Raw genomic sequence first — 55,989 nt, 5'->3', positions numbered from 1 at the left:
CCGCCGACCTCTCCGGTCGGGACGGGCGAGCGGCCCGGGAGCTGGCCGGTGCGGCCGAGGCGGTGGACGTCCGGGCGCTGGTGGGTGGGCTGGGGCCGGCCGAGGCGGCCGTCCAGGCGTACGCGAAGGGTCTGCTGCACTGGCACCGCGGCCAGCGCTTCTGCGGCAGTTGCGGCGCGGCGACGGTGGCCGGGGCGGGTGGCCAGACCCGCTCCTGCGCCGGGGCGGGCTGCGGCCGGTTGCTGTTCCCGCGCATCGAGCCGGCGGTGATCATGCTGGTCGAGGCGCCCGGTGAGCCGGAGCGTTGCCTGCTGGCCCGGCACCGCGGCGCGGCGGAGGATTCCTGGTCGATGCTGGCCGGGTTCGTGGAGATCGGCGAGAGCCTGGAGGACGCGGTCCGGCGGGAAGTGGCCGAGGAGGCCGGGGTGGTCGTGCGTGAGGTCACCTACCAGGGTTCGCAGGCGTGGCCGTTTCCGGCGGGGCTGATGGTCGGTTTCCGGGCGGCGGCGGAGTCGACGCGGGTGCGGGTCGACGGCGAGGAGGTGGTGGAGGCGCGTTGGTTCACCCGGGCGGAGCTGCGGGCCCGGGTCGCCGCCGGGCGTCCCCTCGGCCGGATCGACTCGATCGACCGTCACCTGCTGGGATCCTGGCTGGACGGGCGGGGCTGACCGGGCTCCGGTCGGCGTCCTGGCCTGACCGGACGGTTGATCGCCGCCTCATCCTCAGCGCCTTGTCAGCCGGCCGTTATCGAACTGTGATGTTTTGCCGTGACGGCTACCACAGGTGAAACCTGTGCGACACGGTGTCGTAATGAGACCGTTTCGTCCGAAGAACTTGCCGGTTTGGCGCTAACCGTTGGTAACCGTCGGCGATCTTGATACCACAACCGTGTTACCCGTCAGTAGCAAGGGGCTTGTGAGGTCTGTCGCTTCGCGAGAACATCCAATCCGCGAACCGCGCGGTCCCGTTCGGCACGACGGCCTCCGCGCCGCCCCGCAGCTTTCCCCCGTCCCGCGTCGCGTCCCGCGTCCGGCGACGACGCACCCCCGTCGAGGAGGACCTTGTGACTGAATCGGAGAACCGCCAGATGAGTGGCGGCACCCGCTGGCGGCGCTTCGCCGCCATGATGGTGCCGGCGACCGTCGTGGCCGGCGGCATCGTGCTCGGCATGGCCAACGGCGCCATCGCCGCGTCGTTCGCGGTGTCGGGCCAGACCTTCAAGGTCGGCGCCTCGAAGCTGGAGGGCAACGGCTTCAAGCAGTACGGCGGCTTGGTCCAGGAGAAGAACGGCACGCAGCACCCGGTGGCCGTCTCGGAGATCGCCGACGCGAAGCTCTACGACCTCTGCCAGTCGGTCAACGCCAGCATCCCCGGCGTGCCGATCGTGCTGACCATCAACGCCGGTGGTGGCGGCAAGCCGGCCACCGCCACCAACCTGCTGATCGACATGGAGTCGCTGGAAGGCGACGCCACGTTCCAGAACATCCAGATCGGCCGCGACGCCAACGACCTCAACCCGACGAAGGGCCAGCCCGGCGCGTTCGGGCAGAGCGCCGACTCGGTGACCATCACGAAGCTGGAGCAGGTGGCCCGCTCCACCAGCGCCGGCGTCTTCACCCTCAACGGCCTCAAGCTGAAGGTGAACGTGGGCAAGGACGCGAAGGAATGCTTCTGATCTGATGGCGAGGCCCGCGGAGGGCGCCCTCCGCGGGCCTCGCCATGTCGCACCCCGTCAGCACCGCCAGGAGGAGTACGTGACAACCGCCGAAACGCAGCAGGCCCGGCCCGGTCGGCTCGGCCTGGCGTGGCGTGGCTTCCGCCGGTGGCGCCGGGCGCGGCCGTTCTGGGGCGGTCTCCTCACCGCCCTGGCCGGGCTGGAGATCTTCGCCACCACCCAGATGAGCCTCAACGGCCTCACCTTCCAGATGGGGCCCACCGGCTTCCTGTCCTGGCTCATCCCGACCATCCTCGTGACCTGCGGGATGCTGCTCTGGTTCAGCCCGGCCCAGCGGATGTTCTACGCGGTGGTCGCGGCGATCACCGCGCTCTATTCACTGATCGGGGTCAACCTCGGCGGTTTCTTCATCGGCCTGCTGCTCGGCATGGTCGGCAGCGCGCTCGGCTTCGCCTGGGTGCCGCGCAAGGACACCGACGTGACGCCGACCGAACCCGCCGGTGGGACGCCGACCGACGAACCGGCGGCGGAGGAGCCGGCCGACGAGCCGGAGCCGGCCCTGGTGGACGAGCTGCTGCCGCGGCAGCGCGAGGACGACACCACCGGCGTCCTCACCGACACGCTGCCCGAGCCGCGCAACCCGCTGCGCGAGTCGGCGCCGGTCGAACCGGCCGGACCGGACGCGCCGCGCGGCCCGGGGCACACGCCCCGCGCGTACGCGATCCTGCTGGTCCTGGCCGTCTCCGCGGCCGGGCTGGTCGCGGTCCACGGCCAGCGGCCGGCGGTCGCCGCGCCGGCGGCCTGCCCGAGCACGTCCGCGCCCGCACCGAAGCCGTCCGCCTCGACGACCGCTGCGGCCTCCCCCTCGGCCAGCCCGAGCAGCGCCGCGCCGACCGAGCCGGCCGAGGAGCCGGACGGCAACCTGCTGACCGACCTCGTCGACGGCATCACCGGCCTGTTCACCGGCGACAAGGACACGGCCGACGCCGAGGCGTCGCCGTCGCCGTCTCCCTCGGCGACGACGGCGGCGGTTGCCGCCGCCCCGAGCGGCAGCGCCACGCCGAAGCCCGGCGCAAGCGCGAAGCCGTCGGCCTCGGCGAAGCCGGGCGACGACTGCGCCGAACCGGCCCCGACCAAGCCGAAGCCGGTCGAGGAGGGCAAGCCGCTGCCCAAGCTCGCCGCCGACCCCGACCAGCCGCTCGTCGCCGACCCGCCGTCGCGGCTCACCGGCTCCAAGGTGACCATGTACGGGCTGCGCTTCGAGGGCATCGTCGAGCTGCCCACCTACCGGGGCAAGCTCAAGTGCCTGAAGTTCACCATGGACAAGGCCGTCACCGACGACTTCACGTTGCTGGCCAGCGGCCCGGCGGGCAAGAAGCAGCGGTACGTGACCGAGCGGCTCACCGTGGAGGGCGACGTCGCGTTCTACGCCACCCGGTTCGTCGGCCGGGTGCTCGGCATCAAGATCACACTGACGCCGGACCTGCCGTTTCCCGACGGCATCCCGGTCACCTCGCCGATCCCGCTGAGTTTCGACGACCCGGTGATCGAACTGGCCTACGAGCACTCGAAGACGCTCACCGCCCGGCCGGTGCTCACGGTCGACCTGGCCTGACCGACGCCGACGCCGAGACGGCCGGGAGCCGGAGGGGGACCTCCGACTCCCGGCCGTCGCCGTTGCCGAGGAACTCAGAGCCGGGCCAGCGCCCGGCGCAGCGGGTCCAGCCCCAGCGCGCCCAGGTCGAGCGCTTGGCGGTGGAACTCCTTCAGGTCGAAGTCGGCGCCCTTGCGGGCCTTCGCGTCCTCGCGGGCCTGCAACCAGATCCGCTCGCCCACCTTGTACGAGGGGGCCTGCCCCGGCCAGCCGAGATAACGGTTCAGCTCGAAGCGCAGGACCTCGTCCGGCACGCGGCAGTGCGCCCGCATGAACTCCCAGCCCAGCTCCGGCGTCCAGCGCTCGCCCGGGTGGAAACCGAACGGGTTGTCCGCCGGGATCTCCAGCTCCAGGTGCATGCCGATGTCGACGATCACCCGGGCGGCCCGCAACGCCTGCCCGTCGAGCATGCCGAGCCGGTCGCCCGGGTCCTCCAGGTAGCCCAACTCGTCCATCAGCCGCTCGGCGTAGAGGGCCCAGCCCTCACCGTGCCCGGACACCCAGCAGAGCAGCCGCTGCCAGCGGTTGAGCAGGTCGGCCCGGACGGCCGTCTGCGCGACCTGGAGGTGGTGGCCCGGCACCCCCTCGTGGTAGACCGTGGTCACCTCGCGCCAGGTGGAGAACTCGCTGACGCCCTGCGGCACCGCCCACCACATCCGCCCGGGGCGGGAGAAGTCCTCGCTCGGCCCGGTGTAGTAGATCGCGCCGTCGCTGGTCGGCGCGAGGCAGCACTCGATCCGGCGGACCTGCTCCGGGATGTCGAAGTGGGTGCCGTCCAGCTCGCTGATCGCCCGGTCGGCCAGCGCCTGCATCCAGTCGCGGAACGCCTCCTTGCCCCGGACCGTCCGCGCCGGGTCGGCGTCGAGCGCGCGTACCGCGTCGTCGATCGTGGCGCCGGGGCCGGCGATCCGGCCGGCCACCGTCCGCATGTCGGCCTCCAGGCGGGCCAGCTCCGCGAACCCCCAGGCGTACGTCTCGTCCAGGTCGACCTTCGCGCCGAGGAAGTACTGCGAGGCCAGTTCGTAGCGTTCCCGGCCGGCGGCCTGCTTCCGCCGGCCCACCGGGGCCAGCTCGGTGCGGAGGAACTGCCCGAACTCGGCGGTGGCCGCGGTCGCGGCGGCGGCGCCCTTGCGCAGCTCCGCGCCGAGCGTCCCGTCGGCGTCGAGGCGCTCGACCAGCCCGTGGAAGAAGTTGTCGCCCTCCGGGTCGACCCAGACGTCGCACTGCTTGGCGACCTCGACGAGCTGCACCTGCGAGCTGACCCGGCCGTCGGCGGCGGCCTCGCGTAGGGTGCGCTTGTAGGCGTCCAGCGCCGACGCGAAGCGGTTGAGCCGGGCGGCGACGTTGGCCTTGGCCTCCTCGCCGTCGGTCGGCATCAGGTCGAAGACCATCCGCAGCTCGTGCAGGCCGCTGGAGATCACGCTGACCTCGCTCGTGGTCTCGCCGCTGTCGTAGCGGGCGAGTTCGAGGCCCAGGCGTTCCTGCATCGCCTCCTGGGCGGTCCGCTCCGCCTCGGTCTCCGGCTCGGTCACGTCGAGCTGGGTCAGGGTGCGCCGGACCAGGTCGGCGCGGGCCGCGTAGCCGTCGGGGGAGAGGTCGTCGAGCTGGTCGTCGTAGCCGGCGATGCCGACGTAGGTGGCCCCGGTCGGGCTCAGCGGAGCCCATTCGGCCACGTACCGGTTGGCGAGGTCATCGATTCGTCCCACCGGGCGAGACTACGTGACCGGGACGCCCCGGTGCCGATTGTGTTTGCCGTGTTCAGGGCAGCGGATCACGCAGTTGCTGTGGCGGTCGACACGGCGTCCGATTCTCGCGCGACAGCGTCGTACCCGGAGGGCAGAGTGTCAGGGGTGAACACGGATATCGCTCCTGACCGGGCACCGCTGCGGAGTTGGCTGCCGGGCTTCGTCGCCCTGGCCGCGATCTGGGGTTCCAGCTTCCTCTTCATCAAGGTGGGGGTGACCGAGCTGCACCCGGTGCACCTCACCCTCTACCGGGTCGCCACCGGAGCGGCCACGCTGCTCGTGGTGCTGGCGGTGCTGCGCGACCGGCTGCCCAGCGACCCCCGGGTCTGGGCGCACCTGCTGGTGGTGGCCGCGTTCGGCGTCGCGCTTCCGTTCACCCTGTTCGGCTTCGGCGAGCAACGGGCCGAGTCCATGCTCGCCGGCATCTGGAACGCCACCACGCCGCTGATCGTGCTGCCGCTGGCCGTGCTGGTGTTCCGCACCGAGCAGCTGACCGCGCGGCGGGCGGTCGGGCTCGCGCTGGGCTTCGCCGGCGTGTTGGTGGTGCTCGGCGTCTGGGCCGGCGTCGGCGGGGCCCACTTCACCGGCCAGCTCATGTGCTTCGGCGCGGCGGCCTGCTACGGGCTGGCCATCCCGTACCAGAAGAAGTTCATCGCGGGCAGCGCGTACTCGGGCCTGTCGCTGTCGGCGGCGCAGCTGCTCGTGGCGACCGCGCAGCTCGCGCTGGTCGCGCCGCTGGTGGCGGGCGCGCCGCCGGTGCCGACCGGCCTCTCGGCGCGGGTGGTGGCCAGCGTGCTCGCGCTCGGCGCGCTCGGCACCGGGCTGGCCTTCGTGATCAACATGCGCAACATCCGGTTGGCCGGCGCCAGCACGGCATCCACGGTGACCTACCTGATCCCGGTCTTCGCGGTGCTGGTCGGCGCCGTGGTGCTCGGCGAACGGATGAACTGGCACCAGCCGGTGGGCGCCCTGGTGGTGCTCGTCGGCGTGGCGGTCGCGCAGGGCCTGTTCCGCCGGCGTCGCCCCGCCCTGGCGCCCGCGCCACCCGCCATCCGCCCGGTCGAGCCGGCCGCCCGGGCCTGACCGCTCAGCCCCGGCTCGCCGTCCACGTCACCAGGCGTTCGGCCGTCCAGGTGTTGACCACCCGATCGGCCGGTACGCCGCAGCGGGCCGCCCGCTCGCAGCCGAAACGCTGCCAGTCGAGCTGACCGGGGGCGTGCGCGTCGGTGTCGATGGCGAACCGGCAGCCGGCCTCCAGGGCCCGGCGGATCAACCGCTTCGGCGGGTCCTGCCGCTCCGGCCGCGAGTTGATCTCGACGGCCACGTCGTGCTCCGCGCAGGCGGCGAAGACGGCGTCCGCGTCGAAGTCGCTCTCCTTGCGGGTGCGCGCCCGGTGCCCCTTGTCGCCGGGCCCGGTCACGCCGGCCGGCCGGGACGCCACCATCCGGCCGGTGCAGTGGCCGAGGATGTCCAGGTGCGGGTTGGCGACCGCGGTCAGCATCCGGCGGGTCATCTTCGCCCGGTCGTCGCTCAACCCGCTGTGCACCGACCCGACCACCACGTCCAGCCGGGCCAACAACTCGTCGGTCTGGTCCAGCGAACCGTCGGCGAGGATGTCGACCTCGATGCCGGTGAGGATGCGGAAACCCGTCGGCAGCGCCTCGTTCACCGCGGCCACGTGGTCGAGCTGCCGGCGCAGCCGGTCCGCGGTGAGCCCTCGGGCCACCTTGAGTCGCGGCGAATGGTCGGTGAGCACGAGATATTCGTGACCCAGCTCGACCGCGGCCAGCGCCATCTCCTCGATCGGCGAGCCGCCGTCGGACCAGTCCGAGTGGCTGTGGCAGTCACCGCGCAGCGCGTCCCGCAGCCTCGCCGCCTCGTCGTCCAGGTCGGTGCCCTCGGTGGCCAGCAGCCGGCGCAGATAGACCGGCTCCTCACCGGCCAACGACTCGGCCACGCAGCGGGCGGTGACGTCACCGACGCCGGCCAGCTCGGTGAGCTTGCCGGTGCGGGCCCGCTCGGACACCTCGCCGGCCGGCAGCGCGCCAAGGACGCTCGCCGCCGACCGGAACGCCCGGACCCGGTAGGTGGCCTCGTTCGCCCGTTCCAGCAGGAACGCGATCCGGCGCAGGTCGGCGATGGGGTCCCGGGCAGTCATGTCCTGGAACCTACGCGCTCCGACCGCCCGCCGGGGGCCGGCGGGGCGCGCGCCGAGGTCAGCCGCCCGCGGCGGACCCGCCCGGCGACTTCGGGCAGCCGTGCTTGCGCTGCCACGCGGTGACCTCGGCGGCGGGTGAGCGGTTGCCGCCCTTGCGCCAGGAGTTGAGGTAGGGCGCCGGCCAGACGACGCCCCGGCGGATCCACCAGTCGTCGTGGCCCGAGCACTGGGGGGAGAGCCCGAAGTGCAGGTGGCACACGTTGTTGGCGTTGCCGGTGCGACCGACCTTGCCGAGCTGCTGCCCGGCGTGGACCCGTACCCCGGCGTCGACGCCGGACGAGATCGCGCTCAGGTGCGAGCCGTAGTAACGCACCCCGTCGTCGCCGAGCAGCGAGACCGACAGCCCGCCGTTGTTCGGCCCGAGCGGCCCCCGCTTGTCGAACCGGTCGACCCGGCTCACCTCCAGGACCACCCCGTCAGTGACCGCCACGACCGGTTCGCCGCAGTCGGCGAACAGGTCCGTGCCCGGGTAGCCGCCGTGCGTCGGGTGGTAGTCGACGTTGCCGGCCCGCACCGGGAAGACCCGCCGCCCCGCCGCCGTCCGCGTCGGGGCCGGCGCGGTGGTGGCGGCGACGGACGGGGCCTGGCTCGCCGCCGACCCGGCGGGCTGCGCGGCGGTCACCATCGGGCTCGGGTCCCGCCACGCGTCGGCCGGGCCGGCCGGACGGTCACACCCGGCGGCCAACGCCGCGACGAGCAGCAGGACCGAGTACGCCGGACGCGCGCGGCGTCCGATCGATGGCGAGCGCATCCGGTCATCCTGGCAGACCACTACCGTAGGGACGAAAGCCGAGAGCAGCCCGCACCGTCCAGTCACTGTGCGTCATGTCGAGGCGGACGGGTCGGGGGAAGGAGCAGCGGTGGCGAACGGGTGGCACGGCGGAGGAGACGGGCCCGGTGCGGGGGCGTTCCAGCCGCCGCCGCGTAGCCCGTCGGGGCTCTTCCCGTCCGGCGGGCCGATGCGGCCCAGCTACCGCGAACCGCACCCGGTCACCGGCACCGGCGTCGCGATCGGTGCGGTGATCGCGTTCGCCTGGTTGCTGCTGTTCGGGCTGGTCGGCCACGATGTGCCCGGCTACGCCTGGTGGACGCTGCTCGCCGGCGGGCTCGCCTGGGCCGCCGCCGCGGTGCTGGTCCGCCACGGCGACCGGGGGGTGGCGACCGGGGTGGCGATCGTCACCGCCGGCGGCTGGAGCATCGCCGCGGCGATCGTCGCGGTGCGCTGGGCGCAGACCGGGGACTGGCCGCTCTGGTGACCTTCGGTGCCGGTTCCGCTGCGTAGCGAAGACCATCTTGACGTACGGGCGGTGACGGTTCACGCTCGCCGTATGGCCTGGACCACACCGCCGCGGCTCGACCCCGATCGGAGCCGCCGCCGTCTGCAACTCCTCGCCGAGTTGGCCGGCGCCCGCGCGGTACAGCAGCGCGAACGGCCGCAGCGGGCGCGCAGCGAGCGGCTGCGCCAGCTCATCGCCACCCGCCGTCGCGTCGCCGGCTGACCGGCTTTCTCCAGGAACGGCCGGCCCCTTACGGGGCGTTGACCGGTCGCCTGCCGACCCGACCGGTTAACGTGCATCGCGTGACGTGTCGGCGTCCTGCCGAGGCCAACATTGGGGGGACCGTGTCGTACTTCGCTGCTGCCGTGGCGCGCGTCGACGGCGGCTGGACCGCCGGCGAGGTGAGCCTGCGGGGTGTCACCGACATCGAGGAGGTGGCCGACCGGCTGCGCGACGTCGAGCCGGACGCGGACCTCTCCCTGCTCTTCGTCGAGGCCGACGACACCTACCTCGTGGTGCTGCGCCTCGACGAGGGTGAGGACCTGCGGGTCTTCGGCTCCGACTCGGCGTACGCGGAGGAGTCCCGGCTGGGTGCGCTGCTGGTGGGCGACCTGAAGACGTCGGTCACCGGGTTGGAGGACGTCGACGAGCCGCGACCGTCCGGCGGCGACGACGACACCGAGCAGCCGGCGGTGGACCCGGAGGCCGACCCGGTGGGCGACGCCGACCTCCTCGCCGACCTGGGCATCCCGGCGCAGAAGCTGCTCGCCCTCTGCGCGCACGAGGGCAACATGCCGGCCGACGTGACGGCCGAGATCTGCCAGGTGCTCGGCTGCGTGGACGAGGTCGAGGAACTGCGTGAGGTCTGAGCCCGGCGAGTCCGTGGCGCCCGGCGCCGCCGAGCCGGCCGACGCGACCGACCCGGCGCTGGAGACCGTGGGACCGTCGCCCGTGCGTCCCGGCGCCGACGAAGGGCTGGCCGACCCGGGCGCGCCGGGCCGCCGGCAGCGGCACGAACTGTGGATGCGCCGGGCGCTTCAGGTCGCGGTGACCGGCCCGGACGGCGGCCCGCCCGACGGGGACGCCGACGACGTGCCGGTCGGCGCGGTGCTCTACGGACCCGACGGCACCGAACTGGCGATCGGGCGCAACGAGCGGGAACTCACCGGGGACCCGACCGCGCACGCCGAGGTGCTGGCGCTGCGCCGCGCCGCGCGGCGGCTGGGCCGGTGGCGACTGGACGGCTGCACGCTGGTGGTGACGTTGGAGCCGTGCACCATGTGCGCCGGGGCGATCGCGCTGGCCCGGGTTTCGACAGTGGTGTTCGGGGCGTGGGAGCCGAAGACCGGCGCGGTCGGCTCACTCTGGGACGTGCTGCGCGACCGCCGCCTCCCGCACCGCCCCGAGGTCTACGGCGGCGTCCTGGCATCGGAGAGCGCCGCGCTGCTGCGCGCGTTCTTCAGGTAAGGAGGGGCCCCTTGTTAACGCTTCCGGTATAGAAGGGGCCCCTTCTCACCAGCCGCCGCCCCCGGCACCGGGCGGTGACGGGGGCGGCGGGGAGAACAGCCGGGTCAGGCGACGGCGGTGTCGAGGGCGATCTCGACCATCTGGCCGAACGTCTGCTCACGCTCCTGCGACGTGGTCTTCTCACCGGTCTTGATGTGGTCGCTGACGGTCAGGACGGTCAGCGCGCGGGCCTTGAACCGGGCGGCGATGGTGTAGAGCGCCGCCGACTCCATCTCCACCGCGAGCACGCCGTAGTCGGCGAGCGTGTCGTACAGGTCCGGCCGGTCGGTGTAGAAGGCGTCCGCGGCCAGGATCGGGCCGACCCGCATGGTGATGCCGCGCCGCTCGGCCACGTCGACCGAGGTGCGCAGTAGCCCGAAGTCGGCCACCGGGGCGTAGTCGATCAGGCCGTCGAAGCGCATCCGGTTCATGTTCGAGTCGGTGGACGAGCCGATCGCCGCCACCACGTCGCGCAGTTGCAGATCCTCGGTCAGGGCGCCGCAGGAGCCGACCCGGATCAGCGTCCTCACCCCGTAGTCGTTGATCAGCTCGTGGGCGTAGATGGAGGCGGACGGCATGCCCATGCCGGAGCCCTGGACGGAGACGTCGACGCCGTTCCACCGCCCGGTGAAGCCCAGCATCCCGCGCACGGTCGTGTAGCAGCGGGCCCCCTCGAGGTAGGTCTCCGCGATCCACTTGGCCCGCAGCGGGTCGCCCGGCATCAGGACCCGCTCGGCGATCTCTCCCGGCTCAGCGCCGATGTGCGTACTCATGGCAAAGATCCTGCCAGGCCGGCGGCCGGGATACCGGTTCGGCGTCGGTACCGGTGGTCCTGTACCCTCGTCGGCGGTGGCGTGTCCGAGTGGCCTAAGGAGCACGCCTCGAAAGCGTGTGAGGGTTTACGCCCTCCGCGGGTTCAAATCCCGCCGCCACCGCTCGTGAACAGCGAGAACGCCCGGTGCGATCCGTGAGGATCACAACGGGCGTTCCGCGTTCCGGGTCAGCTCCCGGTGAAGTCGTCGCCCAGCATCGCGCGGATCCGACTCAGCGCCCGGGCGTCCCGCATCTTCACCGCCGAGACGGATATCCCCACGATCTTGGCGACGGTGGCGACGCTCTGGTCCTCCCAGTGCCGCAGCACCACGATCGCCTGGTCCCGGATCGGCAGTGCCGCCAGCGCGGTCATCAACGTGACGTGCAGGTCCGTCGCCGCCGCCGGTTCCGGCCGTTCGGGCAGGTCGGCGCAGACCAACTCGGTCCCGCTGCGCCGGCGCCGCTGGTCGAAGAGGGCGTTCACGAGCACCCGGCGGCTGTACGCGTCGAGGTTCGCGGTGTGTCGGATCCGGGTCCACGAGGCGTACATCCGGGTGAACGTGATCTGGGTCAGGTCCTGGGCGAGGTGCCAGTCCCGGCACATGAGGTAGGCGGTGCGCCTGAGTCGGGGCGCGGTCGCGGCGACGAACGCGCTGAAGTCCTCGTCCCGGATGTCGCGCTCGCGTCGGCGGGCGATTCTCCACCGGGCCACCGGGCCGGGCTGACGTTCGGCGGCCGGCGAGGCGCAGACGTCGACCTGCCCGCTGCTCACTCGCCCTCCCCGGAACCGGTGCGGTACGCGCAGGGGTTGGCCGCGATCTGGTCCACGCCGCTCGCGTCGCGAAACTTCGCCGCGAGCCGCGCGTAGTCCGCCGTCCGCACCAGCTCGACCTGGAAGGACTCGGGAAGCTGCTCCGGTTCGACCGAGCCGACCAGATCGGGGTTGTCCCGGTAGGACTTCCTGAACCTGGCGTACGCCTCGTCGTGACCCGCAAACGTCACGCGCCGCACCGGCGGGTACGACTGGAGCGCGTCGCGCAGGTCGAGGCGCTGCTGATCGGTGATGTCCTGCCGCAGGAAGATTCGAGCGTCGATCGGCTCGCGTCGCATCTGTGGGCTGCAAGTGGGGTCCGTGGACGGCTCCGGTGCTCCGATCGCCGCCGGTGGCAGCGGCTCCCGGGACGTTGGTGTCAGGTTCAGGGCGACCAGGGCGGCGGCGGTCGCGACGAGGCCGGCCGCCGCGCCTCCCCCGAGCAGACCACGCCTGCGCCGCAGCGCGGTGCCCGCCACCATGGCCTCCCGGGCCACGTCCCCGGTCGGGGGTGCGGGTTCGACGTCGAGTGCCCGCTAGAAGAGCACGTGCAGGTTCCGGTCCACAGCTCGCTCCTGGTGTGCGATGGCTTCCTCTCTCAAGGACTGGTCGGGATGCCGGATCGGTCACACCGGGCGGGTCAGCAGGGGCCGTAGCCCTCGTCGAAGAGGCGGCGGGCCCAGTCCGCGTACCCGGCGATGATCTTCCGGACGGTGACGCCGTCGTGCAGGAACAGGTATGCGCGGTCGCCGTCGCGGGCGAGCAGCCCGGCGAAGCGGTGGCTGCCGGGCGGCGCGGGCAGCGCGGCGGCGCCGGGGTACGCGGCGCGCACCTCGCCGATCGGCGTGCCGGCGCCGATGCCCTCCGGGGTGGTCATCGGGTCGTCGAGCCAGAGCAGGACGAGCCGGTCGTCGACGAAGATCGGGTTGACCGATCCGTGCCCGGCCAGTGTCGGGCCGCACGCCTCCTCGTCGGTGCGCAGCAGGCCGCGTCGGGTGAGGTCCTGCTCGGTGGTGCCGAACTCCGCGTTGCGCAGGCCGTCCAGGCTGACCACCTCGACGGCGTCGACCGGGCGGGACGGCCACTGTGGATGGACGCCGCTGCCGGCGACGGACGCAGCCGTCATCAGCGCGGCGATAAAAGCAAATTGTCGTAATTTCATGCAATCCCCCAGTCCCCAACGGGAGCAGGGCCCGGAGGTTGCTGGTGCGGGCCGGATTGGCGCAGTTCCCACTCCTCGGCCAGCTCGTCCCAGTAGTCGGCGGACAACCCGCGCCGGCCGTGCGCCAACCAGCCGTCCGTGTCCCGTTCCAGGTGCAGGCCCAGCTCGGCGAACGGGTCGATCCACGCGCCCGGCTCGACGCCCAGCCGGGTCAGCGCCGCGTTGATCGGCCAGCCGGCGCGCGGCCGGTCCAGCGTGCCGTCGTGGCGCGGCCCCCAGCTCACCTCACCGTCCAGCCACACCACCGCCGCCTGGTGGCCGAGCCCGCCGGCGAACTCCGCCTCCAGGTACGCCACCGGACCGCCCCGCGACCAGCGGGCCAGCAACTCCGCCAGCGGCGGCGAGAGAACCAGCCGGAACGGGCGTACGGCACACGGCTCGTCGGTGGCGAAGTCCGGCAGCCCGCCGGTCAGCTCCTCGACGAGCTGCGGGGTCACCGGCAGCAACGCGAAGTCCTGGCGGAGCGCGGCCAGCACCGCGTGATCCAGGTCGGCGGTCTGCTCGCGCAGCAGCTCGATGTCGGCGACCACGGCGCTGAGCTGGTAACTCATCCGAACCTCTCGGTGTCCACAGGCTGTGGATGGAACATGTGTACGACGGGAGGGGTGGAAAACCCCCGGTCGGAGCCGGCGGCTTTCCGGCTTCCGACGATTCTCGGCGCTGCCTAGCGTCGACCGGGTGATCGAACTACGTGAGCTGACCAAACGCTACGGCGGCCGGGCCGCCGTGGACAGGTTGAGTGTCCGGATCCGACCGGGAGCGGTGACCGGCTTTCTCGGCCCGAACGGGTCCGGCAAGTCGACGACCATGCGGATGATCCTCGGGCTGGACGCCCCGGACCACGGCGAGGCGCTGATCGGCGGCGTCCGGTACCCGGACCTGACCTGGCCGCTGAGGACCGTCGGCGCGCTGCTCGACACCGGGGCGTTCCATCCCGGCCGCAGCGCCCGCGCCCACTTGTCCGCGCTGGCCGCGAGCAACGACATCCCCGGTTCCCGGGTCGAGCGGGTGCTGCGCGTCGTCGGCCTGTCCGACGCGGCTACGCGCCGCGCCGGCACCTACTCGCTCGGCATGCGCCAACGGCTCGGCGTCGCGGTGGCGCTGCTCGGCGACCCCGCTGTTCTCCTGCTCGACGAGCCGGTCAACGGACTGGACCCGGAGGGCATCCGCTGGATCCGGGACCTGCTGCGCCGGCTCGCCGCCGAAGGCCGGACCGTGTTCGTGTCCAGCCACCTGATCGCCGAGACGGCGCAGACCGCGGACCGGCTGGTGGTCATCGGCCAGGGTCGGCTGCTCGCCGAGACGACCGTGGCCGAGCTGGCGGCCGGCGGCGACAACCTGGAGGACGCGTTCTTCCGACTCACCTCCCAGGCCACCGACTATCGCGGAACGGACGTGTCATGAGCGGCTACGGATTCCGGCAGGCGGCCCGGATGGAGCGGATCAAGCTGGGCAGCGTCCGGTCGACGTGGTGGCTGGCGATCGCGACGGTGGCCTCGATGGCCGCGGCCGGCGTCGGGGTGGGGTTCGGCTACCGGTCGCACACGCCGGTGGCCACCGCCGCCCAGATCCTGAACAACAGCCTGAGCGGGTCCATCCTGGCCCAGCTTCTGCTCGGCGCGCTCGGCGTCCTCATGGTGACCGGCGAATACGGCACCGGGCAGATCCGCTCGACGTTCGCCGCCGTACCCCGGCGCCGGACCGTCCTGGCCGCGAAGGCCGCCGTCTGCGGCGGCACGGCGCTCACCGTCGGTCTGCTCGCCAGCCTCGCCGGCTATCTGGGCGGGCAGCTCGCGATCCGTGGCACCGCCATCCCGGCCGCCTCCCTCGCCGATCCGCCGATCCTGCGCGCGGTCCTGCTGACCGGCGGCTACCTGGCCGCCACCGCGCTGATCGGGGTCGGTGTCGGGACGGTGGTACGGCACTCCGGCGCCGCGATCGGCACGCTGTTCGCGCTGATGTTCGTCCCGACGATCGCGGTCGGCCTGTTCGGCGAGAGCGGAATCGCGGTCGGCCGCTTCGTTCCGCTGCTGATGCTGCTCAACTCCGTCGCGGTGACCACGCCCACCCCTGGGCTGTTCGCCGGCTGGATCAGCGTGTTGCTGATGTGCGGGTACGCGGCCGCGGCGATCCTGTGCGGCGGCGTCCTGCTCCGCCGGCGCGACGCGTGAGAAGCGAGAATGGGCCGATGACCGCGCTGCGCGCCCCGTTCACCGCGCTGGCCCTGCGCCGGGCCGTGTTCTGCCTGGTCGGCGTGGTCAGCGCGGTCATCGTCCTGGCGGTGCCGGCGCTCGTCCCGGCTCTGGGCGCCCTCATCCTCTGGGCCACCGGAGGCATGTCCCGACAGCCCGCGCCGGCCGTCGCGCCGATCTTCCTGGTGCTGTTCCCGCTCACCGTCGCGCTCCTGGTCGTGCTGGCCGCTCCGGCCGGACGCGCGGCGGGCGCCGTGCACCGCCGGCTCGCGGCACGGCTGCTCGACGTGCACGTGGACGCCCCGCCGGCCCGGCCCTCGAAGCGGCTCGGTGCCGTGGTCACCGACGGTCCGGGCTGGCGCGCGGTCGGGTACGGCCTGCTCAAGGTGCCACTGGCCGTCCCGCAGGGCTACGGCCTGTTCTGCTACTTGCTCGGCCCGGTCAACCTCAGCTACCCACTGTGGTGGCCGTTGTTCCGCAACCACCCGCCCGGCACCCGGCTCGGGCCGGTCTGGGCGCTGACGCCGTTCGGCCTCCTCGGCGCGCGGACGTTCGCCGGCACGTTCCTCATCGCCGCCGCCGGTCTGGCCATGCTGCTGGTCGCGCCCTGGCTGATGCGCGCCGGCACCGCACCGGACCTGGCCGCGATGCGGCGGCTGCTCGGCCCGCGCCGGCTCGCCGAACGGGTACGCGAACTCCAGGCCGGCCGCGCCCGGGCGATCGACGACGCGGCCACGATGATGCGCCGACTGGAACGGGACCTGCACGACGGCGCGCAGATCCGGCTGGCCACGCTCGCCATGAACCTCGGCATGGCCACCGAGAAGCTCGGCGCCCACGGTCCGCCACCCGACCTCGCGCAGGCCCGTGAACTGGTCGCGCTCGCCCATCGTGGCGCGAAGGACGCCCTCGCCGACCTGCGCGACCTGGTGCGCGGCATCCACCCGCCGGTGCTCGACAGCGGCCTCGGGGACGCGCTGGCGACGCTCGCCACGAGCAGCGCCGTCCCGGTCGCGGTGACCGTCGACCTGACCGACCGCCCGGCCCCCGCAATCGAGACCATCGCCTACTTCTGCGCCGCCGAGCTGCTCGCCAACGCGGCGAAGCACAGCCGGGCGACCTCGATCGGGCTCGACGTCGCCGGAGCCGGCGAGCGCCTGACGCTCACCGTCACGGACGACGGCGCGGGCGGCGCGGACCCGGACGGACCCGGCCTGGCCGGGCTGGCCCGCCGCGTCGGCGTGGTGGACGGGCGGATGCTCGTGCACAGCCCGGCCGGCGGCCCGACCCGGGTCGAGATCGACCTGCCCGCGCGGGCGTGAACGGAGGCGACGGCATGCGGGTGGTGATCGCGGAGGACGCCGCGATGATGCGCGAAGGGCTGGTCCGGCTGCTCACCGACCGTGGCTTCGAGGTGTGCGCGGCGGTGGCCGACGCCGACGCGCTGCGGTCCGCGGTCGCCGCCTCCGAGCCGGACGTGGCGGTGGTCGACATCCGGATGCCGCCGACGCACACCGACGAAGGACTGCGCGCCGCGATCGACATCCGACGGGACCACCCCGGCGTCGGCGTGCTGGTCTTCTCCCAGTACGTGGAGACCCGCTACGCGACCCGGCTGCTCGCCGACCGGCCCAGCGGCGTCGGCTACCTGCTCAAGGACCGCGTCGCCGACGTCGCCGACTTCGTGGACGCGCTGACCCGGGTGGCGTCCGGCGGCACCGCGCTGGACCCGGAGGTGGTCGGCCACCTGATGCGGGCCGGGCAGGGCACCAGCGGGGTGGCGTCGCTGACCCCACGGGAGCGCGAGGTGCTGTCGCTGATGGCCGAGGGGCGGTCCAACAGCGGCATCGCGTCGGCGCTTGTGATCACGCCCGGGGTGGTGGAGAAGCACGTGGCGAACATCTTCGCCAAGCTGGGCCTGCCGTCCTCCGACACCGACAACCGCCGGGTCCTGGCCGTCCTGCGCCACCTCCGTGGCTGACCTCAGGCGCCACCAACGAGATACCTCGGACGTCCGTCGGCGAGCGCGGCCACCGCGTGACGCAACCGCTGCCAGATGTACGGGCGAAGCAGCGCCCGCGCGTCGTCGAGCGGTACGAAACGCGCCTCGGCCAGCTCGTGGTCCGTCGGCCGAAGGTGTGCCGTGGCCGGCAGCACGCCGCCGTCGAAGACGAACATCAGGCTGTCGTCCCACGGACCGTGCGGGGCCACCCAGTCCACTACCAGCATCGAGCCGACCGGCACCTCCAACCCGAGCTCCTCGCGGAGTTCCCGGGCGGCAGTGACGTGCGGTGGTTCATTGGCCTCGGCCATGCCGCCCGGTAGGTCCCAGTCGGGCTTGTAGCGGGGGTCGACCAGCAGGCCCCGACGCGTTTGCGAGGTTGCCGGGCGTTGCCTTCCGCCAGATGTGCCTGCCAAGCTGCCGGATCTCGTTCGTACAGGGGACGCTCGTCGGCCATGACGCCATTGTCGGCGGGTCTCATCCGATAGGCAGCGGCAGCGCCATCCAACTCCTTTCCCGGAACGTGTCGCCAAGCCGTTCCAGAAGCTGCGGCACGTCGGGGAAGTGAACGGAATGCGACCGCAGCAGGAGGGCGAGATGCCGAAGCGGTACAGGTTCCTTCCGCCAATCTGCCGATCCGCACATCGAAGTGCGCGGAGCAGGTGAGGACCGGCTTCTCCGGGGACGGGCGGCGGTGCCTTGTCCCGCCCGGGCGGGAGGCAAAACCACAGGACGTGGGTGGGGATCCCCAAGATCCGGGCCCATTGCGCGAGCCGGTCGAGGTGCACTATCGGCGATCCGGTCTCGACGCGGCTGAGCTGGGCTTGGGTGACGCCGAACCAACCGGCCACCGTGGCCTGAGGCAGCGGCAGCCGCCCGTGGTACGGATGGTGGCGGTAGGCACGGATAACGCGGCCGAGGTGCCGTTCCGCCAGCGCTCGCCGAAGCGGTTCGTGCGACCAGAAGGCGGTCGGAACCTCGGGCGCTGCGATGACCCTGTCGCGCTCCGCCCGTTGGCAGGGGGCGCAACGCCCGGAGGTGTTGTCCGTCGCCAGGCCGGCCCCGCAGCGGGCGCAACCGGCTCGCCTCGACATTGCGGTCATCGGCTCATTCAACCCGCCATGTGACTGCTCGGTATACGAGCGGCGCATATGTGGCTCGCTGGCTCTGCGCGTACGCGGAAGGGGGCCGGACCCTCGGCGGGCCGGCCCCCTGACGATCAGGTCGTCACCACGCGGACATGTCGGGGAGTTGGTCGATCGAGATGGTCCTCGGGTCGGCCATCGCGGTGCGCCACAACCCGGCCACGTCCTTGCCGCTGCCGTTCCAGTCGCGCGAGGCCCAGACCACGAAGTACGGCCAGGCCGGGTCGGAGTTGGGGTTGAGCGGGCTGAACGTCTCCGCGACGCCTGTGGTCTTGGCGCCGCTGACCGCCTTGGTGGTGGCGAAGTCGCTGCTGCTCTGGAAGTAGTCGGAGGTGACCAGGTCGACGTAGCCGTCGCCGGGGTACCAGGACGCGAGCGAGGTGCCCTGGCCGCTGGCCATGCCGTTGAACACCCAGACGATGTTGTGCGCGCCGGCGAGCTGGGCGCGCTGGTAGATCAGCCGCCAGAGCTGCTGGTAGGCGTCCTGGCCCTTCTTCGCCCACCACATGTAGTTGTTGTTCGCCTCGTGCAGCGGGCGGAACAGCACCGGCACGCCGGCGTCGCCCATCTTCTTCAGCTCCCGCACCACCAGGTCGATGTCCTGGTAGAGCTTCGACGACGGGTTGTTCAGGTCGGGCTGGAAGTCGCACGGCGCGGAGTAGTTGCCGCCGCGCGGGCAGTACCAGTGCCACTGGAACGCGACGATGCCGTTGCGCGACTTCGCCCAGTCGATGACCTGCTGGGTCTGGATGCTGCCCCGGGTGTACTCCATGAAGTCGAACGCCACGATCGCCGGGTAGCGGCCGGTGAGCTGCTGCACCCTGTCCGCGTCCGGCAGGTCGGTCTGGCCGCTCACGTAGGTGTGCGTGCGCAGGTAGCAGATCAGGTTGCGGGCCTTCGAGTTCGCCTGCGGGTCGGCGGGGGCCTGGCCGCAGTCCGGGCCGGGCGGGGTGGGCGGCTTCACCGCGTACACCTCGAACTCGTAGAGCGAGTAACCCCAGGCGGTGCCGCGGGCGGTGCCGGACATCCGCACGTACCGGCCGTTGGCCCCGGCCGGCGTGACGTCGTCGGTGCCGCCGTCGCCCGTCGTGGTGCTGAACACCGGGGTCCAGGTGGTGCCGTCCGTCGAGGTCTGGATCTGGTACGCCCTGCCGTACGCGGCCTCCCAGCGCAGCCGCACCGTGTTGATCGGGTACGTGGCGCCCAGGTCGACCTGGATCCACTGCGGGTCGGCGTAGAGGCTGGACCAGCGGGTGCCGCCGTTGCCGTCGACCGCCTGGGCGGCGACGTTCGGGCTCTCTGTCGACGACACGGTGACCGGCCGGTTCAACGCGAGGTTGCCGCTGGGGTCGCCGGTCGGGTCGGGGCTCGCCGACGGGCTCGGGCTGCCGGTCGGGCTGGGTGGCGTGGTATCACCGCAGGCCGCGCCGTTGAGCGTGAACGCGGTCGGGGCCGGGTTCGCGCCGTTGTAGGTGACGTTGAAGCCGAAACTCACCGTGCCGCCGGCCGGAAGGCCCGCGTTGTAGCCGACGTTGGTGGCGGTGGCGTTCGCGCCGGACTGCGTCTTCGTCGCGTTCCAGATGTCGCCGATCACCTGGTTGCCGGGGAACATCCAGCCCAGCGTCCAGCCGGTCACGGCCGCGCCGGTGTTGGTGATGGTGACGTTTGTGGTGGCGCCGCCGCTCCATTCGTTGGTGACCTGCCAGGTCACCGAGCAGGCCCCGGCGGCGGCCCGGGCGGGTGGCGTGGTGACGAGGGCGGTGGCCAGCGCGGTGACGGCTGCCGCCGCCCCGGCCAGGCACGCCCGTGTGCGGGTGCGCTGGATCATGAGGAACTCCCGTACGGGTGATGGTTGCGGGGAGCCCTCGCCGCCCGGACGGGTCGGACCGTCGGTTGCCCTTCCGGCGGTCGATCCGGCGAAGATATCCACGATGGTCTTCTGAACCGGTTAAGTCTGTCAATCCCCGAACGCCTACTGATGGGCGGCAAAGTGAGATGAACCGGTAAAGAAAACGTTATCGATCAACCCGGCGCAACCACGGCACGGGGCCGCCGGCCCGGGGAAACACCGACCACCAGAGGAGGCAGGCCACCGGCCAGTACGTCACCGCCGCCACCGCGAAGTACCACGGGCGGGAGCCTGCCAGCAGGGATCGGCAGCCGTGCTCAGCGGCCCAGTCGTGGACCATCCATGCCCAGACGGCATAGCCGGTCAAGAAGATCACGGACCAGCACACGCGCGGGAACTTCGTCGGACTCCTGCCGCTCCGACCGGAGGGCGGACGGCCGGGAGTGCTACTCATGCACCGATGGTCGCCCCGGCCCGCAAGGACGCGGGTCGGTAGGACGACTCAGGGCCGGTCCCCCGTGGGGGCCGGCCCTGTCGTTCGTGCTGCTCAGGTGAGCGGAGGATACGAGATTCGAACTCGTGAGGGTGTAAACCCAACACGCTTTCCAAGCGTGCGCCCTAGGCCTCTAGGCGAATCCTCCGCGAGCCAGGATACAGGTCCGGCGGCAGCGGGCCACCCCACCCTCCCGGAAGATCCACACGGCTTCGGGTAGGCTTGGTGTCACCTCCCGTGCGGCGGTATCTCGTGAACCTCCCCAGGGCCGGAAGGCAGCAAGGATAAGCGAGCTCTGCCGGGTGCACGGGAGGCCTTTCTGTCTCCGGGTCCCGGTAACGTCGCCTCGGGTCGAGTCACGGGGTGGTGGGTGGTCACCCGGGGCCGACCGGCGCAGAATGGCTCGGTCGAGAGGAGGCGGGACGGGTGGCACTGGCCCTTTACCGCAAGTACCGGCCCCGTACGTTCGCCGAGGTCATCGGCCAGGAGCACGTCACCGAGCCGTTGTCGCAGGCGCTGCGCAGCGGCCGGCTGAACCACGCCTACCTCTTCTCCGGCCCCCGCGGCTGCGGCAAGACCTCCAGCGCCCGGATCCTGGCCCGCTCGCTCAACTGCGAGCAGGGGCCGACGCCCGAGCCGTGCGGGCAGTGCGAGTCCTGCCGCTCGCTGGCCACCGACGGCGCCGGCTCGATCGACGTCATCGAGATCGACGCGGCCAGCCACGGCGGCGTCGACGACGCCCGCGAGCTGCGCGAGAAGGCGTTCTTCGCGCCGGCCCGCAGCCGCTTCAAGATCTATGTCATCGACGAGGCGCACATGGTCTCGTCGGCCGGCTTCAACGCCCTGCTCAAGCTGGTCGAGGAGCCCCCGGAATACGTCAAGTTCATCTTCGCCACCACCGAACCGGAGAAGGTCCTCGGCACGATCAAGTCGCGGACCCACCACTACCCGTTCCGGCTGATCCCGCCGAAGGTGCTCCGGCCCTACCTGGAGCAGCTGACCGAGGCCGAGGGCGTCACTGTCGAGCCGGCCGTCTTCCCGCTGGTGGTCCGCGCCGGCGGGGGCAGCGCGCGGGACAGCCTCTCCGTGCTCGACCAACTCATCGCCGGTGCCGGCCCGGAGGGGGTCGGCTACGCCCGGGCCGCCGCGCTGCTCGGCGTCACCGACTCCGCGTTGATCGACGAGATGTGCGACGCGCTCGCCGCCGGGGACGGCGCGGCGGCCTACGCGACGGTCGACCGGGTGGCCGAGGCCGGCCACGACCCGCGCCGGTTCGCCTCCGACCTGCTGGAGCGGCTGCGTGACCTGATCGTGCTCCAGCAGGTGCCCGACGCCGCGGCCAAGGGCCTGATCGACGGCCCGGCCGACCAGATCGAGCGGATGGCGGCCCAGGCCCAACGTCTCGGCCCGGCCACGCTGTCGCGCTGCGCCGACATTGTGCACAACGGCCTGGTGGAGATGCGCGGCACCACCGCGCCCCGGCTGCTGCTGGAGCTGATCTGCGCCCGGATGCTGCTGCCCGGCGCGGACGACTCGTCCGGCGGCCTGCTCCAGCGCCTGGAGCGGATGGAGCGCCGGCTCACCCTCGGCGGCGCCGAGCCGCCCGCCGGCCCCGACCAGGGGGTACGCCCGGCGGCTCCGGCCCCGGGCGCGGCTGCCGCCGCGATCCACCCGGAGACCGCCGGCACGCCGGCGGCTACCGGTGCCCCGACCGGCGCTGCCGCCGCGCGGGCCGCCGCCATGGCGGCAGGTTCCCGTTCGGCCTCACCCGGGCCGCGCGCCACCGACGCGGCTGTCGCCCGGCCGGCTCCGAGTGGAGCGGACCCGGTCGCCGCCGACGGCTCGTCCGTCTCGGCCACCACCGGCCCGCCCGCCGCGAGCGCCGACCCGGCCGGCCCCGGCGCGAGCGCCGACTCGGCCGGTTCCGGTGCGCGTGTCGGCTCGGCCGGTTCCGGCGCGGCGTCCGGCGACTCGCCGGGTGGCCGGCAGGGCTCCGGTGGTCCGGCCGGGCGGCCGGTGCCGGCCTCGGCGGTGATGCCCGACCCGGTGACCCCCGAGCCGCCTCGGCCCGGTTCCGCCGGTCCCGGCACGCTGGACGCGGTCGCGGTGCGGCGGGTGTGGCCGGACATCGTGGCCAAGGTCAACCGGATCAAGAAGCCGGCCGCCGCGCTGATGCGGGACGCGGTGGTCCGCGACGTGGACGGCGAGACCCTGGTGCTGACCGTCAAGTCGCCGGTGCTCGCCCAGATGATGGCCGCGCACACCTCGGTCCTGGTCGAAGCGCTCTACGAGGAGTTCGGCGGGCGCTGGCAGATCCGCTGCGAGGTGGCCGGTGAACGGGGCGGAGGCTCGTCGCGCCCGTCCGCCCCACCCCGCCCGGCCGTCGAGCCCGACGGTCCGGCCCCTCGTCCCGACGGATCAGCGGCCCGTCCCGACGGCCCTGCTCCCCGCCCCGGCACCCCGCCGGGTGGTGACCCGCCGGCGAATCCGACCGTCCCCGCCCGCGACGAGGAGGACTGGCCGGAGGCGGCCCGCCCCGGCGGCGACGCCGACGCGGTGGCCCGCCCGGGTGGCGCCGGCGCGGCGGTGCGTGCCGCCGGTGCCGAGGACTGGCCGGAGGCGGCCCGTCCGGGTGGGGCCACGGCCACCGCGACGGCGGCTCCCGCCGTACCGCAGCCGGCCGGACCGGCGGCCACGCCACCGCCGCCCGCGAAGGGTGCCACCGGCGGGCAGCGGAACAGCGCGATCGCGGCGGCCCGGGCGGCGGCTGCCGCGGCGGCGGGTGGCGGGCCGGGCAAGAGCCCACGCGCGGCGCAGCCGGGCCGACCGGCCGCGGACGCCGAGTGGGCCGGTGAGCCGCCCTACGACCCGGACTTCGACGGGCCGATCCGGCCCGGCCAGCGTGCCGCGGCCCCGGCCGCCCCCGCCTACGAGGGGTTCGACCCGGGCGACGAGCCGCTGGACGAGGTGATCGACGAGCGGACCGCCCGGCAGTCCAGCGAGGAGCAGGCGGTGGCGCTGCTGCGCGAGGCGTTCGGGGCCGAGAGGATCAACGAGGTCGACGCGCGCTGAACGCGGGTCGACCCGGAACAGCGGTGCCGTGGCCCGACTAGGCTGGGCGCGGCCGAGCAGACGAGTGCGAGAAGGAGCGGCCCGTGCGCCCAGGTGGACAGCCCAACATGCAGCAGATGCTGAAGCAGGCGCAGAAGATGCAGCAGCAGATCGCCAACGCCCAGGCCGAGTTGGCCGAGGCGGAGCTGACCGGCACCGCGGGCGGTGGCCTGGTGACGGCCACCGTCGCCGGCACCGGCGAACTGAAGGCGATCAAGATCGACGCGAAGGCGGTCGACCCGGAGGACGTGGAGACGCTGGAGGATCTGGTCGTCGCCGCCGTGCACAACGCCGCCGAGGCGGCCCGGGAGCTGACCGAGCAGAAGATGGGCCCGGTCGCGGGCGGGATGGGCGGCCTCGGCCTGCCCGGTTTCTGAGCCGGCAGATGTACGAAGGTGCCATCCAGGACCTGATCGACGAGCTGGGTCGGCTGCCGGGCGTCGGCCCGAAGAGCGCTCAGCGGATCGCGTTCCATGTCCTGTCCGCGGACCCGGCCGACGTCAACCGGCTGGCCGGCGCGCTGCGCAAGGTCAAGGACCTGGTGCGGTTCTGCACGACCTGCTACAACGTGGCCGAGTCCGAGCAGTGCCGGATCTGCCGCGACCCGCGGCGCACCGACGAGGTGCTCTGCGTGGTCGAGGAGCCGAAGGACGTGGTGGTGATCGAGCGGACCGGCGAGTTCCGCGGGCGCTACCACGTGCTCGGCGGCGCGATCAACCCGCTGGAGGGCATCGGCCCGGACAACCTGCGGATCCGTGAGCTGATGACCCGGTTGGGCGGCGGCGAGGTCCGCGAGCTGATCCTCGCCACCGACCCGAACACCGAGGGCGAGGCGACGGCGACCTATCTGGCGCTGATGGTCAAGCCGATGGGGATCGCGGTGACCCGCCTCGCCAGCGGCCTGCCGGTCGGCGGCGACCTGGAGTACGCCGACGAGATCACGCTGGGTCGCGCCTTCGAGGGGCGCCGGGCGGTCTGAACCCTTCCGTCACCGGCGGGTGCCCTGCGGGGTGCCCGCCGGTGTCGTTCCCGGGACGGCCGGAGCCCCCGTCGTGAGTAGACCTCGGAAGGTGTCGGCTTGGTAGCGATTGCCCTTCGCCCGTTCCTCTTCTGTGTGACATGCCATAACCTCCCGCTCACGGACTGAGTCACAGCTCGGCGTGTAGACATGCGCATGACAGAGGTGAGAGATGCAGGCGTTCAGGCTGAAAACGGCCGTGGCCCTCGCGGCCGTGGCCGCCCTGGCGGTCGGTGCGTCCGGCTGCGCCAAGAGCGACCGCGAAGAGGACGGTGGGGACGCCAAGACCGGCGGCACCTTCGTCTTCGCAGGTGCCGGGGACCCGAAGAACTTCGACCCGATCTTCAACGACGACGGTGAGTCGTTCCGGCCGATCCGCCAGATGTACGACACCCTCGTGCAGAACAAGCCCGGCACCGCCGAGCTGCAGGGTGCCCTGGCGGAGAGCTGGGAGCACGACCCGGAGGGTAAGGTCTGGACCTTCAAGCTCCGCAAGGGCGTGAAGTTCCACGACGGCACCGACTTCAACGCCGCCGCGGTCTGCTTCAACTTCGACCGCTGGTTCAACATGAAGGGCGCCGCGGCCCAGTCGCAGATGATCTACTACTCGGACGTCTTCGGCGGCTTCGCCAAGAACGAGGCCGAGGGCGTCGGCGACCCGGTCTACAACAAGTGCGAGGCCAAGGACGACGGCACCGCCGTCATCACGATGAACCAGTACAAGGGCGCCTTCCCGGGCGCCTTCGCGCTCACCGCGCTGTCGATCGCCAGCCCCGAGGCGCTGAAGAAGTACGACGCCGACGCCGTGAAGCAGAACGGTGACTCGTTCGAGTACAGCGCGTTCGCCAACGAGCACCCGGTCGGCACCGGCCCGTTCAAGTTCGTCGGCTGGGACAAGGCCAAGGGCGAGATCACCCTGGACCGCAACCCCGACTACTGGGGCGAGAAGGCCAAGGTCGACAAGCTGGTCATCAAGGTGATCAAGGACGAGAACACCCGCAAGCAGGAGCTGCGGGCGGGCACCGTCCAGGGCATCGACTTCCCGGCCCCGGCGGACCGCAAGGCGCTGTCGGACGAGGGCTTCCAGGTCCTCGACCGCCCGGCCTTCAACATCCTCTACCTCGGCTTCAACCAGAAGAACCCGAAGCTGAAGGACCTGCGGGTGCGTCAGGCGATCGCCTACGCCCTCAACCGCCAGCAGCTCGTCCAGACCAAGGGCCCGGGTGGCACCAAGGTCGCCGACGAGTTCATGCCGGACACCGTGCTCGGCTACGCGCCGGACGTGCAGAAGTACGAGTACAGCCCGGACAAGGCCAAGGCGCTGCTCAAGGAGGCGGGCGCGGAGAACCTGACGCTCAACTTCTACTACCCGACCGACGTCTCCCGGCCGTACATGCCGAACCCGCAGGAGATCTTCACCGTCCTCGCCAACGACCTCCAGGCCGTGGGCATCAAGGTCAACGGTGTGGCCCGCCCGTGGAACGGTGGCTACAAGGACGACGTGCAGCAGTTCGGCAAGCACGACCTGCACCTGCTCGGTTGGACCGGTGACTACAACGACCCGGGCAACTTCGTCGGCACCTTCTTCGGCCGCGCCAAGGTCGAGTTCGGCGACCAGGCCATGACCGAGATGTTCGCCGCCATCGGCAAGGCCGACGGCACGGTGGACGAGGCCGGCAAGAAGGCCGCCTGGGAGCAGGTCAACCGCGACATCGCCGCCAAGTGGATGCCGGCCGTGCCGATCTGGCACGCCCCGCCGGCCATCGTGGTCACCAAGGACGTCAAGGGTCTCGTCGCCAGCCCGCTGACCGACGAGCGGTTCAACACCGTCAGCGTCGGCTGACGCATCACCCACCGCTGACGCCCCACGTGGAATCGGCCCGGGCCGGGCTCTCGCTCCCGGCCCGGGCCGACCCGCTGTTCAACGAGAAACCTGGTGTGTGAGAGATGTTGCGAGTCATAGTTCGCCGCCTGCTGCAACTGGTGGTGACCCTGATAGGGCTGTCCGCGCTGGTCTTCATCTGGCTGCGGAACCTGCCCGGCGGCCCGATCGAGGCGCTGCTCGGTGAGCGGGCCACGCCGGAGCGGCGGGCGCTGCTCACCAAGGCCCTCGGCTACGACCAGCCGATCCTGGTGCAGTACGCGAAGTTCATGCAGCGGCTCCTGACCGGTGACTTCGGCAACTCGATCCGGAGCGGCGACCCGGTCACCGAGGTGATCGGCCGCGCCTTCCCGGCCACCGTGGAACTGGCCGCCGCCGCGATGATCATCGCGATCGGGCTGGGCGTGCCGCTCGGCTACCTCGCCGCCCGGCACCGCGGCCGGCTGCTCGACAACCTGAGCATCGGCGGCACCCTGCTCGGCATCTCGATCCCGATCTTCTTCCTGGGCTATCTGCTCAAGGACGTCTTCACCCAGAACATGCACCTGTTCCCGCCGTCCGGCCGGATCAGCACCGGGATGGACAACACCGACGTCACCGGCTTCTTCGTGCTGGACGGGCTGCTCACCCGCGAGTTCGACGCCACCGGCGACGCGCTGTGGCACCTCATCCTGCCGGCGGTCACGCTGGCCACCATCCCGCTCGCGGTCATCGTCCGGATCACCCGGGCCAGCGTGCTCGACGTCCTCAACGAGGACTACGTCCGCACCGCCGAGGCGAAGGGCCTGCGACACAAGACCATCCGGGGCCGGCACGTCCTGCGCAACGGCCTGCTGCCGGTGGTCACCACCATCGGCCTGCAGACCGGCGCGCTGCTCTCCGGCGCGGTGCTCACCGAGCGGGTCTACAACTGGGGCGGTCTCGGCACGCTGATCTACGACTCGATCAGCGGCGGCCGTGACTATCCGGTGCTCCAGGCGCTGATCCTGCTGGCCGCGCTGGTCTTCGTGGTGGTCAACCTCCTGGTCGACCTCTCCTACGCCTTCATCGACCCGAGGGTGCGTGTGCGATGAGCGATCCGATCACCCGGCCCACCGTGGGCGCCCAGCGCGAGAGCGTGGACCCGTCGGCCGTCACCGAGAAGCCCGAGGGCAGCCTGCCCCGCGGCCTGGACCGGCTCGGCGAGCGCAAGCGCGCCCGGTTGGAGCAGTTGGCCCAGGCCACCGCGGACAAGGGCGGCGTCAGCCTGGTCCGGGACGCGTTCCGCCGGCTGCGGCGCAACCCGACCGCGATGGTCGGCGCGTCCATCGTGGCGCTGTTCGTCCTGGTCGCGATCTTCGCGCCGCTGCTCGCGCCGCACGACCCCGCGCAGCGCTTCGACGAGTTGACGAAGAACCTGACAGTCGACAACATCCCCGGCGCCAGCAGCGAGTTCCCGCTCGGCTCCGACCCGCTCGGCCGGGACTTCCTGTCCCGGATGATCCACGGCAGCCGGCAGACCCTGTTCGTCGGCGTGCTCGCCACGCTGATCGGGTTGGCCCTGGGCGTGCTGGTGGGCGCGCTCGCCGGCGCGTTCGGCGGCTGGGTCGACAACATCCTGATGCGCTTCACCGACGTGATGCTGGCCCTGCCGGCGCTGCTGCTGGCGATCAGCCTGGTGGCCATGGCCAGCCGGTCCAGCCAGTGGACGGTCATCCTCGCGGTGGCGATCGTCAACGTGCCGATCTTCGCCCGGCTGCTGCGCGGCTCGATGCTCGCCCAACGGGAGAGCGACCACGTGCTGGCCGCCCGGGCGCTCGGCGTCAGGCGCGGGGCGATCGTGCTGCGGCACATGCTGCCCAACGCGATGACCGCGGTGATCGTGCAGGCGACCCTGACGCTCTCCACCGCGATTTTGGAGGCCGCGTCGCTGTCCTTCCTCGGTCTCGGCGACCCCGACATCAACCGTGCGGAGTGGGGTCTGATGCTCGGTGTGGACGGTCAGCGCTACTTCGAGGTGCGGCCCGAACTGGCCTACTTCCCGGCGGTCGCCATCATCGTCGTCGCGCTCGGCTTCACCCTGCTGGGCGAGGGCATGCGCGAGGCGATCGACCCGAAGAGCCGGCGGTGACGGCGGTGCGGACCAACGACCAGCACGGTGAGGAAGTGACCCGATGAGCCTGCTCGACGTACGCGACCTGAGCGTCGTGTTCCAGCGCCGCGGTGAGCGACCGTTCACCGCTGTCGACGAGGTCAGCTTCAGTGTGGAGCCGGGGCAGACGGTCGGCCTGGTCGGCGAGTCCGGCTGCGGCAAGAGCGTCACCAGCCTGGCGATCATGGGGCTGTTGCCGAAGCGCGGCAACAAGGTCACCGGCGAGGTGAACTTCGACGGCGCGGACCTGCTGAAGCTGCGGCCGGAGGACCTGCGGGACCGGCGCGGCCGGGACATCGGCATGATCTTCCAGGACCCGCTGTCCTCGCTGAACCCGGTCATTCCGATCGGCACCCAGGTGGCCGAGGTGCTCGAACGGCACCGCGGCATGGACCGCAAGGTGGCGTTGAAGGAGGCCCGGGAGCTGCTCGACGCGGTCGGCATCCCGGACCCGGCGCGGCGACTGAAGGAATACCCGCACCAGATCTCCGGCGGCATGCGGCAGCGCGCCCTGATCGCCATCGCGCTGGCCTGCAAGCCGCGGCTGCTGATCGCCGACGAGCCGACCACCGCCCTGGACGTGACGATCCAGGCGCAGATTCTCACACTGCTCAAGGAACTCGTCGACGAGACCGGCACCGCACTGATCATGATCACCCACGACCTGGGGGTGGTGGCCGGGCTCTGCGACACGGTGAACGTCCTCTACGGCGGGAAGATCGTGGAGCGGGCGGACCGGCACGAGCTGTTCGCCCGGCCGCGACACCCGTACACGCACGGGCTGCTCAGCTCCGTGCCGAGGCTCGACTCGGTACGCGGGGAGCGGCTGCACGCCATCCGCGGCTCGGTGGCCGACAACATCCCGTGGGTCGAGGGCTGCGCGTTCGCGCCCCGGTGCGACAACGTGGTGGACGCCTGCCTCGACGGCACGCCCCCGCTGGAGCCCACCGCGAACGGCGGCGACCTGCGCTGCAACAACCCCGTTTCCGAGGAGGTGGCGGTCCCGTGACCGAGTCGACCGAGCGGACCGGACCCCTGGTCGAACTGCGCGATGTCAAGGTCCACTTCCCGATCAAGAGCGGCGTGCTCGTCGACCGGACGATCGGGCACGTCTACGCCGTCGACGGGGTCTCGCTCGCCATCAACCGGGGCGAGACGTACGGGCTGGTGGGCGAGTCGGGCTGTGGCAAGTCCACGCTGGGGCGGGGCCTGCTGCGGCTGGTCGAGCCGACCGACGGTGAGATCGTCTTCGACGGCATCGACCTGCGCGCGCTCAAGGACGAGCCGATGCGCCGGATCCGCCGCCGCATCCAGATGATCTTCCAGGACCCGCTGTCCAGCCTCGACCCCCGGCAGTCGGTGGAGTCGCTGCTGGTCGAGGGCCTGAAGGCGCACGGCCTCGCGAAGGACCGGGCGGCGGTCGACAAGCGGTTGCGCGACGCGCTCGCCGCGGTTGGCCTGCCCGCGTCGGCGCTGAGCAAGTATCCGCACGAGTTCTCCGGCGGCCAGCGCCAGCGCATCGGCATCGCCCGGGCGCTGGTGCTCGAACCGGACCTGATCGTCGCCGACGAGCCGGTGTCCGCGCTGGACGTGTCGATCCAGGCCCAGGTGCTCAACCTGCTGGACGAGTTGCAGGAGGAGCGCGGCCTCACGTACCTGATCATCGCGCACGACCTGGCGGTGGTCCGGCACATCGCCGACACGGTCGGGGTGATGTACCTCGGCGGGCTGGTGGAGGAGGCGTCCAGCGACGACCTCTACCGGGAGCCGATGCACCCGTACACCAGGGCGCTCATGTCGGCGGTGCCGGTGCCCGACCCGCAGGTCGAGGACCGACGGGAGCGGATCCTGCTCGCCGGCGACCTGCCGTCACCGGCGAACCCGCCGACCGGCTGCCGGTTCCACACCCGCTGCCCGTGGGCCCAGCCCACCCGCTGCGCCGACGAACGGCCCGCGCTGCGCGAGGTGCTCGACGGGCACCGGGTCGCCTGCCACTACGCCGAGGACATCGCGGCCGGCCGGATCCGGCCGCACGAGGTGGAGCCGGAGGTGGTCCGGCCGGAGGACGGTGCGCCGCCGGGCGAGACCGGAGAACTCATCCCCAGCCCGTGACCCGGGAGCGCGTCGGCCCCGCCCGGGGCCGACGCGCCCGTCGGATCAGCCCTCGGGGCGGTCGAGCAGCCCCACCGCGACGGTGTGCACCGCGTCCAGAGCGGCCGGGTCGGCCAGCGGCGCGCTGCCGCCGGTGACCGCGTACCACTCGTCGGCGTCCTTGTACTGCACCCGCAGCGTCACCCGGCCGTCGGCGTGCTCGGTCCGCAACGTCAGCTCGCCGGTCACCACGCCGACCTCGTCGGTCATCACGCCGCCCGGGCCGGCCGTGATGTCGGTGGTACGCGCGGCCGGCCCGGCCGCCGCCCCGGGCGTCGCGTCGGCGGACATGCCGGCACCGGAGACGTCCGCCGGCGCCGACTGCCGGCCGTCCGCGGTCATCCCCGCCGACGTCGGACCGGCCGGGGTCGGATCGGTGCCGGCCGCCGCCGCGTCGTCGCCGGTGGCGTCCGGCGTCTTCTCCGGAGCCGGTGTGCCACCCGCCCCGGTCACGGCTTGCTCGCCCATGTGCAGCCCTCCAGCATGTCGGTGAGGGCGGCCTTCTCGGCACTTGTGACCGTCAGCCGCCAGTAGTGCTTGACCGTCACCCAGTCGGCGGCGTACTGGCACCAGTACGACCGGTTCGCCGGCTTCCACTGCGACGGGTCCTGGTCACCCTTTGCCCGGTTGGAGCTGGCGGAAACCGCGATGAGCTGCGGTCGCGTCTGGTCGTTGGCGAAGTCGCCGCGCTTCGAGTCGTCCCACTCGTCCGCGCCGGACCGCCAGGCGTTCGCCAGCGGCACGATGTGGTCGATGTCCACGTCCGACGGGTCGGTCAGCTCCACCCTGTCATAGGCGCTCTCCCACCGGCCACCGACCACGTTGCAGCCGGAGAGCTTGATGCCCTCGCCGTCGCGCTGCAACACGCTGTCGCGCACGTCGCAGTTCTTGCCGGTGTCCCGCCAGTGCGGGAACCGGGAACGGCTGTAGCCCTTCATCGACCCGGCCGTCGCCACGGTGAGCTGGCCGAGCTGCTGATTCACGTTCCCCGAGGCGCTCGGCGGCGCGTCCGGCTCGGTGAGGGCGGGGTCACAGCCGGCCGCGCCGAGGGCGAGCACCGCGGTGAGCGCGGCGGTCAGCCCGGCTCGGACTCCTGATCTCGTACGCACAGACGACACCTCTCCAGCTTGCGGGCTCCGGGCGAGTCCGCACAGTACCCGGCGGCGGTTTCTCTGATTCGTGGCGTCGGCGGTGGATCGGCGGCAGAGTGGATCGACGTGACCTCACCTGACTCCGCGCCCCGCCTGCGTACCGGCACCGCCGCCGGTCGCGGCACGCTGCTCGCCGCGGTCCTCGCCTCCGGCATGGTGTTCCTGGACAGCACCGTGGTCAACGTCGCGCTGCCCCGCCTCGGCGCCGAACTGGACGCCACCGTGGCCGGTCTCCAGTGGACCATCAACGGCTACCTGCTGATGCTCGCCGCGTTCGTGCTGCTCGGCGGCGCGCTGGGTGACCGGTTCGGCCGGCGACGGATCTTCCTGCTCGGGGTGGTCTGGTTCGCGGCGGCGTCGGTGCTCTGCGGGCTGGCCCAGGGCACCGGATGGCTCATCGCCGCCCGCTTCCTCCAGGGCGCGGGCGGGGCGCTGCTCACCCCCGGCTCGCTCTCCGTGCTCCAGGCCAGCTTCCACCCGGACGACCGGGGCAAGGCGATCGGCACCTGGTCCGGCCTCTCCGGCGTGTCCACCGCACTCGGGCCGCTGATCGGCGGCTGGCTGATCGACACGCTCTCCTGGCGGTGGATCTTCTTCGTCAACCTGCCGCTGGCCGTGGCCGTGGTGCTCGCCGCGATGCGCTGGGTGCCGGAGAGCCGGGACGAGGCGGTCTCGCGTACCGGCGGAGGGCACGGGTTCGACGTGGCCGGCGCGTTGCTCGGCGCGCTGGCGCTCGGCGGCGTCACGTACGCGCTGATCGACGCCCCGGCGCGCGGCGCCTCCCCGGCGGTGCTCGCCGCGGCGGTGGTCGGGCTGGCCGCGGTGGTGGTCTTCGTGCTCGTCGAGCGGCGACGCGGGGACACCGCCATGCTGCCCACCGCGCTGTTCGGCAGCCGGCTCTTCTCGGTGCTCAACGTGTTCACCGTGGTGGTGTACGCGGCGCTCGGCGGGTTCACCTTCTTCCTCGCCGTCTATCTGCAGAACGTGGTCGGCTGGTCGGCGCTGCTCACCGGCCTGGCCACGGTGCCGATGACGGTGCTGCTGCTGGTCGGCTCGCCCCGGGCCGGCGCGCTCTCCGCCCGGATCGGCCCCCGGCTGCCACTGACCGTCGGGCCGGTGATCGCCGCGGCCGGCCTGCTGCTGCTGCGCCGGGTCGGGCCGGGCGCCTCGTACTGGACGGACGTGCTGCCCGGCGTCGCGCTGTTCGGCGCCGGGCTCACGCTCGTGGTCGCGCCGCTGACCACGTCGGTGCTCGGGGCCGTGTCGGACCGCTTCGCCGGGGTGGCGAGCGGCTTCAACAACGCCGCCTCCCGGGCCGGCGGCCTGCTCGCGGTGGCCGCGCTGCCGCTGCTGGTCGGGCTCTCCGGCACCGGGTACGAGCAGAAGGGCGCGTTGGCCGACGCCTACCGGGGAGCGTTGGCGTGGTGTGCGGGGCTGCTGCTCGCCGGTGCCCTGCTCGCCGTCGTGCTCATCCACCGCCCGAAAGGAGGGGCCCCCTCTTAACGCATCTGGTAGAGGAGGGGGCCCCTATTAACACCGCAGGTCAGCGAGGTGCGCGGGTGCGGTTGACGGCGCTGGTGACCGCCTTGATCGAGGCGGTGACGATGTTGGCGTCCATCCCGACGCCCCACACGGCCCGGCCGTCCACCTCGCACTCCACGTACGCGGCGGCCTGCGCGTCACCGCCGGAGGAGAGCGCGTGCTCGTGGTAGTCGAGCACCCGGACCGCCACGCCCAGCGACTGCAACGCGTTGACGTACGCGTCGATCGGGCCGTTGCCGACCGCGGTGAGCGCCCGCGTCCCGCCGCCGAAGCCGATCCGGGCGTCGATCTCGACCTTGCCGTCGACGGTGCCGATGGTGTAGCCGGCCAGCGTGACCGACGGGTCGACCTGGTGGTCGAGCAGGTAGTTGCGGGCGAAGATCTGCCACATGGTGCCCGGCTCGACCTCGCCGCCGTCGTGGTCGGTGACGGCCTGCACCACGCCGGAGAACTCGATCTGGAGGCGGCGCGGCAGGTCGAGCTGGTGCTCGGACTTCATGATGTAGGCGACGCCGCCCTTGCCGGACTGCGAGTTGACCCGGATGACCGCCTCGTAGGTGCGGCCCAGGTCCTTCGGGTCGACCGGCAGGTAGGGCACCGCCCAGGTGAAGTCGTCGACCGGCACCCCGGCCGCCGCCGCGTCGGCGTGCAACGCGGCGAAGCCCTTGTTGATGGCGTCCTGGTGGGAGCCGGAGAACGCGGTGTAGACCAGGTCGCCGGCGTACGGGTGGCGCTCGTGCACCGGCAACTGGTTGCAGTATTCGACCGCGCGCCGGATCTCGTCGATGTTCGAGAAGTCGATCATCGGGTCGATGCCCTGGGAGAACAGGTTCAGGCCCAGCGTGACCAGGTCGACGTTGCCGGTGCGCTCACCGTTGCCGAACAGGCAGCCCTCGATGCGGTCGGCGCCGGCCAGCAGGCCCAGCTCGGCGGCGGCCACGCCGGTGCCCCGGTCGTTGTGCGGGTGCAGGCTCAGCACCAGGCTGTCCCGCCGGGGCAGGTGCCGGTGCATCCACTCGATCGAGTCGGCGTAGACGTTGGGGGTCGCCATCTCGACCGTGGCCGGCAGGTTGACGATCAGTTTCCGGTCCGGCGTCGGGTCGATCACCTCGATCACCGCCGCGCAGACCTCCAGCGCGTAGTCCAGCTCGGTGCCGGTGTAGGACTCCGGCGAGTACTCGTAATGGATGTCGGTGTCCGGCGTGTGGATCTCCGCGTACTTCTTGCAGAGCCGGGCGCCCTGGGTGGCGATGTCGGTGATGCCGTCGCGATCCAGGCCGAAGACCACCCGGCGTTGCAGCGTCGAGGTGGAGTTGTAGAAGTGCACGATGGCCCGGCGGGCGCCGCGCAGCGACTCGAAGGTCCGCTCGATCAGGTGCTCCCGGCACTGGGTCAGCACCTGGATGGTGACGTCCTCCGGGATCAGGTCCTGCTCGATCAGTTGGCGGACGAAGTCGTAGTCGGTCTGGCTGGCCGACGGGAAACCGACCTCGATCTCCTTGTAGCCCATCTGCACCAGGAGCTGGAACATGCGGCGCTTGCGCTCGGGCGACATCGGGTCGATCAGCGCCTGGTTGCCGTCACGGAGGTCGACGGCGCACCAGCGGGGCGCGGCCTCGACGCGGCGGGTGGGCCAGGCGCGGTCCGGCAGGTCGACCCGGAACTGCCGGTCGTACGGGAGGTAACGGTGCACCGGCATGCGGCTGGAACGCTGCTGGGCGAAGGGATCGGTGACTGGTTGAGCCATCTCGGAGTGCTCCCTGGGACATGTGGCGTCAGCAGATCGGAAGGTGTCGGCGAGGTGCCGGGCGACGGTGCGCGGCGGGGCCGAGGTGAAGTTCGGATGTGCTGGACGGCGCGGTTCGACTCCGCGACGAGGTGCCGGCCGGTCAGGCCTCGTCGCGGCGGCCAAGGAGAAGAGACGCCTGCCACATGACAGGGTCACCCTACGTGGTGGGACGGTCGGTGGGAAGGCCGGTCCGGACTATGGGACCGGAGTCACCGGCCCGGGGCGCCTCCGGCGCCTCGCCCAGCCGGGGCGTCCGCTCCGCCCGGGCCACCGCCGGCACGATGGCCAGCCCGACCAACACGAAGATCGCCGCCGCCGGATACCAGCCCCAGCTGCCGGTGCTCACGCCGAGCGCGGTCAGCCCGGCCGGCGCGATCAAGAACTGCAACTGCGAGCCGAGCCCGAACGCCCCCACGTACGCGCCGCGCTGGGCGGCCGGGGGCAGCGTGGCGGTGAGGCCCCAGGTGCCCGCCGACTCGACCAGCTCGGCCACGATGAGCAGCGTCGCGGCGCCCACCAGCGCCACCACGGTGAGCCAACCCCGGGTCTGCGCCGAGATCGGCAGCACCACGCAGAATCCGGCGATCAGCACGGCGCCCCGGCGGGACGCCCGGGCCGCACCCGGCGCGGTGTCCGCGCCCCGGCTGGCCCGCACCTGAAGCAGCACGATCAGGACCGTGTTGAGCAGCACCAGCGCGGCGATGAGCGTCTTCGGCGCGTCGGTGTGGGTGAGGATCCACAGCGGCAGCACCGTCAGGTAGAGCGTCTGGTGCGCGGTGAGCAGGCCGGACAGCAGCGCGACAGCCATGAACGGGCGGTCCCGCAGCACGGTGAGCCGGCTCATCGGTTCGGCCGGCCGGGTCACCTCCGGCAGTCGGGGCAGCCGGTTCACGAAGCCGGCGGTCACCAGATAGACCGCGGCGATGAAGAAGATCATGCCGCGGTACGCCCAGATCGTGTCGACGGCCAGCACCAGGCCGCTGATCAGCGCGCCCAACCCGAAGCCGACGTTGAGCGAGGAACGCTGGTAGGCCATCGCGGTCACCCGTTCCTCCGGGCGCAGCGCGTTGATCGAGTAGACCTGGCGCGCGGTGCCGGTGGCGGCGCCGGTCGCGGCCAGCGCGAGCACCACGGCGAGGAAGCCGGCGAAGCCGCCGACGAACGGGTACGTCGCGAACAGCGCCGCGTCGAGCAGCAGGCAGACGATCCACACCCGCTGCGGGCCGTACCGGTCGGTGAGCCCGCCCAGCGGGACGGTGCCGAGCAGCGACGCCCCGGCGGCGAGCGACAGGCCGAGACCCACCTGGGTCGGGCTCAGCCCCAGCGCCCGGGTGAAGAAGACCGCGCTGCCGGCCTGGAACAGGCCGTGCCCGACGGCGAACACCATGGCCTGCACGGCCAGGGCGCGGGTCAGCCCGGCCGGCGGTACGACGTGTCGGACGGCGGTGCGGATGTTCTCTCTGGCCCCCATGACCGGTGAGCAAACCGTGCCCCCCGCCCTCCGGTCGAACGTTTTAGGCTGGGTCGAATCCTGGCTGCGGGGGTGCGGGTGTCCGAGTTGCGGTTCAGCCTGGCCGACGTCGCGGGGGTCCGGTTCGCCGTGTCGCCGGCCAACGAGACGGTGATGAGCATGTGGGCGCTGGCCGACCCGGTCCGCTACGCGGTGCACCTGCCGTGGATCGACCGGGCCCGGGTGACGCTGCGCCGTCCGGAGGTGGCCGTCCGGGTCCGGCCGCTGGTGGAGCTGACCCGGCCGCGCCGCTGGCTGCCGGACTTCCTCACCCCGGCGGCCCGGCCGGGCGCGGGGATGGCCGAGCAGCTCGCCCAGATCGCGGCGACGCCGCCGGAGGTGGTGGTCCAGGACCTGCTGGCGACCACTCCGAGACGGCCGCTGAGCCCGTTCGGGCAGGCGTTGCTGGCCGATCCGCGCGGCCTGCTGCCCCAGCTCGTCGATGCGGTGCGGGTCTGGTTCGACGAGGCGATCGCACCGGACTGGCCGCGCATGCGGGCGTTGCTCGACGCCGACGTGGCGCACCGGGCCGGCCAGCTCGCCGAGGGTGGCGCGGGCCGGCTGTTCGAGCAGCTCCACCCGAGCCTGCGGTGGCTCGGCGACCGGGTGGTCAGCGACGACCCGTTCGAGCGCGACTTCGACCTGCGCGGTCGGGGGCTGGCGTTGAACCCGGGCGTGTTCACCGACCGGCGGGTGCTGTGGAACCTGCTGGAGGATTCGTTGCCCGCCGGGGCGTACCCGGTCCGGGCGGTCGGGACGCTCTGGGAGCGGGCCCCGGCGCCGCCCGGCGACCCGCTGGTCCGGGTGGTCGGCGCCGGCCGGGCCGCGCTGCTGCACCTGCTCGACTCGGCGGTGACCACCACGGACCTGGCCCGGCTCACCGGGATGTCGGCCGGGAACGTCTCCCAGCACCTCACCGCGTTGCACGCGGCCGGGCTGGTCGCCCGGTCCCGGGCCGGGCGGCACGTGCTCTACCGCAACACCGAGGTCGGCGACGCCCTGCTCCGGGCGGCGCGCGGCACCTGACCGCCGTTGGGTGCCGGGCCGCGTCGAGCGCCGGGCCCGCCGGCCGCATGTGCCTGGCCCGGTGTGCCGCGTCCGGCCGCCGTCGGGCGTCGGGTCCGCCGCCGTGGGGCGTCCGGGTCCGCCGCCGTCGGGCGTCGGGTCCGCCGCCGTCGGAGGTCGGGTCCGCCGGGCGGCTCAGCGCAGCAGCAGGGTGGGGAGGGGTCGGCGGCGGCGGAGCGCGGTCTCCCGGTCGTACAGGTCGGGCGGGAGCGTGGCCGGGTCGCCGAGGCGGCCGATCGCGGCCACCGCCAGCGGCCGGACGTCGTCGGACAGGTCGAGCTCGGTGGTGAGGCGGGCGCGGTCGAGGCGGGTGAGTTGGCGTACGTGCAGGCCGAGGGCGGTGGCCTGCACGGTGAGGTGAGCGACCGCCTGGCCCAGGTCGTACGCGGTCCGTTCCGGCTCGCCGCCGGCGTGCGCGGCGAGCAGCAGGGCGGCGGCGTGCCGGGCCCAGCGCTGGTCGGCGTCGGGCAGGCCGACCAGGATCCGCTTCCACGTCTCGTCCTGCCGGTGCCCGAGCGCGAACCGCCACGGCTGGGCGTTGCCCGACGAGGGGGCCCAGCGGGCCGCCTCCAGGAGGGCGGCGACCTCGGCGGCGGTCAGCTCCGCATCGGGGTCGAACGCTCGGGGGCTCCACCGGAACGCGAGCAGCGGGGTCAGGTCGGTCATGGGGCCAGCGTCCCGGATGCCCGTTTTGTGTGGTGAATCAGGGCGGCTGGGTGTGGGCAAGAACACCCGTAACGTACAAAAGGCTAGGACGGTTCGGGCGTGGGCGCGTCCCGACCGATCGGCTCGCCCTCGATCACCGCGCCGGCCAGCTCGACCGTCGCCGGCGCCGGGCCGGGTTTCCCGGTCAGCGTGAGACTGCCGAAGGTGGCGCGGACCGCCACCGGGGTGCCGTCCTCGCCGAAGCAGTAGACGCCCACATCCAGCGGCGCGTTCATCGACGCCGCGGTGGAGTCGACCGCATAGCACCGGCCGGTGACGCCGGGCGGCACGGTGGTGGGGGAAACCGCGAGCGCCGCCCGCCGGTCGGTGAGCACCTCCAGCCAGTCGGTGAACGGGTGCTGCACCCGCGGGTCCAGCCGGCCGGGCACCGCGTCGTCGGAGTCGCCGAGGCGCACACACCCGGCGGGCTGCGGGTGGTCGGCCGACGGCAGGGCGCACTGGAACAACCCGTCCGAGGTGCCGGCCAGGGAGACGTCCACCGTGCCGCCCCGCCCCCAACCGGGCACGTCGACCCGCCAGCTGTCGTCGTTCGCGCTGATCCAGGTGACGGTGCGGGACGAACCGCCGGGTGGCGCCCAGGCGTAGGTGGCGGTGAGGTGTCGGTCCTGCGCGGCGGCGGCCAGCCCGGCCAGCTCGTCGCGGGCGGCGTCGACCTGCACCGGCACCGGGTCGGCGCGGTCGGCCGGCGTCGGCCGCGGGTGGTCGGCGACGCAGGCGGCGACCAGCGTCGGCAGGGTGAGCGCGAGTACGCCGGCCAGCCGCCGGCCCGCGCGTCGGTGAACGTGCACCGGGCCATTCTGCGACGTCATGGCGGCCCGGGTCAGCCCACCGTACGGCTGTACCGGTTGGCGCGCCCGGGCCGGATGGTGGGATCACCCGACCCGGCCGCGCGGCCCGCCCGATACCCTGAGGAGGTCTGACACGCGCCGCCGGACCTCCAGACCCGGCGGCGTCGGCACGCTCAGGGCCGTCACTGGGAGGGGAGCGCACCGTCGTGGCACTCGTGGTGCAGAAGTACGGCGGGTCCTCCGTCGCCAACGCCGAGCGGATCAAGCGGGTGGCCGAGCGCATCGTGGCGGCCCGCAAGGCGGGCGACGACGTGGTCGTGGTGGTCTCCGCCATGGGTGACACCACCGACGAGCTGCTCGACCTGGCCAACCAGGTGAGCCCGCTGCCACCCGGTCGGGAGCTGGACATGCTGCTCACCGCCGGTGAGCGGATCTCCATGGCGCTGCTGGCCATGGCCATCCACAACCTGGGGTACGAGGCTCGCTCGTTCACCGGTTCCCAAGCCGGTGTGATCACCACCTCGGTGCACGGCCGGGCCCGGATCATCGACGTGACCCCGGGGCGGCTCAAGGGCGCGCTGGACGAGGGCGCGGTGGTCATCGTCGCCGGCTTCCAGGGCGTCTCGCAGGACACCAAGGACGTCACCACGCTCGGCCGCGGCGGCTCGGACACCACGGCGGTCGCGTTGGCCGCCGCGCTGCACGCCGACGTCTGCGAGATCTACACCGACGTGGACGGCATCTTCACCGCCGACCCGCGGATCGTGCCGAACGCCCGGCACATCGAGCGGATCACCTACGAGGAGACGCTGGAACTGGCCGCCTGCGGCGCGAAGGTGCTGCACCTGCGCAGCGTCGAGTACGCCCGGCGCGCGGGATTGCCGATCCACGTCCGTTCGTCATACTCGACAAACACCGGCACGATGGTCACCGGATCGATGGAGGACCTTCCTGTGGAACAGGCACTGATCACCGGGGTCGCCCACGACCGCAGCGAGGCGAAGATCACCATCGTCGGGGTGCCCGACGAGCCGGGCGCCGCCGCGCGGATCTTCGACACCGTCGCCGGCGCCGAGATCAACATCGACATGATCGTGCAGAACGTGTCCACCGAGGGCACCGGCCGCACCGACATCTCGTTCACGCTGCCCAAGGCCGACGGCCCGACCGCGATGGCCGCGCTCAGCAAGATCCAGGAGTCGGTCAAGTTCAAGGGTCTGCTCTACGACGACCACGTCGGCAAGGTCTCGCTGATCGGTGCCGGGATGCGCTCGCACCCGGGCGTCGCCGCCGGCTTCTTCGCCGCGCTCGGCACCGCCGGGGTGAACATCGAGATGATCTCCACGTCGGAGATCCGGGTCTCCGTGGTCTGCCGCGACACCGACCTCGACAAGGCGGTCCGAGCCATCCACGACGCCTTCGAGCTGGGTGGTGACACCGAAGCCGTCGTCTACGCCGGCACCGGGCGGTAGCGCGGATGCCGCCGCTGCCCACCCTCGCGGTGGTCGGAGCGACAGGTGCCGTCGGCACCGTGATGTGCCAGATCCTCTCCTCCCGCCGCAACGTGTGGGGTGAGATCCGGCTGCTCGCCTCCGAGCGATCGGCCGGCCGCCACGTCCGGTGCCGAGGCGAGGAGTTGACCGTCCAGGCCGTCAGCGAAGCGGCGTTCGAGGGCGTCGACGTGGCGATGTTCGACGTGCCCGACGACGTCTCGGCCGAGTGGGCGCCGGTCGCGGTGGCCCGCGGCGCGGTGGTCGTCGACAACTCCGGTGCGTTCCGGATGGACCGGGACGTGCCGCTGGTGGTCCCCGAGATCAACCCCGAGCAGGTGGGTAACCGACCCAGGGGGATCGTCGCCAACGCCAACTGCACCACCCTCGCGATGATCGTCGCGGTCGCCCCGCTGCACCGCGAGTACGGCCTGCGCGAACTGGTCCTCGCCTCCTACCAGGCGGTCTCCGGCGCGGGGCAGGCCGGGGTGGACGCCCTGCACCTCCAGCTCGGCAAGATCGCCGGGGACCGGGCGCTCGGCTCCCGTGCCGGCGACGTACGCCAGGCGGTCGGTGACGAGCTGGGCCCGTTTCCGGCGCCGCTGGCGCTCAACGTGGTGCCGTGGACGGGTTCCCTGGCCGACGAGGGCTGGTCCTCCGAGGAGTTGAAGCTCCGCAACGAGTCCCGCAAGATCCTCGGGCTGCCCGACCTGAAGGTCTCCGCCACCTGCGTCCGGGTGCCGGTGGTGACCGGGCACTCGGTCGCCGTGCACGCCGTCTTCGCCACCGAGGTGGACGCCGAGGGCGCCCGCGAAGTGCTGCGTAACGCGCCGGGGGTGATCCTGGTCGACGACCCGGCCGCCGGAGAGTTCCCGATGCCGATCGACGCGGTCGGCACCGATCCGTCCTGGGTGGGCCGCATCCGCCGCGCCGTCGACGACCCGCGAGCCCTCGACCTCTTCGTCACCGGCGACAACCTCCGCAAGGGCGCCGCCCTGAACACCGCCCAGATCGCCGAACTCCTCGCCCGGCAACTCACCCCCTAACCCCACCCCACCCCACCCCCCCCGGAAGGCCCCTCTTTCACGGAAAGAGTGGGCATTCGGGCCACGATGGCCACTCTTTCCGTGAAAGAGGCGGCCCTGGGTGGGGGGTGGGGGGTGGGGGGTGGGTCAGGCGGCGGAGAGGTGGATGCCGTCTCGGCCGTGCCGCTTGACGGCGTAGAGGGCCTGGTCGGCGCGGTGCAGGGTGCGCTCGGGGGTCTCGCCGGGGCGGGGCAGGGCGATGCCGACGCTTATCGTCCGGCCGGTGCGCCGGGCCGCCTCGGTCAGCCGCTCGGCGATCCCGACCGCCTCCTGCGGGTGGCTCACCTCGATCACCGCGACGAACTCGTCGCCACCGGTCCGGTACAGCTCGTCGCCCTGGCGCAGCGCGCCCTCCAACGCCCGGGCCAGCCCCACCAGCAGCCGGTCGCCGGCCTGGTGGCCGTACGTGTCGTTGACGTCCTTGAACCCGTCCACGTCGATCGCCAGCAGCGCGGTGCGCCCCGGCATGGCGCTGGCGATCCGCTGCCCGAACGGCCCGGTGTGCCGCAGCCCGGTGAGCGGGTCCGAGCTGGCCTGCTCGCGCAGCCGCGCCAGGGTGCGCAGCCGGTCGAGGCAGGTCCACGCCTGCCCGGCCAGCAACTCGATCAGGTTGACCGTGGTCGGGTCCGGCCGCAGCGCCCGCTCGTCGGCGACCAGCAGCACGCCCCCGGCGGCCGGCGCGCCGACCGGCACCGCCACCAGCGTGCGCGCGCCGGCCCGGGTCAGCGGCAGGTATTCCTCGGTCGGCGGGTGCCCCGCCTCGCCCAGCGTGTACGCCGAGCCGTACCGGTGGGCCCGGTCGACCATCTTCTCGAGCGCGACCGGACCGGCGTCGGTCAGCTCGGCCCGGATCCGGGCCTCCAGGTCGCCCGGGGTGTCCGTGGGCGCGCCCAGCCGGGGCCCGCGCCGGCCGGTGAGCACCAGCACGGCGGCGGAGAGCGCGGACACGTCCCGGGCCGCGGTGATGGCGGCGGTCATCAGGTCCCAGCCCGTCGGCGCGGCGGTGAACGCGGCGGCGTGCCGGAGCAGTTTCTCGCTGCGGCTCTCGGCCGGCGGGCCGCCGAGCGCCGCGATCCGGGCGCCGAGCCGGTCGGCCAGCCGTTCGGCGGTCTCCCGCCACGGGGCGAGCGTCACCGGCTCGCTCCACTGCAGGTCGAGCACGCCGATCGGCCGGCCGGCCGGATCACGTACCGGCACGCAGAGTTCCGCGGTGACGTCCGGTCGGACCGGCAGGTAGTCGGGGTCGGCGGTGACGTCGGGCACGGCAGCGGTCTCACCGGAGGCGTACACCCGCCGCACCACCGACGGCTCGGGCCGCTGCCGGGCCGGTCCGTCGGCCGTCGCCGGCACGTGCGAGAAGACCTGCCAGGCGCCGGTGGCCGCGACGCACCGCAGCCGGTCGTGGACCCGGAGCAGGATGGTGGCGGTCGCCGGGGTGTGCCGGGCGAGCGCGGCGACGGTCCACTGGCATGCCTCCGGCACGGTCGACGCCGTGGGAAGGCGCACCGTGACATCGCGGAGGACTCGCTCGTGATCCACGTCGTTCCTGCTGGGAGGGGGGATGGCTGCGATCAAGCGTACTCAGCGCGGGCACCGGCGACCTTCGTACACATGTGCTATCCACAGGCTGTGGACACCACCTGTGGGTACGGTGGGGAGCCCAGGCCCGAGGAGGCGTCGATGCTGACCGCCCGGCCGGACGAACACCTCGCTCGCCGCGAGTTCTGACCGGTGCCGCTGCTCTGGTACGTCGCCTACGGGTCGAACCTGCACGCGGCGCGGCTCGACTGGTACCTGCGCGGCGGACGACCGCCCGGCGGGCTGCGCACGTACCCCGGTTGCCGGGACTGCCGGCCGCCGCGCCGGACCGTCCCGGCGCTGATCCCCGGCGGGATCTACTTCGCCGGCGAGTCCCGAGCCTGGACCGGCGGCATGGCGTTCTACGACCCGGACCTGCCCGGCCGGGCGGCGGTCCGGGGCTACCTGGTGACGGTCGAGCAGTTCGCCGACATCGCGGCGCAGGAGATGTACCGCCCGCCCGGCGCCGACCTCGCCGGTATCCGCGCGGCCGTCGGTGCCGGGCGGGCCACGCTCGGTCCGGGCCGCTACGAGACGCTGCTGCGGGTCGGCGCGCGCGACGGCCTGCCGATGCTCACCTTCACCGCCGGGCACCGGGCGGTGGAGGTGCCCTGGACCCGCCCGTCCGCGGTCTACCTGGGCATGCTGGCGCGCGGGTTGCGGGAGGCGCACGGCTGGGACGGCGCCCGGACCGCCGACTACCTGGCGGGCCGGCCGGGGGTGGCCGGGCGGTGGACCCGGCGCGCGCTGCGCACGGTGGCCGGTGCCGCGGACCCGCCCCACCCTCCGGCGCCTCGGTCGAGTTCGGACAGTCCGCTCCGGCCGCCGGACCGGTAAACATGAACGGCCGTTCGGTCGACAGCGGATGCCCGCCGGGAGTTTTTCCGGACAGGAAGGTTGCCAGAGCAAGGTTTTCGGCGTGACATGAGCGACGGTGCCGGCTTCCTGGTCCCTGGGGGCCGGCACCCTCAGCCTCCTCGGGTACGCCATGCCGGAATTAACCTGACCGTCATGTCGGACTCGTCGGGCAGACCGCCGCGGGTCGCCGGCGGTGCCGAGGATTCGGAACGCCACCCAGGTCGACCTGCGGCCCGGTGGATGAGAAGCTACCCCGGGCGGGGCGGCGGTCCCCCGAGCGCCGCCTCCCGCGATCGACCCCTGTCACGGCACGGATCAGGATCACCGGGCGAACCATCGTCCGGCCACCACGCGCCGGTATCTCACGAGGAGTTCCATGTCCGTCTCCGGGATGCGCCGCCGGGCCACCGTAGGCCTGGCCGCACTCGCCGCGACCGCGTTCACCGCCGTCGCCGTCACCCCCGACCAGGCCGAGGCCCACTCGAAGCCGGTCGACGTCCAGCTGCTCGCGATCAACGACTTCCACGGCAACCTGGAGCCGCCGAGCGGGTCCAGCGGCACCATCGACGGCCAGCCCGCCGGTGGCGCGGAATACCTGGCCAGCCACCTGAAGGCCATGCGCGCCGCGGCCCAGGCGCAGGGCAAGGGCACCGTCACGGTCGCCGCCGGTGACCTGATCGGCGCCTCGCCGCTGCTGTCCGCCGCGTTCCACGACGAGCCCACCATCGAGGAGATGAACCTCGCCGGGCTGGAGTTCGCCAGCGTCGGCAACCACGAGTTCGACGAGGGCGCCACCGAGCTGCTGCGGATGCAGCGCGGCGGCTGCCACCCGGTGGACGGCTGCGCCGACGGCACGCCGTTCAAGGGCGCGAAGTTCAGGTACCTCTCCGCGAACGCGTTCAAGACCTCCACCGGCCTGCCGCTGATGCAGCCGTTCGGCATCAAGATCGTCAAGGGCGTGCCCATCGGCTTCATCGGGATGACCCTGGAGGGCACCCCGAACATCGTCAGCCAGCAGGGCGTCGCCGGGCTGCGCTTCACCGACGAGGCCGACACCGCCAACAAGTACGCCAAGATCCTGCGGCTGCTCGGCGTCAAGAGCATCGTCGTGCTGCTGCACGAGGGCGGCGTGCAGAACGGCGGCGGCATCAACGACTGCACCGGCTTCAGCGGGCCGATCGTCGACATCGCCAACCGGATGGACCCGGCCATCGACGTGATCGTCAGCGGGCACACCCACGCCGCGTACAACTGCAACATCAACGGCAAGCTGGTCACCAGCGCCAGCTCGTTCGGCCGCCTGGTCACCGACATCAACCTGAAGATCGACAGGCGTACCCGGGACGTGGTCAGCGCGTCGGCGAACAACGTGGTGGTCACCCGGGACGTCGCCAAGGACCCGGCCTCGACCGAGCTGATCAACCGGTACAAGACCGCGCTCGGCCCGGTCGCCGACCGGGTCGTCGGCGAGACCACCGAGGTGATCACCAAGGCGCAGGAGAACCTCTACCAGACCGGCGTCGACGCCAACGGCAACCCCACCTACCAGACCGGTGAGTCGCCGCTGGGCAACCTGATCGCCGACGCGCAGCTCGCCGCCACCGACACCGAACAGAACGCGGTCGCCGCGTTCATGAACCCCGGTGGTGTGCGCGCCGACCTCGACGCCGGCCCGGTCACCTACGCCGAGGCGTTCACCGTTCAGCCGTTCGCCAACAACCTGGTCACGCTGGACCTCACCGGCGCGCAGCTCTACTGCATGCTGGAGCAGCAGTTCACCGTGGCCCGCGTGCTCTACGCGTCCTCGACCGTGCGGTACGTCGTCGACGTCAACGGCACCACCGCACCGGCCGGGACGCCGTGCGCCGGCTCCCGGGTGGTCCGGGGCAGCCTCACCATCAACGGCACCCCGGTGACCGACACCGGGACCTACCGGGTCACGGTGAACAACTTCCTCGCCGGCGGCGGCGACGGCTTCAGCGTCCTGACCGGCGGCACCAACGCGGTGACCGGCCAGATCGACCTGGACGCCTTCACCGCGTACCTGACCGAGAAGTCGCCGGTGTCCGCGCCGGCGCTGGACCGGATCCAGACCACCGCGGAGGTCCCCGCGGCCTGACCCGCAACGGCCGACGGGCCCCGGAGCGCCGCTCCGGGGCCCGTCGCCGTCCGAACCAGAGGCCCGGTCAGGCCGCCGGGGCGGGCTCGGGGGCCGGCGCCGGTGACGGAGCCGCCGGGCGGCCGTCCTGGGCGGGGGTGAGCAGCGGGCGCAGCGACAGCGCGAGCAGCGAGGCCACCAGGCAGCCACCCACCACGACCGTCACCCAGACCCGCCCGTCCGCCGCCCCGATCAGCGGCCCGGCGGTGACCGGACCGACCACCCCGCTGATCCCGAAGATCATCGAACTCATCGCGTTGTAACGACCACGCAGCTCGTCCGTGGCCAGCGCGTTCGTCAACGCCGGCATGACCGGGGACAGCATCGTCTCGCCGAAGCCGAAGATCGCCGAACAGGCCACCACACCGAACGCCGCGAGCAGGGCGTTGCCGCCACCCACCACGCCGGCCGCGCCGAGCACCAGCCAGGCACCCGCGAAGACCGCGCCCACCACCGCCAACGCGCCGGTGCGGCTGCGCCCCTCCAGCCGGCGGAGCACCAACAACTGGGCGAGCACGATCATCACGGTGTTCGCCGCCAGCGCCCAGGCCACCACCCGCGGCGTCACCTCCACCACCCGCACCGAGTACGCCGCGAAACCCACCTCGATCTGCGCGTAACCACAGGTGGTCAGCACCAGGCCGAAGATGACGAGCCGGCGGAACGGGCGGTCCCGCAGCACCGTCAGATAGCCACCCGTCGCCGGCGCGGCACCGCCCCCGCCCGTCACCGCGACCGGCCGGCGTCCCACCTGCGGCAGCGTGAGCAGGATCAGCGCCGGAGTCAGGTAGCTCACCGCGTCCAGCAGGTAGATCGCCTGGAAAGTGACCGGGCGGGCCACGTCGACCACCGCGCCGGAGATCAGGCCACCGGCGCCGATGCCCAGGTTGAGCAGGGCGAAGTTGAGCCCGAAGACCCGCTGCCGCTCGCCGTCGCCGGTGAGCGAGGCGAGGATCGTGTTCTGCCCGGACCAGATCGCCGAGCTGCCGACCGCCACCAGGGTCATCACGCCGAACGCCGAGGCGGTCGAGTCGACCAGGGCCAGCGAGCCGGTGCCGACCGCCTCGATCGCCAGGCACGGCAGCACCACCCGGCGCGCGCCGAACCGGTCGATCAGCGCGCCACCCACCGGGGACAGCGCCAGCGTCACCGCACCGAACCAGCCGATCACCAGACCGGCGCGGGCGTCGGTGAGCCCGCGCACGTCGGTCAGGTAGATGAACAGGAACGGCAACGTGAGACCGCGCCCGACGGCGGAGAGCAGGGTGCCGACCAGGATCCGGCGGGCTTCGGGACGGGCGGGCAGGGCGCGGCGCAGCATGGCTGGATTCTGGGCGGCGGGTACGACACCCGCGACCCGTTTACTCCTTACCCAAGCGGGCGTCGGGCCGGAAGGTGAGCAAGCCCACCCGGTCTGCCATGCTGGCGCGGTGACCACGACCTGGCGACACCTGCCCGCCCCGGCCCGTGAGATCGCCGTGACCGCCACCGAGGCGGTCGACGCGGCCCGGGCGCGCGACGCCGGGGCGTACCGGCCGGCCGTCGAACGGCTCGCCGCTGCCGACCGGGCCGGGCTGGTGCTCGGCGGCGTGGTCCGGCTCCTGCTGGAGGAGGGCCACCCGGACGGGCTGGACGGCGACGACGTCCGCCAGGTGCTGGAGCGTTGCGTCCGCGCCGCCGCGACGTGGTGGCCCGAGGTCGACCCGCACGTCCTGCTGGTGCTGCTGGCCGGCGCCCTCGGCGTCTACGACCCGGGCGACGACGACAGCCCGCCCGGCCCGGCGGCCGTGGCCCGGCACGCCCCGCTGCTCGTCGCCGACCTGCTGGCGGTCACCGGCCGTCCGTTCGCGGACTGTCTCACGGCGGCGTTCACCGAGGTGGCCCGCACCGAGTTGCACGACTGACCGGCGGGGCGGCCGGCGGTCCGTCACGGGCTGGCGGCCAGGAAGACGAACGCGGCGAACAGCGCCAGGTGCACGCCACCCTGGAGCACTGTGGCCCGCCCGGGCACCACGGTGAGCACCGCGGTCAACGCGGTCAGCGCGAGCAGCGTCAACTGGGTGCCGCCCAGGCCCAGCAGCAGCGGGCCGTCCAGCCAGATCGAGGCGATCGCGATGGCCGGGATGGTCAACCCGATGCTGGCCATCGCCGAGCCGAGCGCCAGGTTGAGGCTGATCTGCACCCGGTCCCGCCGGGCCGCCCGGGCGGCGGCGAGCGTCTCCGGCGCCAGCACCAGCAGCGCGATGACCACACCGACGAACGCCTGCGGCAGGCCGGCCCCCTGCACGGCGCTCTCCAGCGCCGGGGAGATGGTCTTCGCGTCACCGACCACCGCCACCAGCGCCACCACCAGCAACGCCAGGCTGGCCAGGGCGGTGCGGGTGGACGGCGGCTCGGCGTGCCCGTCACCGTCGGTGTCCTCGGCCATGATGCTGCCCTCCTGGGTCACCGGGAGGAAGTAGTCGCGGTGCCGGCCGGTCTGCACCATCACGAACAGCAGGTAGAGCGCGAGCGACGCGACCGCCGCGAAGGCGAGCTGGGCGGGGGAGAACTCCGGACCGGGCCGGCTGGTGGTGAACGACGGCACCACCAGGCTGAGCGTGGCGAGGGTGACCACGGTGGCCAGCGCCCCGCCGGTGCCCTCCGGGTTGAACACGGCCACCCGCCGGCGCAGCGCGCCGAGCAGCAGCGACAGGCCGAGGATGCCGTTGCAGGTGATCATCACGGCGGCGAAGACGGTGTCCCGGGCCAGCGCCTGCGTCTTGTCCCCACCGCTGATCATCAGCGTGACGATCAGACCGACCTCGATCACGGTGACCGCGACCGCCAGCACCAGCGAGCCGTACGGCTCGCCGACCTTGTGCGCCACCACCTCGGCGTGATGGACGGCCGCCAGGACGGCCGCCGCGAGCAGCGCGGCCACCACGAAGATCAGCGCACCGGGCAGCTCCCGCCCCCAGGTGAAGACCAGCAGGAGCACGGCGAGCAGGGGTACGACTGTGGTCCAATCGGTCAGGCGGGATCGGATCATCGCTGGCATGGGTCAACAGTGCCAGGTGAATTGATCAACCGCCCGTAGCCGGCCGCACGCTCGTCATCAAGGTCACGGTGGTGCGGGTACGGCGTTGGAGACATCCACCGTGATCCACTCGCGGACCAGATGAGGCGTGAGTAGAACGCCACGGGTGTCAACACGGGGGTTGGTGTCGTCGGTGAGGGGTCTCACCTGGTCAGGGAGGCCGGATTCGAACCGACGACCTCTTCGTCCCAAACTGGCGGCACGCCGGTCGGATCGGGCTCGATGCGAGGTCAGAGGGCCTGGTGGCGCGCTTCTCGGCCTGGTTCGGCCGGCACGGTTGCTGTACTTCGCTGCTGTACTGCTGGCATGGGCTGGCCGGCTTCCCTGGTCCAGCCGAGGAAGCGGCGGTGCAGCACGCCGGCCGGCGTCCAGGGCAGATCCTCGGTGGCCTGGACGAGATAGCTGCCGAGATAGAGAACCAGCGACACCGGAGCGTCCGCGTACTCCGCCCGCAACTCCCGCTTCCGGGTCGGGCAGGGCCAGGGCAGGTCGCAGCCTCCGCAACTCCAGATCGGCATGACCGGGCCATGGGTGGTCACCGCGCACCCTCCAGGAACCGGGCGGTGATCGCCCGGGCCTGCCGGCTGGTCGCCCAGTCCACCTGCCAGCACGGGTACGGCGTGAGCCGCGACCACCAGGCGCGACAACCGGTGCACATGCCGTCGAGCCCTCGGACGTGCACCGCGAGGATCGCCTGCTCCTGCCCGCTGCTCACCACTCACGCTCCCGGGGCCAGTGGCCACGGCTGATCGGAATCCGATGCCGGGCACGGCACGGCAGGTCGGCACCACAGCGGCAGATACGCCGCCAGAGTCGCCATGACCACACCGGCCGATGCCTGCGGGCGAGGGTCAGCGCGGTGGCCGAGAGGTAGTCGTCATACGAGACGCGCCGCACATACCCTCCCTCGTCGGTCACGAGGGCGGCCCTGCCCTCGCAGCTGAGAGGGACGCGGCGACCAGGCGATACCCGCACCGCCCGCCGCATCCCGTGAGCAAGAAGCTACGGTGGGTCGCGGAGCGGAATGGGTATGGTTCATACCCCTAGATCAGGAGAGAAGCCCGACCTTCACTGCAAGGTCACGGGCGTCGTCCCGGGTGGAACGCGGACCATCGAGCAGGTCCAAGGTGATCTGCCGGGCATACCCGTTGAAGCGGATCGTCTCCGGCGCCGACACGTACGCCTGCCGAAGAGTCTTCACGGCCGCTTCCTTGTCGTCCTTGCCGTAGTGCGCCCGCGCGACCTCAATGAGATGACGTGCCCGACGTGGCCTCGACGGAATCGCCGCCGAATCATGTCGGCGCGCCTGCCGAACCGCCTCACCGGACTTCTGCAACTCCACCGCCACGGTCACCGCGTGAGCGCCCATGATGACCCGCGAGAACGAGGTCTGCGGCTGATAGAAGACCTGCGGTAGACGCTGCGCCACCCGATCCGCGCGATCCCAGTAGCGCCAGGCCCGACCTTCCTCCCCAGCACGAGCTGCGGTGTAGGCCGCCTCGAAGTTCAGTGCACCCCACAACGCCAGCAAGTTCGTCGTCCCCTCGGCCGCCCGCGGCTCCAGGGCCGACAGGACGTCCAGAGTCACCGCCATCGCGGTGTCCCAGTCACCGGCGTCCCGATGCACCTGGCACAGGAACCACCCCGCGCACGCCACCGCCTCCGGGTCACCGGACTCCTGCGCCGCCACCATCGCCCGATCCGCGACCCGCCACAGCAGCTCGGCGGCCGGCTGGTAGGCAAGGAACATCTGGGTCAACCCGAGCGTCTCGGCCAACAGCGCCTGGGCCTGCCGACGCTCGTCACCCTCGTACGCCAACACGGCACGCTGCACGTCACGAAGCAGCCCCGGCAACAACCCGCCCAACACCGTACGGTGATCCGACGCCTGATGGCGTGCCCGCCACGCCACCGCCAGCCGCTCCCTCAGGCTCGTCAACGACTCCGCGGAAGCCTCGTCGGAAAGCACGAAGCGGTTCACGGCGTCCCGGACAGACGCCAGCGCAGGGTGCTCCGGCCCGTTGACCACGGCAGACCGGTCGCTCAACTCCCCGGCCAAGGCAGCCACCTCCACCTTGAGGGCACGCGCAATGCGATCCAGCATGTGAATGCGCGGCGGCAGGATCCGGTCGGTCTCCACCGCCTTGACCCACTCGGCGCTGCGGCCCACCAAGCCACCGAGCACCGCGCGAGTCTTCCCGGACCGCTCCCGGTAGACCTTCAACCGCTGCCCGAAAGTCAACTCCGGCAAGGAATCCATCCCGAACCTCCTCGTAGCGCGGGATGCACCATCGGCACCCGGGCCGCCGTGGCACCAACGCTACCGGGCTGCCCTGCCGCCCCAGAACCCCTCGCGCATTGCGCGTCACCTTCCACGCCCGCCTGAAGACGTCTGAACCTCTCGCTTGCAAGCTCTGTGCACCGCGTCTGTACTTGTTGTGCGGGAACGGCCGCAAGCTCGAAACTTCGTCCGTACCCCTGGCTCCGCCAGCGTGCGGCCGTCTGGGGCGGTTGCTGTCAGCGTTGCTGTCGACAGCATGGCTGGCAGCCCGGCTATGGTCACACCTCCGACCCAGGCATCGACGTTCCGCGCCTCTCTGCTGCCTCGCTGTCTGACGTCTCGGCTACGGGGTGTCGAATACCTGACACTTTTGCGGCTCTGGGCTGACGAGGGCTCGGTCGGGGGCGGTAGCCTCCGCCAATGATCCGACCATTTGACCTGTGGGGCCAGCGAGGGTGGTGCAGCCAGGAGGTCGTAGGCGAGTCCAACTACGCCAAGGAGATTCGAGCGGCACTCGGCGCGGACTTCAAGCAGTACGGGTCTGAGGTAGAGAAGGATGTGCACCTCAGCCCGGAGCCCACCAACCGCTTCGACCCGCACGCCGTCAAGGTCGTCTATGGCGGGCAAACCCTTGGGTATCTGCCCAAAGACCAGGCCAAGGTTTACTCGCCGGCCCTCACGGCGCTCGTCAACCAGGGCTGGATCCCCCAGGTCCGAGCCCGCATCTGGGGACGGGAAGAGGAAGACTGGGACGGTCGACGCCGGCCCAAGTTCGTGGGATCGGTGACCCTGGACCTCGCTGACCCGCACATGATCGTTCCAGCGAACATGCCGCCAGCCGATTTGCACGTGATGCTTCCCCAAGGCCGCATCGTCCAAGTGACGGGCGAAGAGAAGCACATGACTCATTTGGCTCAGCTGGTGAGCCCGCAGGGCGAGTGCTGGATCTATGTGACGTTGCACCAGGTTGAGCAGCAGCGGGCTCGATCGACGCGAACGCTGGTAGAGGTTCGAGTCAACGGGGAGCCCGCTGGCACCTTGAGCCCGGCGACGTCAGCCGAGATGTTGCCGGTGCTCGCCCACCTCTCGGAACTCGGCATGTTGACGGCCGCCCGTGCAGTCCTGAAGGGCAACCGGGTCAAGGCCGACGTCACGCTGAACGTGTGCAAGGCCAGTTCCCTGACTGATGCGTGGTTGGATGCGCCACCAGCGGCTGAAGGAGCCCGGTCAGCACAGCAGGCGACCGCAGAGAGCCCCGGGCGCGATGTTGCCCCAATGCAGCAATGGCGGTTCGTGGTTCCGCGGGGATGGCCGCCTCCGCCCGCAGGTTGGGTTCCACCCCAGGGCTGGCGTCCCGATCCGTCGTGGCCGCCTGCACCTGACGACTGGCAGTTCTGGGTACGAGCGTGAGAGGCCCCTTCCGCCTACCCCGGGCAGACGTCGTCACCAGTGGTCGTCGTTGGTCGCTCGCGATCGGCCTCCGACGGCCTGGTGACGTCCGATGCCAACAATTGACGCGCCCGACCGGTCCGGGGCCTTGCCATCAAGGACCAGCGTCATGCGAGGACGTCAGGGGGCAGCTCTACCCTTACGGACGGTTGAGGATTTGCTCGGCGTAACTAGTCTGCTACCTACATTCTGGTAGCTCAATCCCCTACCGCCGAGGGAGCGACGTATGGCGTGTTCACGGCAGAAGGTCCGGCTTCTGGGCTTGCGGGCCAGGTAAATGGCCCGATGAGTCGACAGACCTCGCCTCTCATCACCGCCGCGAACGTCGGAGCGTTGCTCTCGCCCCTTGCTCGGGCCGTTACGGTTGGTGGTATCACCTGGACCGCCACCCGAGGCCAGGGGTCCAGCAAAGAGGGCATCGTCCGCGTTCGTACCGCGCTGGCAGTCCTAAGTCCGTGCCTGCTGCGCCTGGTGGTGAATCCCCTGGCACCCAGCGAACCGAAGCTTCAGTACCTCGTCGGCGCTGGTCGCGACAGGTTTTCAGCTCGCCGTCTGTGCGTCAACGTTCCCCATCGCCCGATCACCGGCACTCACAAGCATCGCGTAGAGCCCGGGTCCTCCGACGAAGGTGCCTACGAGCCCACAGATATTCCCGAAGTTCCGCTTCAACCCAGGGTCGCTCCGGGTACGTACCGTGCGATCCTTGAAGCGTTCGCGAACGAGTGCTTCATCGAGATGGCGTCCGATTTCGCCTGGTCAGAGCCGTGAGGAGGGGAACCATGGACTCAGCAGCCACCGTGGGCGCGATCCTACGCACGATCAACGACCAGACCGTTGTCCGACCCTACGGCGACGGACTCCTAGTCGACCTACCGCTCACGTACGGTGATGGCGACGTGGTCCGGATTCTGGTGGAGCCCATGGGTTCTGGGTTTCGGGTATCAGACCGCGCCGTTGCTGCCACCCAGCTCGCCATGGCAGGTGTCAACGTGAGTGCCGGACGTCCCGCAGAGGCATTCGCAGAGACTGTACGAAGCGTCGGCCTCAGCGGAGTCAATGCCGCACCGGGGGAGCTTGCGACCTTCGGCGTTGCTGACGAACTCGGACGGATGGTGCTGGATGTTGCTCAGGCATCCATGCGCACAGAGCAACTCCGCTGGCTCGCGGTACGCCAGACGCTGACTAGATTCCCCGACCGCGTAGTAGAGCGCGTCAAGAGCTGGGCAGAGGGCAGCCGCCAGGTTCAGCGAGAGGCACCCCTGGCTCTACGATCCGGCCGAAAGCGCCAGGTCACGCTTCGTGTTTCTAGCCACGATCGCTCCGCCTATGTCCAGGCCGTCAGCTCACGAGATCGTGACCAGGCGGCAGAGCACTGCTACTACATCTTCGACCTGTCGGATGTGCCTAAGGAGAACCGAATCGCCGCTCTCGACGGCGCTCGGGCCGACTGGCCGACTGAGATCGTGAGCGAACTGGCCCAGGTGGGTGATGTTGAGTTCTTCGCGGATCCGCTGAGTCTGGAGCGACAGCTTGACAAGCTGGTGCCGCCACCGCGCGCAGCGTTACAGAGGTGAACAGAGGGACGCCCTGAGAAGTTCGCGGTCAAGACAGTCTTGACGAAGCGGGCCAGGTCCGCGCCTTGCCGACGAGGCCGTGGTGGGGATGCGGCGCGTGGCACACCCAGGCAGGCCCCTGGCCTGCCGGCAACAGCCGGCCTGAGGGGTCGCAGAGGCTCCGGGGTCAAGGGCGGCCCGCACGGCCGTCGCGCAGCGACGCGAAGCGCCCTTGACCTTTGGGGGCGGCCCCGCACACTCCGCGCCGCATCCCCACCACGGCCGGCGGTGACTCGCGCGGCGGCGCTGTACTCGACTGCTGTACGAATGCATCAGGGGCCACTCTCATCGATGGAGAGTGGCCCCTGACCTCGGTCGGGGTGGCCGGATTCGAACCGACGACCTCTTCGTCCCGAACGAAGCGCGCTACCAAGCTGCGCCACACCCCGAGGCGTGCCGACAAATAGTAGCCCACCCGCCTCCGAGGTCAAACTCGGTACCCCCACCACACGCGACGCCTCGATCTTGGTGCGGAAAGGCACCCGGAGGGGCGGCCCCGCACCAAGATCGACGAAAATAGCGTCAGCGGGAGATCAGGGTCAGGATGCTCGCCTCGGGCGGGCAGGCGAAGCGGATCGGCGCGGTGGGGTGGGTGCCCAGCCCGGCGGAGACGTGCAGCCAGGAGTCCGAGCCGGGCCAGCGGTGCAGGCCGCGCGCCATCGACCGGGGCAGCCCGCAGTTGGTCACCAGTGCGCCGTAGCCGGGCACGCAGACCTGCCCGCCGTGGGTGTGTCCGGCCAGCAGCAGCCCGAAGCCGTCGGCGGCCATCCGGTCCAGCACGGCCGGCTCCGGTGAGTGGGTCACGGCGATCGACAGTGCGGTGGAGTCGCCGACCGGCCCGGCCACCGCGTCGTAGTCGTCGCGTTCGACGTGCGGATCGTCCACACCGACCAGTTCGATCTCTCGACCGCCGGCCTTGATCGAGGTGCGGG

General features: G+C 72.0%; 53 protein-coding genes, 3 tRNA genes, 1 other RNA gene and 1 pseudogene (2 of these 58 only partly in view). 32 read left to right on the top strand and 26 right to left on the bottom strand.

The features are described from left to right. The 3 genes from nudC to AB0H28_RS04015 form a co-directional block, all read left to right on the top strand. Window positions 1-668, top strand: the 3' portion of a protein-coding gene (nudC, locus tag AB0H28_RS04025; RefSeq protein ID WP_358033755.1) for an NAD(+) diphosphatase. 256 nt of this gene lie to the left of the window's left edge; 668 of the gene's 924 nt are visible here — the last part of the coding sequence; its start codon lies beyond the left edge, outside the window; the stop codon is at window positions 666-668. 419 nt (window positions 669-1,087) lie between these two features. Beyond that, window positions 1,088-1,675, top strand: a complete 588-nt coding sequence (locus AB0H28_RS04020; RefSeq protein ID WP_358033886.1) for a DUF6230 family protein — start codon at window positions 1,088-1,090, stop codon at window positions 1,673-1,675. 79 nt (window positions 1,676-1,754) lie between these two features. After that, complete coding sequence (locus tag AB0H28_RS04015; protein ID WP_358033752.1) at window positions 1,755-3,290, top strand: DUF6114 domain-containing protein; 1,536 nt, start codon at window positions 1,755-1,757, stop codon at window positions 3,288-3,290. A gap of 74 nt (window positions 3,291-3,364) precedes the next feature. Here AB0H28_RS04015 and AB0H28_RS04010 read toward each other — a convergent pair whose 3' ends face one another. After that, the gene (locus tag AB0H28_RS04010; protein WP_358033749.1) at window positions 3,365-5,035 is read right to left on the bottom strand and encodes a DUF885 domain-containing protein; all 1,671 of its coding nucleotides are present in this window, start codon (window positions 5,033-5,035) and stop codon (window positions 3,365-3,367) included. A 30-nt stretch (window positions 5,036-5,065) separates the two neighbouring features. Between AB0H28_RS04010 and AB0H28_RS04005 the strand changes: the two genes are divergently transcribed. Next, window positions 5,066-6,157, top strand: a complete 1,092-nt coding sequence (locus tag AB0H28_RS04005) for a DMT family transporter (RefSeq protein WP_358033746.1) — start codon at window positions 5,066-5,068, stop codon at window positions 6,155-6,157. A 4-nt stretch (window positions 6,158-6,161) separates the two neighbouring features. Here the strand turns inward: AB0H28_RS04005 and AB0H28_RS04000 are convergent, their stop codons facing one another. Further along, complete coding sequence (locus tag AB0H28_RS04000) at window positions 6,162-7,232, bottom strand: PHP domain-containing protein (RefSeq protein WP_358033743.1); 1,071 nt, start codon at window positions 7,230-7,232, stop codon at window positions 6,162-6,164. Between the two features lie 58 nt (window positions 7,233-7,290). Further along, window positions 7,291-8,043, bottom strand: coding sequence for a M23 family metallopeptidase (locus AB0H28_RS03995; protein WP_358033739.1), 753 nt, complete (start codon window positions 8,041-8,043; stop codon window positions 7,291-7,293). Between the two features lie 208 nt (window positions 8,044-8,251). Between AB0H28_RS03995 and AB0H28_RS03990 the strand changes: the two genes are divergently transcribed. The 4 genes from AB0H28_RS03990 (at window position 8,252) to AB0H28_RS03975 (ending at window position 10,036) form a co-directional block, all read left to right on the top strand. Next, window positions 8,252-8,548 carry a hypothetical protein gene (locus AB0H28_RS03990; protein ID WP_358033883.1) on the top strand — a complete coding sequence of 99 codons (297 nt, stop codon included), beginning with the start codon at window positions 8,252-8,254 and terminating at the stop codon, window positions 8,546-8,548. A 72-nt stretch (window positions 8,549-8,620) separates the two neighbouring features. Further along, the gene (locus AB0H28_RS03985) at window positions 8,621-8,791 is read left to right on the top strand and encodes a hypothetical protein (protein ID WP_175441502.1); all 171 of its coding nucleotides are present in this window, start codon (window positions 8,621-8,623) and stop codon (window positions 8,789-8,791) included. A gap of 122 nt (window positions 8,792-8,913) precedes the next feature. Further along, a complete protein-coding gene (locus AB0H28_RS03980; protein WP_358033737.1) occupies window positions 8,914-9,438 on the top strand; it encodes a tRNA adenosine deaminase-associated protein in 525 nt (174 codons plus the stop codon). Between the two features lie 154 nt (window positions 9,439-9,592). Beyond that, window positions 9,593-10,036: a nucleoside deaminase gene (locus tag AB0H28_RS03975; protein WP_358033880.1), complete on the top strand. Its 444-nt coding sequence runs from the start codon at window positions 9,593-9,595 to the stop codon at window positions 10,034-10,036. A 104-nt stretch (window positions 10,037-10,140) separates the two neighbouring features. Here AB0H28_RS03975 and deoD read toward each other — a convergent pair whose 3' ends face one another. After that, window positions 10,141-10,848, bottom strand: coding sequence for a purine-nucleoside phosphorylase (deoD, locus tag AB0H28_RS03970; RefSeq protein WP_358033734.1), 708 nt, complete (start codon window positions 10,846-10,848; stop codon window positions 10,141-10,143). Between the two features lie 75 nt (window positions 10,849-10,923). Here deoD and AB0H28_RS03965 point away from each other — a divergent pair. Further along, a tRNA-Ser gene (locus tag AB0H28_RS03965) sits at window positions 10,924-11,010 on the top strand. Between the two features lie 65 nt (window positions 11,011-11,075). Here the strand turns inward: AB0H28_RS03965 and AB0H28_RS03960 are convergent. The 4 genes from AB0H28_RS03960 to AB0H28_RS03945 all read right to left on the bottom strand — a co-directional run bounded on the left by AB0H28_RS03960 (window position 11,076) and on the right by AB0H28_RS03945 (window position 13,472). Continuing rightward, window positions 11,076-11,660, bottom strand: coding sequence for a SigE family RNA polymerase sigma factor (locus AB0H28_RS03960; protein WP_358033732.1), 585 nt, complete (start codon window positions 11,658-11,660; stop codon window positions 11,076-11,078). Then, complete coding sequence (locus AB0H28_RS03955) at window positions 11,657-12,181, bottom strand: permease-like cell division protein FtsX (RefSeq protein ID WP_358033730.1); 525 nt, start codon at window positions 12,179-12,181, stop codon at window positions 11,657-11,659. The genes AB0H28_RS03960 and AB0H28_RS03955 overlap by 4 nt, the downstream gene beginning before the upstream one ends. Before the next feature lie 158 nt (window positions 12,182-12,339). After that, window positions 12,340-12,825, bottom strand: a complete 486-nt coding sequence (locus AB0H28_RS03950; protein ID WP_358033728.1) for a hypothetical protein — start codon at window positions 12,823-12,825, stop codon at window positions 12,340-12,342. A 32-nt stretch (window positions 12,826-12,857) separates the two neighbouring features. Beyond that, on the bottom strand, window positions 12,858-13,472 hold the full coding sequence (locus AB0H28_RS03945; RefSeq protein WP_358033726.1) for a hypothetical protein: 615 nt from the start codon (window positions 13,470-13,472) through the stop codon (window positions 12,858-12,860). A gap of 127 nt (window positions 13,473-13,599) precedes the next feature. Between AB0H28_RS03945 and AB0H28_RS03940 the strand changes: the two genes are divergently transcribed. The 4 genes from AB0H28_RS03940 to AB0H28_RS03925 are packed head-to-tail and all read left to right on the top strand — an operon-like array spanning window position 13,600 to window position 17,094. Then, window positions 13,600-14,325, top strand: a complete 726-nt coding sequence (locus tag AB0H28_RS03940; RefSeq protein WP_358033724.1) for an ATP-binding cassette domain-containing protein — start codon at window positions 13,600-13,602, stop codon at window positions 14,323-14,325. Further along, window positions 14,322-15,092, top strand: coding sequence for an ABC transporter permease (locus tag AB0H28_RS03935; protein ID WP_358033721.1), 771 nt, complete (start codon window positions 14,322-14,324; stop codon window positions 15,090-15,092). The genes AB0H28_RS03940 and AB0H28_RS03935 overlap by 4 nt, the downstream gene beginning before the upstream one ends. A 17-nt stretch (window positions 15,093-15,109) precedes the next feature. Next, window positions 15,110-16,435, top strand: coding sequence for a sensor domain-containing protein (locus AB0H28_RS03930; protein ID WP_358033719.1), 1,326 nt, complete (start codon window positions 15,110-15,112; stop codon window positions 16,433-16,435). Window positions 16,436-16,449: 14 nt separating this feature from the next. Beyond that, on the top strand, window positions 16,450-17,094 hold the full coding sequence (locus tag AB0H28_RS03925) for a response regulator transcription factor (RefSeq protein ID WP_358033717.1): 645 nt from the start codon (window positions 16,450-16,452) through the stop codon (window positions 17,092-17,094). A 2-nt stretch (window positions 17,095-17,096) separates the two neighbouring features. On the opposite strand, the gene AB0H28_RS03920 is transcribed toward AB0H28_RS03925, so the two are convergent. The 4 genes and pseudogenes from AB0H28_RS03920 to AB0H28_RS03905 all read right to left on the bottom strand — a co-directional run bounded on the left by AB0H28_RS03920 (window position 17,097) and on the right by AB0H28_RS03905 (window position 20,750). Then, window positions 17,097-17,426, bottom strand: coding sequence for an NUDIX hydrolase (locus AB0H28_RS03920; protein ID WP_358033878.1), 330 nt, complete (start codon window positions 17,424-17,426; stop codon window positions 17,097-17,099). A gap of 438 nt (window positions 17,427-17,864) precedes the next feature. Next, window positions 17,865-18,209 (bottom strand): annotated as a pseudogene (locus tag AB0H28_RS03915) (DNA-binding protein); the annotation flags it as partial. Window positions 18,210-18,342: 133 nt separating this feature from the next. Further along, on the bottom strand, window positions 18,343-20,088 hold the full coding sequence (locus AB0H28_RS03910; RefSeq protein WP_358033715.1) for a glycosyl hydrolase: 1,746 nt from the start codon (window positions 20,086-20,088) through the stop codon (window positions 18,343-18,345). A 577-nt stretch (window positions 20,089-20,665) separates the two neighbouring features. Beyond that, window positions 20,666-20,750 (bottom strand) — tRNA-Ser (locus AB0H28_RS03905). An 81-nt stretch (window positions 20,751-20,831) separates the two neighbouring features. Between AB0H28_RS03905 and ffs the strand changes: the two genes are divergently transcribed. The 9 genes from ffs to AB0H28_RS03860 all read left to right on the top strand — a co-directional run bounded on the left by ffs (window position 20,832) and on the right by AB0H28_RS03860 (window position 30,856). Next, an RNA gene (gene ffs, locus AB0H28_RS03900) (signal recognition particle sRNA small type) lies at window positions 20,832-20,921 on the top strand. 107 nt (window positions 20,922-21,028) lie between these two features. Beyond that, window positions 21,029-23,674: a DNA polymerase III subunit gamma and tau gene (locus AB0H28_RS03895; RefSeq protein ID WP_358033712.1), complete on the top strand. Its 2,646-nt coding sequence runs from the start codon at window positions 21,029-21,031 to the stop codon at window positions 23,672-23,674. 107 nt (window positions 23,675-23,781) lie between these two features. Next, window positions 23,782-24,090, top strand: a complete 309-nt coding sequence (locus AB0H28_RS03890; RefSeq protein WP_358033875.1) for a YbaB/EbfC family nucleoid-associated protein — start codon at window positions 23,782-23,784, stop codon at window positions 24,088-24,090. Window positions 24,091-24,098: 8 nt separating this feature from the next. Further along, window positions 24,099-24,692 (top strand): recombination mediator RecR, encoded by a 594-nt coding sequence (recR, locus tag AB0H28_RS03885; RefSeq protein WP_358033709.1) that lies wholly within the window; start codon window positions 24,099-24,101, stop codon window positions 24,690-24,692. Window positions 24,693-24,903: 211 nt separating this feature from the next. Beyond that, entirely contained in the window at window positions 24,904-26,574 is a 1,671-nt protein-coding gene (locus AB0H28_RS03880) for an ABC transporter substrate-binding protein (RefSeq protein ID WP_358033706.1), read from the top strand. Between the two features lie 104 nt (window positions 26,575-26,678). Continuing rightward, on the top strand, window positions 26,679-27,686 hold the full coding sequence (locus AB0H28_RS03875) for an ABC transporter permease (RefSeq protein WP_358033703.1): 1,008 nt from the start codon (window positions 26,679-26,681) through the stop codon (window positions 27,684-27,686). A gap of 95 nt (window positions 27,687-27,781) precedes the next feature. Continuing rightward, window positions 27,782-28,723: an ABC transporter permease gene (locus AB0H28_RS03870; protein ID WP_358033872.1), complete on the top strand. Its 942-nt coding sequence runs from the start codon at window positions 27,782-27,784 to the stop codon at window positions 28,721-28,723. A 43-nt stretch (window positions 28,724-28,766) separates the two neighbouring features. After that, window positions 28,767-29,753: an ABC transporter ATP-binding protein gene (locus tag AB0H28_RS03865; protein ID WP_358033701.1), complete on the top strand. Its 987-nt coding sequence runs from the start codon at window positions 28,767-28,769 to the stop codon at window positions 29,751-29,753. Beyond that, window positions 29,750-30,856, top strand: a complete 1,107-nt coding sequence (locus AB0H28_RS03860; protein WP_358033698.1) for an oligopeptide/dipeptide ABC transporter ATP-binding protein — start codon at window positions 29,750-29,752, stop codon at window positions 30,854-30,856. The genes AB0H28_RS03865 and AB0H28_RS03860 overlap by 4 nt, the downstream gene beginning before the upstream one ends. A gap of 45 nt (window positions 30,857-30,901) precedes the next feature. Here AB0H28_RS03860 and AB0H28_RS03855 read toward each other — a convergent pair whose 3' ends face one another. Both AB0H28_RS03855 and AB0H28_RS03850 read right to left on the bottom strand, forming a co-directional pair. After that, window positions 30,902-31,363 (bottom strand): hypothetical protein, encoded by a 462-nt coding sequence (locus tag AB0H28_RS03855; protein WP_358033694.1) that lies wholly within the window; start codon window positions 31,361-31,363, stop codon window positions 30,902-30,904. After that, window positions 31,345-32,004 carry an HNH endonuclease family protein gene (locus tag AB0H28_RS03850; protein WP_358033691.1) on the bottom strand — a complete coding sequence of 220 codons (660 nt, stop codon included), beginning with the start codon at window positions 32,002-32,004 and terminating at the stop codon, window positions 31,345-31,347. Before AB0H28_RS03850 ends, AB0H28_RS03855 begins: the two co-directional genes overlap by 19 nt. 108 nt (window positions 32,005-32,112) lie before the next feature. Between AB0H28_RS03850 and AB0H28_RS03845 the strand changes: the two genes are divergently transcribed. Further along, window positions 32,113-33,549 carry an MFS transporter gene (locus AB0H28_RS03845; RefSeq protein WP_358033688.1) on the top strand — a complete coding sequence of 479 codons (1,437 nt, stop codon included), beginning with the start codon at window positions 32,113-32,115 and terminating at the stop codon, window positions 33,547-33,549. 40 nt (window positions 33,550-33,589) lie between these two features. On the opposite strand, the gene leuA is transcribed toward AB0H28_RS03845, so the two are convergent. Further along, the gene (gene leuA, locus AB0H28_RS03840) at window positions 33,590-35,335 is read right to left on the bottom strand and encodes a 2-isopropylmalate synthase (protein ID WP_358033685.1); all 1,746 of its coding nucleotides are present in this window, start codon (window positions 35,333-35,335) and stop codon (window positions 33,590-33,592) included. A gap of 199 nt (window positions 35,336-35,534) precedes the next feature. Next, the gene (locus tag AB0H28_RS03835) at window positions 35,535-36,848 is read right to left on the bottom strand and encodes an MFS transporter (RefSeq protein WP_358033683.1); all 1,314 of its coding nucleotides are present in this window, start codon (window positions 36,846-36,848) and stop codon (window positions 35,535-35,537) included. Between the two features lie 78 nt (window positions 36,849-36,926). Here AB0H28_RS03835 and AB0H28_RS03830 point away from each other — a divergent pair, with 78 nt between their 5' ends. Beyond that, entirely contained in the window at window positions 36,927-37,913 is a 987-nt protein-coding gene (locus tag AB0H28_RS03830) for a MarR family transcriptional regulator (RefSeq protein WP_358033680.1), read from the top strand. Between the two features lie 174 nt (window positions 37,914-38,087). Here AB0H28_RS03830 and AB0H28_RS03825 read toward each other — a convergent pair whose 3' ends face one another. Then, entirely contained in the window at window positions 38,088-38,618 is a 531-nt protein-coding gene (locus AB0H28_RS03825) for a nitroreductase family protein (RefSeq protein ID WP_358033677.1), read from the bottom strand. Between the two features lie 83 nt (window positions 38,619-38,701). Further along, window positions 38,702-39,466, bottom strand: coding sequence for a hypothetical protein (locus tag AB0H28_RS03820; protein WP_358033674.1), 765 nt, complete (start codon window positions 39,464-39,466; stop codon window positions 38,702-38,704). Window positions 39,467-39,672: 206 nt separating this feature from the next. Here AB0H28_RS03820 and AB0H28_RS03815 point away from each other — a divergent pair, with 206 nt between their 5' ends. Beyond that, window positions 39,673-40,938 (top strand): aspartate kinase, encoded by a 1,266-nt coding sequence (locus tag AB0H28_RS03815; protein WP_358033671.1) that lies wholly within the window; start codon window positions 39,673-39,675, stop codon window positions 40,936-40,938. Between the two features lie 5 nt (window positions 40,939-40,943). Next, complete coding sequence (locus tag AB0H28_RS03810) at window positions 40,944-42,002, top strand: aspartate-semialdehyde dehydrogenase (protein WP_358033669.1); 1,059 nt, start codon at window positions 40,944-40,946, stop codon at window positions 42,000-42,002. A 126-nt stretch (window positions 42,003-42,128) separates the two neighbouring features. Here the strand turns inward: AB0H28_RS03810 and AB0H28_RS03805 are convergent, their stop codons facing one another. Next, window positions 42,129-43,580, bottom strand: a complete 1,452-nt coding sequence (locus tag AB0H28_RS03805) for a sensor domain-containing diguanylate cyclase (protein WP_358033666.1) — start codon at window positions 43,578-43,580, stop codon at window positions 42,129-42,131. A 192-nt stretch (window positions 43,581-43,772) separates the two neighbouring features. On the opposite strand from AB0H28_RS03805, the gene AB0H28_RS03800 reads away from it, so the two are divergent. Together AB0H28_RS03800 and AB0H28_RS03795 are read left to right on the top strand one after the other, a co-directional pair. Beyond that, a complete protein-coding gene (locus AB0H28_RS03800; RefSeq protein ID WP_358033663.1) occupies window positions 43,773-44,456 on the top strand; it encodes a histone deacetylase in 684 nt (227 codons plus the stop codon). A 397-nt stretch (window positions 44,457-44,853) separates the two neighbouring features. Beyond that, window positions 44,854-46,596: a bifunctional metallophosphatase/5'-nucleotidase gene (locus AB0H28_RS03795; protein WP_358033660.1), complete on the top strand. Its 1,743-nt coding sequence runs from the start codon at window positions 44,854-44,856 to the stop codon at window positions 46,594-46,596. Window positions 46,597-46,663: 67 nt separating this feature from the next. On the opposite strand, the gene AB0H28_RS03790 is transcribed toward AB0H28_RS03795, so the two are convergent. Further along, complete coding sequence (locus AB0H28_RS03790) at window positions 46,664-47,956, bottom strand: MFS transporter (protein WP_358033658.1); 1,293 nt, start codon at window positions 47,954-47,956, stop codon at window positions 46,664-46,666. A gap of 109 nt (window positions 47,957-48,065) precedes the next feature. Between AB0H28_RS03790 and AB0H28_RS03785 the strand changes: the two genes are divergently transcribed. Next, window positions 48,066-48,539, top strand: coding sequence for a hypothetical protein (locus AB0H28_RS03785; protein WP_358033656.1), 474 nt, complete (start codon window positions 48,066-48,068; stop codon window positions 48,537-48,539). 23 nt (window positions 48,540-48,562) lie between these two features. Here the strand turns inward: AB0H28_RS03785 and AB0H28_RS03780 are convergent, their stop codons facing one another. From AB0H28_RS03780 to AB0H28_RS03765, 4 genes are all read right to left on the bottom strand, one after another. Further along, the gene (locus AB0H28_RS03780; RefSeq protein WP_358033869.1) at window positions 48,563-49,666 is read right to left on the bottom strand and encodes an ionic transporter y4hA; all 1,104 of its coding nucleotides are present in this window, start codon (window positions 49,664-49,666) and stop codon (window positions 48,563-48,565) included. A gap of 278 nt (window positions 49,667-49,944) precedes the next feature. Next, a complete protein-coding gene (locus AB0H28_RS03775) occupies window positions 49,945-50,253 on the bottom strand; it encodes a hypothetical protein (RefSeq protein WP_358033653.1) in 309 nt (102 codons plus the stop codon). Continuing rightward, window positions 50,250-50,429, bottom strand: a complete 180-nt coding sequence (locus AB0H28_RS03770) for a hypothetical protein (protein ID WP_358033650.1) — start codon at window positions 50,427-50,429, stop codon at window positions 50,250-50,252. Before AB0H28_RS03770 ends, AB0H28_RS03775 begins: the two co-directional genes overlap by 4 nt. A 333-nt stretch (window positions 50,430-50,762) precedes the next feature. Further along, the gene (locus AB0H28_RS03765) at window positions 50,763-51,974 is read right to left on the bottom strand and encodes a helix-turn-helix transcriptional regulator (protein WP_358033647.1); all 1,212 of its coding nucleotides are present in this window, start codon (window positions 51,972-51,974) and stop codon (window positions 50,763-50,765) included. Window positions 51,975-52,415: 441 nt separating this feature from the next. On the opposite strand from AB0H28_RS03765, the gene AB0H28_RS03760 reads away from it, so the two are divergent. The 3 genes from AB0H28_RS03760 to AB0H28_RS03750 all read left to right on the top strand — a co-directional run bounded on the left by AB0H28_RS03760 (window position 52,416) and on the right by AB0H28_RS03750 (window position 55,018). Further along, window positions 52,416-53,405 carry an HIRAN domain-containing protein gene (locus tag AB0H28_RS03760; RefSeq protein WP_358033644.1) on the top strand — a complete coding sequence of 330 codons (990 nt, stop codon included), beginning with the start codon at window positions 52,416-52,418 and terminating at the stop codon, window positions 53,403-53,405. Window positions 53,406-53,729: 324 nt separating this feature from the next. Next, a complete protein-coding gene (locus AB0H28_RS03755) occupies window positions 53,730-54,212 on the top strand; it encodes a hypothetical protein (protein WP_358033642.1) in 483 nt (160 codons plus the stop codon). Window positions 54,213-54,223: 11 nt separating this feature from the next. Then, window positions 54,224-55,018 (top strand): hypothetical protein, encoded by a 795-nt coding sequence (locus AB0H28_RS03750; protein ID WP_358033639.1) that lies wholly within the window; start codon window positions 54,224-54,226, stop codon window positions 55,016-55,018. 354 nt (window positions 55,019-55,372) lie between these two features. Here the strand turns inward: AB0H28_RS03750 and AB0H28_RS03745 are convergent. After that, window positions 55,373-55,446, bottom strand: a tRNA-Pro gene (locus AB0H28_RS03745). Between the two features lie 133 nt (window positions 55,447-55,579). Beyond that, window positions 55,580-55,989 carry the 3' end of a metallophosphoesterase gene (locus AB0H28_RS03740; RefSeq protein WP_358033637.1) on the bottom strand. Its footprint extends 484 nt past the window's final position, so the window shows 410 of its 894 coding nt (coding positions 485-894); its start codon lies beyond the right edge, outside the window — the gene reads right to left on this strand; the stop codon is at window positions 55,580-55,582.

It is taken from the genome of Micromonospora sp. NPDC050980 (assembly GCF_040653835.1).
Taxonomy (GTDB): Bacteria; Actinomycetota; Actinomycetes; order Mycobacteriales; family Micromonosporaceae; genus Micromonospora.
The sequence above is the reverse complement of the archived record's forward strand: the minus strand, read 5'-3'. Positions and strand labels throughout refer to the sequence as shown.

Bases quoted from the DNA above. Each gene is read 5' to 3' on its own strand.
- AB0H28_RS04020 (WP_358033886.1), top strand. From the start codon at position 1,088: ATGAGTGGCGGCACCCGCTGGCGGCGCTTCGCCGCCATGATGGTGCCG.
- AB0H28_RS04000 (WP_358033743.1), bottom strand. From the start codon at position 7,232: ATGACTGCCCGGGACCCCATCGCCGACCTGCGCCGGATCGCGTTCCTG.
- AB0H28_RS03995 (WP_358033739.1), bottom strand. From the start codon at position 8,043: ATGCGCTCGCCATCGATCGGACGCCGCGCGCGTCCGGCGTACTCGGTC.
- AB0H28_RS03990 (WP_358033883.1), top strand. From the start codon at position 8,252: ATGCGGCCCAGCTACCGCGAACCGCACCCGGTCACCGGCACCGGCGTC.
- AB0H28_RS03985 (WP_175441502.1), top strand. From the start codon at position 8,621: ATGGCCTGGACCACACCGCCGCGGCTCGACCCCGATCGGAGCCGCCGC.
- AB0H28_RS03975 (WP_358033880.1), top strand. From the start codon at position 9,593: ATGCGCCGGGCGCTTCAGGTCGCGGTGACCGGCCCGGACGGCGGCCCG.
- deoD (WP_358033734.1), bottom strand. From the start codon at position 10,848: ATGAGTACGCACATCGGCGCTGAGCCGGGAGAGATCGCCGAGCGGGTC.
- AB0H28_RS03955 (WP_358033730.1), bottom strand. From the start codon at position 12,181: ATGGTGGCGGGCACCGCGCTGCGGCGCAGGCGTGGTCTGCTCGGGGGA.
- AB0H28_RS03950 (WP_358033728.1), bottom strand. From the start codon at position 12,825: ATGACGGCTGCGTCCGTCGCCGGCAGCGGCGTCCATCCACAGTGGCCG.
- AB0H28_RS03945 (WP_358033726.1), bottom strand. From the start codon at position 13,472: ATGAGTTACCAGCTCAGCGCCGTGGTCGCCGACATCGAGCTGCTGCGC.
- AB0H28_RS03935 (WP_358033721.1), top strand. From the start codon at position 14,322: ATGAGCGGCTACGGATTCCGGCAGGCGGCCCGGATGGAGCGGATCAAG.
- AB0H28_RS03930 (WP_358033719.1), top strand. From the start codon at position 15,110: ATGACCGCGCTGCGCGCCCCGTTCACCGCGCTGGCCCTGCGCCGGGCC.
- AB0H28_RS03925 (WP_358033717.1), top strand. From the start codon at position 16,450: ATGCGGGTGGTGATCGCGGAGGACGCCGCGATGATGCGCGAAGGGCTG.
- AB0H28_RS03920 (WP_358033878.1), bottom strand. From the start codon at position 17,426: ATGGCCGAGGCCAATGAACCACCGCACGTCACTGCCGCCCGGGAACTC.
- AB0H28_RS03910 (WP_358033715.1), bottom strand. From the start codon at position 20,088: ATGATCCAGCGCACCCGCACACGGGCGTGCCTGGCCGGGGCGGCGGCA.
- AB0H28_RS03890 (WP_358033875.1), top strand. From the start codon at position 23,782: ATGCAGCAGATGCTGAAGCAGGCGCAGAAGATGCAGCAGCAGATCGCC.
- recR (WP_358033709.1), top strand. From the start codon at position 24,099: ATGTACGAAGGTGCCATCCAGGACCTGATCGACGAGCTGGGTCGGCTG.
- AB0H28_RS03880 (WP_358033706.1), top strand. From the start codon at position 24,904: ATGCAGGCGTTCAGGCTGAAAACGGCCGTGGCCCTCGCGGCCGTGGCC.
- AB0H28_RS03875 (WP_358033703.1), top strand. From the start codon at position 26,679: ATGTTGCGAGTCATAGTTCGCCGCCTGCTGCAACTGGTGGTGACCCTG.
- AB0H28_RS03865 (WP_358033701.1), top strand. From the start codon at position 28,767: ATGAGCCTGCTCGACGTACGCGACCTGAGCGTCGTGTTCCAGCGCCGC.
- AB0H28_RS03855 (WP_358033694.1), bottom strand. From the start codon at position 31,363: ATGGGCGAGCAAGCCGTGACCGGGGCGGGTGGCACACCGGCTCCGGAG.
- leuA (WP_358033685.1), bottom strand. From the start codon at position 35,335: ATGGCTCAACCAGTCACCGATCCCTTCGCCCAGCAGCGTTCCAGCCGC.
- AB0H28_RS03835 (WP_358033683.1), bottom strand. From the start codon at position 36,848: ATGGGGGCCAGAGAGAACATCCGCACCGCCGTCCGACACGTCGTACCG.
- AB0H28_RS03825 (WP_358033677.1), bottom strand. From the start codon at position 38,618: ATGACCGACCTGACCCCGCTGCTCGCGTTCCGGTGGAGCCCCCGAGCG.
- AB0H28_RS03810 (WP_358033669.1), top strand. From the start codon at position 40,944: ATGCCGCCGCTGCCCACCCTCGCGGTGGTCGGAGCGACAGGTGCCGTC.
- AB0H28_RS03795 (WP_358033660.1), top strand. From the start codon at position 44,854: ATGTCCGTCTCCGGGATGCGCCGCCGGGCCACCGTAGGCCTGGCCGCA.
- AB0H28_RS03790 (WP_358033658.1), bottom strand. From the start codon at position 47,956: ATGCTGCGCCGCGCCCTGCCCGCCCGTCCCGAAGCCCGCCGGATCCTG.
- AB0H28_RS03780 (WP_358033869.1), bottom strand. From the start codon at position 49,666: ATGATCCGATCCCGCCTGACCGATTGGACCACAGTCGTACCCCTGCTC.
- AB0H28_RS03765 (WP_358033647.1), bottom strand. From the start codon at position 51,974: ATGGATTCCTTGCCGGAGTTGACTTTCGGGCAGCGGTTGAAGGTCTAC.
- AB0H28_RS03760 (WP_358033644.1), top strand. From the start codon at position 52,416: ATGATCCGACCATTTGACCTGTGGGGCCAGCGAGGGTGGTGCAGCCAG.
- AB0H28_RS03755 (WP_358033642.1), top strand. From the start codon at position 53,730: ATGAGTCGACAGACCTCGCCTCTCATCACCGCCGCGAACGTCGGAGCG.
- AB0H28_RS03750 (WP_358033639.1), top strand. From the start codon at position 54,224: ATGGACTCAGCAGCCACCGTGGGCGCGATCCTACGCACGATCAACGAC.